Source organism: Streptomyces sp. NPDC005963, from assembly GCF_040638655.1.
Classification (GTDB): domain Bacteria; phylum Actinomycetota; class Actinomycetes; order Streptomycetales; family Streptomycetaceae; genus Streptomyces.
The window spans coordinates 6,597-64,267 of record NZ_JBEXVD010000018.1; the positions used below are offsets into that span (position 1 = coordinate 6,597).

Sequence of the window (57,671 nt, forward strand, 5' to 3'; positions counted from 1 at the left end):
TCGGCCCGTGACGTGTCCTGCGGCAGTTCTCAGGAGTCGGCCGGTGACGTGTCCTGCGGCAGTTCTCAGGAGTCGGCCGGTGACGTGTCCTGCGGCAGTTCTCAGGAGTCGGCCGGTGACGTGTCCTGCGGCGCCGGGGTCTCGTCGATCACCGGGAACCGTCGCGGGGCGATGAACAGCAGCGCCATCAGGGCGAGTACGGCGGCGATGGCGGCGCCCACGTAGACGTGTTCGACTGCGGCGTCCACCGCGCGCCGCAGTCGTTCCGTCGCCTCGGTGGTGAGGGACGCGGGGTCCTCCAGAGCGGTGGAGACGGCGTCGAGGTCCCCGGCCCCGCCCAGCCGTGCGGCCAGTACGCCATTGGCCACCGCACCGAACACCGCTGCTCCCACGCTCTGACCTATCTGGCGGTAGAAGAGGACGGACGCGGTGGCCGTGCCGCGCTCCGACCAGCCGACGGTCGCCTGTACGCCGACGATCAGCGGGAGTTGGAAGAAGCCGAGCGCCGCGCCGAGGAGCAGCATCAGCAGGGCGGGCTGCCAGGGGGAGCCCGGATAGGGGAGCAGGGGGAAGACCGCGAGGATCAGTGAGGCGATCCCGATGCCGATCATGGCGGTCGTCCGGATGCCGATGCGGTTGTAGAGGCGGCTGGAGTTGGCGGCGGCGATCGGCCAACTGATCGTCATCACGGAGAGGACGAATCCCGCGGCGACCGGCCCGAGGCCCAGGACGGACTGGGCGTAGGTCGGCAGGAACACGATCGGGGCGATCATGACGAGCCCCAGTGCGCCCAGTGCGAGGTTGACGGCGGCGATCGTCCGTCTGCGCCACACCCACCCCGGGAGGATCGGGTCGGCCGCCCTCCGCTCCACCACGACCGTGAGGGCGATGCACAGCGCGCCCGCGGAGAACAGTGCCACGGAGGTGGTGGAGAGCCAGGGCCAGGCGATGCCTCCCTGGACGATGGCGATCAGCAGACAGGACCCGGCGGCGAAGACGAGCAGTGCGCCCTGCCAGTCGACGGCCGGGCGGGTGGTCGGCTTCGGGCGGGCGGGTTCATGGAGATGGCGGTAGATCAGCCAGAGCGCGGTCAGGCCGATGGGCAGATTGACCAGGAAGATCCAACGCCAGTCCGTGTAGGTGGCGAGCAGCCCGCCGATCGCGGGTCCGGCTATCGCCGAAGTCGCCCAGACCGTGGAGAGCCTGGCCTGGATCTTCGGCCGTTCCTTCAGTGGATAGAGGTCCGCGGCGATGGTCTGCACGGTGCTCTGGATCGCTCCGCCGCCCAGGCCCTGGACGATGCGGAACGCGATCAGCGAGGCCATGCTCCAGGCGGAGGCGCACAGCACCGTACCGATCAGGTAGATGACGATGCCCGAGACGAGGATGGGCTTGCGGCCGAGGGTGTCGGAGAGCTTGCCGTAGATGGGGATGGTGACGGTGAGGGTGAGCAGATAGCCCGAGAAGATCCAGGAGAAGAGGGAGAAGCCGCCGAGGTCGCCGACGATCTGGGGGACGGCGGTGGAGACGATGGTGCCTTCGAGTGCGGCGACGGCCGTGCTCATCATGAGCGCTGCGACCAACGGTCGGCGTCCGCGCGGCTGGTCGGGTGCGGGGGGTGGCGTGCCCGCCTTGGACGGCTTGGGTCTCGCTCGCACCCGAAATCCTTTCGGTGTACACCTATTTGACTCGAACACCTTCTCACTTGAGGTTGACACAACGGGAGGGTGCAGGCTTCGGGTGAGGCGCATCTCTCGTTCGTCCGGCCACGGGCGGCTTCGGCCGTTCTGAACGGTCCGGGGCGGGGTGTCTTCTCCATCCGGGGGTGGAGACCCCCTAGGGGCTCCTCCCTACGTTGCGCGACGGAACGTTGGTACCCGGGGACGACGAGCCGGACAGGGCCCGTTGCCTACCTTGATTCCTACGGCGACGGGGAGTTGGGAGCGCGGCGGGGGTGGGGAAAACCCCCGGTCCAAGACTGCGCCCCGCCCCAGCGCGCCGAACGACTTTCGCCGACAGACTCATGTCCGTAGCGCGGCGACACCTGAAACGATCGACCTAGGAGACTCAAAGTGACAACGGCTGTGACCACTCCCCGCCACGGGGGCACCGGAGGGCGTACGGCCGTCGCCGCACGCGGTCGGCAGGTCGTCAAGGCGTACGGCTCCGGAGAGACCCGCGTGGTCGCCCTCGACCACGTCGACGTCGACATCGCCAGCGGACAGTTCACCGCGATCATGGGCCCTTCCGGCTCGGGCAAGTCGACCCTGATGCACTGCCTCGCCGGACTCGACACCGTCACCTCGGGCAACATCTACCTCAACGACACCGAGATCACCGGGATGAAGGACAAGAAGCTCACCCAGCTTCGCCGGGACCGGATCGGCTTCATCTTCCAGGCGTTCAACCTGCTGCCCACGCTCAACGCGCTGGAGAACATCACACTCCCCATGGACATCGCGGGCCGCAAGCCGGACACCGCCTGGCTCAACCGGGTCGTGGACACCGTCGGCCTCTCCGAGCGGCTCAAGCACCGGCCCACCCAACTCTCCGGCGGACAGCAGCAGCGCGTCGCCGTCGCCCGTGCGCTCGCCGCCCAGCCGGAGATCATCTTCGGTGACGAACCCACCGGAAACCTCGACTCCCGCGCGGGTGCCGAAGTCCTCAGCTTCCTGCGCCGCTCCGTCGACGAACTCGGCCAGACCATCGTGATCGTCACCCATGACCCCGTCGCCGCGTCCTACTCGGACCGGGTCATCTTCCTGGCCGACGGTCGGATCGTGGACGAGATGTTCCGTCCCACCGCCGATGCCGTACTGGACCGCATGAAGGACTTCGACGCCCGGGGGCGTACGTCGTGAGCGTCTTCAAGACTTCCCGGCGCAACTTCTTCGCGCACAAGGGGCGCATGGCCCTCTCCGCGATAGCGGTCATGCTGTCCGTCGCCTTCGTGTCGGGGACGCTCGTCTTCACCGACACCATGAACACCACCTTCGACAAGCTCTTCGCCGTCACCGCATCCGACGTCAACGTCAGCCCGCGCGAAAAGGACGAGGACGAGGTCCGCCAGAGCGGCAGACCCGAGACCCTGCCCGCCTCCGTACTGTCCAAGGTCGCCGCGGCGCCCGGTGTGAAGTACGCGGAAGGCGCGATCTCCACCGACAGCGTTACCGTCGTGAACTCCAAGAACAAGGACGTCGGTGCCAGCGGGGGCGCCCCGACCATCGCCGGCAACTGGACGAAGAACGACCTCCGCGCCCTGGAGATCTCCTCCGGACGGGCCCCGCGCGGACCCACCGAGGTGATGGTGGACGTCCAGACGGCCGACAAGCACGATCTGGCCCTCGGCGACGAGGTCCGCACCATCAGCGCCGTCGGCGACTTCACCACGAAGATCGTGGGGATCGCCTCCTTCAAGGTCACCAACCCGGGTGCGTCGCTGTTCTTCTTCGACACCCCCACAGCCCAGCGCGAGCTGATCGGCGGGGAAGGCCTGTTCACCTACGTCACGGCCGAGGCGGCCGACGGCGTCAGCAATGCACAGCTCAAGAAGGACGTCGCCGGTCTGCTCGGCGGCGACTACGACATCAAGACCGCCAAGGAAGCGTCCGACGAGGGCCGCGAGCAAATCGGCGAGTTCCTGAACGTCATGAAGTACGCGATGCTCGGCTTCGCCGGAATCGCCTTCCTCGTCGGCATCTTCCTCATCGTCAACACCTTCTCCATGCTGGTCGCCCAGCGGACCCGTGAGATCGGTCTGATGCGGGCCATCGGCTCCAGCCGCAAGCAGGTCAACCGGTCCGTGCTGATCGAGGCGCTCTTCCTCGGCATCGTCGGCTCCGTCCTCGGTGTCGCCGCGGGAGTCGGCATCGCGGTCGGTCTGATGGAGCTCATGGGCAACATGGGCATGAACCTGTCCACCGACGATCTGACCGTCAAGGTCACCACGCCCGTCGTCGGGCTCGCCCTCGGCGTGATCGTCACGGTCCTCGCCGCCTACATCCCGGCCCGCCGGGCCGGCAAGGTCTCCCCGATGGCCGCCCTGCGGGACGCCGGCACCCCCGTCGACGCCCGTTCCAGTTGGATCAGGGCCACGATCGGTCTCCTGCTGACCGGCGCGGGCGCCGCAGCGCTCGCCGTCACCACCCAGGTCGACGAGGCCGCCGACGGCTCGCTCTTCCTCGGCCTCGGCGTGGTGCTCACGCTCATCGGCTTCATCGTCATCGGCCCGCTGCTCGCGGCGGTCCTGGTACGGGCGATCAGCACCGTCGTCCTGCGCTTCTTCGGACCGGTCGGTCGGATGGCCGAGCGCAACGCCCTGCGCAACCCACGCCGTACGGGTGCCACCGGCGCCGCCCTGATGATCGGCCTCGCCCTGGTGGCCTGCCTGTCGGTCGTCGGATCGTCCATGGTCGCATCGGCCACCGAAGAGCTCGACAAGTCGGTCGGCGCGGACTTCATCGTCCGCACCAACACCGGTCAGCCGATCGTGCCCCAGGCGTACGAGGCCATGAAGAAGGCACCGCACGTCGACCACATCACCCAGTACAAGGACGTGACGGCCAAGATCACCGGCCCGGACGGGAAGACCGCCAAGGAGATCGTCGTCGCGGCGGACCCGTCCTACCCCACCGATCTGCGCCGCAAGACCGTGGAGGGCGACCTCGCCGCCGCGTACCGCAAGGGCGGGATCTCCGTCGGCGACGAGTACGCCGCCAAGCACAAGGTGAAGCTGGGCGACACGCTCAGCGTCGAGTTCCCCGGCGGCGGCACCGCACGACTTGAGGTCCGTGCCGTCACCGCGGACGACACCAGCCTCGACCAGGGCGTGAAGTACGTCAGCACGGCGACCCTGGAGCAGTACGTCCCGGCCGACAAGAGGCCGCAGAACCTGATGCTGCTCGCATCGGCCGACGACGGCAAGGAGAAGGAGGCGCTCGCCGCGCTCAAGTCGTCGCTGGAGCCCTACCCCCAGTACAAGGTGCAGGACCAGAGCGACTACAAGAAGACCCTCCAGGACCAGATCGGGCAGCTGCTCGACATCATCTACGGACTGCTCGCCCTCGCGATCATCGTCGCGGTGCTGGGTGTGGTGAACACGCTCGCCCTGTCCGTGGTGGAGCGCACCCGTGAGATCGGTCTGATGCGGGCCATCGGCCTCTCCCGCCGCCAGTTGCGCCGCATGATCCGCCTGGAGTCGGTGGTGATCGCCCTCTTCGGCGCCCTGCTCGGCCTCGGCCTTGGCATGGGCTGGGGAGCAGCCGCACAGCAACTGCTGGCGCTGGAGGGCCTGAAGGTCCTGGAGATCCCCTGGTCGACGATCCTGACGGTCTTCGTGGCCTCGGCCTTCGTCGGACTGATCGCGGCCCTGGTCCCGGCGTTCCGGGCGGGCCGGATGAACGTACTGAACGCCATCGCCACCGAATAGGGGGCGACGGGGAAGCCCTCCGGGGCTGCGGTAATGGGGGACGGCCCCCGGGGTGCGCGGAGGAACCGCACCCCGGGGGCCGTGCGTTGTGCCCGTGACCGACGGCCCGGGGGCTACTGGTTGCCCTGCACGTTCTGGCGCCAGGCCGAGACGAGGGCGTCGATCTCCTCGCTCAGCCGGCGGTATCCGGGGGCCCGACTGAGCGCTTCGACCTCCGGATCGTCCAGGTCGTAGCTGTGTGGCCCCGGATGTCGGGCGAAGAGGGTGCACGCTTCCTCGTCCTTGCCCGACTTCCCGTTGTGTCCCGGGCAGTCGGGCAGAAGGAGTACGGTCTCGGGCGCTCGGCCGTCCGTCCAGGCGGCCCACATCTCGCCCTGCCGGGCGTCGTCCAACTGCCAGACCAGGTCGTAGTGACGCCCCTTCGCGTGCTCCGCCACCTTGCAGCGGAGGAACGTCTCGACGTAGAGCGGATCACCGGCATCGGGCGCAAGTCGCATCATCTGTGCGACGAGAGGCATGGGCATCACGGCGAGAGCACCGCAGACTCGGGGGCCATCACCGCCGGGCGGAGGAACCACGTCCCGCCTCCGATCGCCCGGTGAGCTGCCGATCGGTCGTCGGAGGGCCGGGTACGGATATGGCGTCCGGGCGAGTCGCCGCGTCGGGTCGCCTCAGCTCACTCTTGCCGGTCATCTCTTTCGTCGTCCCTTCCGTCCAACGCCTTGCACCCGAAGCCTTTCGCTCGGATGCATGGGTCGACAGGGACGGAACGTCCTACTCTCCGGGCGGCTGTTGGGTGGTGACACCAAGGAACTCCGCAAGCGGGCGCAGGCCCGATGGACGAACGGGCCCGGCCCACAGATCACTCACTATCGACACCGCGAGCGTGTGGTGGCGCATCCAACCCGGAGCCACACGGCGCAGTGACTGCAAGGCTCGGACTGCCCCTTCGGCGTTTCCCAGATCGGTGTGCGCCCGAGCCACGTCCAGGAGCAACCAGGTCCGCCAGGACACCGGTGTGTCAGAACTCAACCGCATCCCCCGGGCAAGGGTCAGCGCCTCGTCCGGTCGAGCGTGCTGCACTGCCAGGCGAACCCGCTCGATACGGACCGACGACCGACTGAAAACGGACACCATCCGGCCGTCGGCCGTGCTGGGGAGCCCACCGAGCCGACCCGCCGCCACCTCGGCCGTGTGCATCATGCCGCCGGCCGTTTCGTAGTCACCGCTGCGGGCCACGCTCGTTGCCGCCGACATGACCAGTCCGCCCCAGACCCGCATTCCCTCCAGGGTGGTCACGCCCTCCCGGCTCAGGGAGTCGGCCGCGTGCACCGCAAGCCGTTCGGCATCGGGGAGGCGGTTCTGGCGCTGGTAGTTCCAGGCCACGGAGTTGCTGATCATGGGGGCCAGAAGTGGATCCGATGACTGTTCGGCGGCGACCATCGCTCTTTCCAGGGCCGACAGGGCCAGATCCGTCTTGCCCATGCGGATGGCGAGGTGCCCACCGAGTTGGAGCGCCTTCCCCAAGGCAGCCTGGCCGGCCGCACGCTGGTCCGCGGTGCCCACGGCAGCGAGGAACCGGGCGTCGGCGAGGACGTCGGGCAACACATCCATCAGCCGGCCGAACTCAGCGCGGTGATAGAGCGTCCACCCTTCGGCGATCGTCTTCTTGAGCAACGTCAGGGTCAGAGCCTTGGCATCGGCCGGCTCCGGGAGCGGTGCGAACAGCGGAGGCATGATCGCGCGGCGTACGGCGACCAACTGGGGCGGGTCGGCGTCCCCGTTGGAAGGCACACCGGGCGGATCGCCCAGGAGCGCCGTCAACTCCACGCCCAGACCCTTGGCCAGGGCATGGAGGGTGGGTAGCCGGGCACTGTGCTTGCGTCTCTGCTCCAGCTTCCGGATCACGTCCACGGAGACGCCCGCCCGCTCCGCCAGACCTTCCTGCGTCTGATCGCCGAGCCGCCGCAGTCGGCCCAGCCGGTCTCCCAGGTGCTCAGCCATGCACAGAGCGTACGGGCAGCCAGCGGCGCGGTGTCCTGGAGCTCGGCGACGACTCCCTGCCCGTGCGTGCTGGGGAACCGGTCAGGGCAGGCCCCCGCCTGCTCTCAACCTCAGCGGAGGCGGGGCCGTCCCCCGCGGGCGTACGCTGGAGAGCCCCGGCCCGTTGGACGTGTCGGGTCATTTGTGTTGCGCACCCCCGGGACGGAAACCCTTTCATGAGCCTGCACGGTCTCCTCGATGCCGTCGTCCGCGACCCTGCGCTTGCTGAGGCGGTGCAGGCAGCCCGGGGCCCCGGCCCCGGGCACATGGATCTGGTGGGGCCGCCCGCGGCCCGCCCCTTCGCCGTGGCCGCGCTGGCGCGCGGCACCGGGCGGACCGTTCTCGCCGTCACCGCTACCGGGCGGGAGGCGGAGGACCTCGCCGCCGCCCTGCGGTCGCTGCTCCCCGAGGACGGCATCGTCGAGTACCCGTCGTGGGAGACGCTGCCCCACGAGCGGCTCTCCCCCCGCTCCGACACCGTCGGCCGCAGGCTGGCCGTGCTGCGCAGGCTCACCCATCCGTCCGTCGACGACCCCTCGGCCGGCCCGGTGTCCGTCGTGGTCGCGCCGATCCGTTCCGTGCTCCAGCCGCAGGTCAAGGGCCTGGGGGAGCTGGAGCCCGTGGCGTTGCGCTCCGGGCAGCAGGCCGATCTGGGGGATGTGGTGGACGCGCTGGCGGCAGCCGCGTACTCCCGGGTGGAGCTGGTCGAGAAGCGCGGCGAGTTCGCCGTGCGCGGCGGCATCCTGGACGTCTTCCCGCCGACCGAGGAACATCCGCTGCGGGTGGAGTTCTGGGGCGATGACGTCGAGGAGATCCGCTACTTCAAGATCGCCGACCAGCGCTCCCTTGAGGTCGCCGAGCACGGGCTGTGGGCGCCGCCCTGTCGTGAGCTGCTGCTGACCGACGAGGTGCGGCGGCGGGCGGCTGCACTCGCCGAGTCACACCCGGAGCTGGGCGAACTGCTCGGCAAGCTCGCCGAGGGCATCGCCGTCGAGGGCATGGAGTCCCTGGCTCCTGTGCTCGTCGACGAGATGGAACTGCTGCTGGACGTGCTGCCCAAGGGTTCGATGGCGGTGGTCTGCGACCCCGAGCGGGTGCGGACCAGGGCCGCCGACCTGGTGGCGACCAGCCAGGAGTTCCTCCAGGCGTCCTGGGCGGCCACGGCCGGCGGCGGCGAGGCGCCCATCGATGTGGGCGCGGCCTCCCTGTGGGGCATCGCCGACGTCCGGGACCGGGCCCGGGAGCTGGATGTCATGTGGTGGTCGGTGTCGCCGTTCGCCGCCGACGAGGAACTGTCCGAGAGCACCATCAAACTGGGGATGCACGCCCCCGAGTCGTACCGCGGTGACACCGCCCGGGCGCTCGCCGACACCAAGGGGTGGCTGGCGGACGGCTGGCGCACGGTCTACGTCACCGAGGCGCACGGCCCCGCCGCCCGTACCGCCGAGGTGCTGAGCGGTGAGGGCATCCCGGCCCGGCTTGAGGCGAGCCTCACCGAGATCTCGCCGTCCCTGGTCCAGGTCGCGTGCGGCTCCATCGACTACGGCTTCATCGACCCGGGTCTGAAGCTCGCCGTCCTCACCGAGACGGATCTGTCGGGCCAGAAGGCCGCTGGCAAGGACGGCCAGCGGATGCCGACCCGCCGCCGTAAGACGATCGACCCGCTGACCCTGGAGACCGGCGACTACATCGTCCACGAGCAGCACGGTGTCGGCCGCTATGTGGAGATGGTGCAGCGCACGGTCCAGGGCGCGACCCGTGAGTACCTGGTGGTCGAGTACGCGCCCGCCAAGCGCGGCCAGCCCGGCGACCGGCTGTACATCCCCACCGACCAGTTGGAGCAGATCACCAAGTACGTGGGCGGCGAGGCACCCACGCTGCACCGGCTCGGCGGTGCCGACTGGACCAAGACCAAGGCGCGCGCCAAGAAGGCCGTCAAGGAGATCGCGGCGGACCTGATCCGGCTGTACTCGGCCCGGATGGCGGCCCCCGGGCACGCGTTCGGCCCGGACACCCCCTGGCAGCGGGAGTTGGAGGACGCCTTCCCGTACGCGGAGACCCCCGATCAGCTGTCCACGATCGCCGAGGTCAAGGAGGACATGGAGAAGACGGTCCCGATGGACCGGCTGGTCTGCGGTGACGTGGGTTACGGCAAGACGGAGATCGCGGTGCGGGCCGCGTTCAAGGCCGTGCAGGACGGCAAGCAGGTCGCCGTGCTCGTACCGACCACACTGCTGGTGCAGCAGCACTTCGGCACCTTCTCCGAGCGGTACTCGCAGTTCCCCGTGGTCGTCCGGGCGCTCTCGCGGTTCCAGTCGGACGCGGACGCGAAGGCGACGTTGCAGGGGTTGCGGGAGGGTGCCGTCGACATCGTCATCGGCACCCACCGGCTCTTCTCGTCCGAGACCAAGTTCAAGGACCTCGGGCTGGTCATCGTCGACGAGGAACAGCGGTTCGGCGTCGAGCACAAGGAGCAGTTGAAGAAGCTGCGGGCCAATGTGGACGTGCTGACGATGTCCGCGACCCCGATCCCGCGGACGTTGGAGATGGCGGTGACCGGCATCCGGGAGATGTCGACGATCACCACTCCGCCGGAGGAGCGCCATCCGGTGCTGACCTTCGTCGGCCCGTACGAGGAGAAGCAGATCGGCGCCGCCATCCGCCGCGAACTGCTGCGCGAGGGCCAGGTCTTCTACATCCACAACCGGGTGGAGTCCATCGACCGGGCCGCGGCCAGGCTGCGGGACATCGTGCCCGAGGCGCGGATCGCGACCGCGCACGGGCAGATGACGGAGTCCTCGCTGGAGCAGGTGGTGGTGGACTTCTGGGAGAAGAAGTTCGACGTGCTGGTGTCGACGACGATCGTGGAGTCCGGCATCGACATCTCCAACGCCAACACGCTCATCGTGGAACGCGGCGACAACTTCGGGCTCTCGCAGCTGCACCAGTTGCGCGGCCGGGTCGGGCGGGGGAGGGAGCGGGGCTATGCCTACTTCCTCTATCCCCCGGAGAAGCCGCTGACCGAGACCGCGCACGAGCGCCTCGCCACCATCGCCCAGCACACCGAGATGGGCGCGGGCATGTACGTGGCGATGAAGGACCTGGAGATCCGCGGCGCGGGCAACCTCCTCGGCGGTGAGCAGTCGGGGCACATCGCAGGCGTGGGGTTCGACCTCTACGTCCGGATGGTCGGCGAAGCCGTCGCCGACTACCGGGCCTCGCTGGACGGCAAGGTGGAGGAGGAGCCGCCGCTTGAGGTCAAGATCGAGCTGCCCGTGGACGCGCACGTCCCGCACGACTACGCGCCCGGGGAGCGGTTGAGGCTCCAGGTGTACCGCTCGATCGCCTCCGTCAACTCGGAGGAGGACATCAAGGCGGTCCGCGAGGAGATCATCGACCGGTACGGAAAGCTCCCGGAGCCCGTGGAGAACCTGTTGCTGGTGGCCGGGCTCCGGATGCTGGCACGGTCGTGCGGTGTTTCGGAGATCGTCCTCCAGGGGTCGAACATCCGCTTCGCCCCGGTGGAGCTGCGCGAGTCCCAGGAGCTGCGGCTCAAGCGGTTGCATCCGCGCTCGGTGATCAAGCCGGCCGTGCACCAGGTGCTGGTGCCGCGGCCCACGTCCGGGAAGATCGGCGGCAAGCCGGTGGTCGGTCGGGAACTGCTCGCTTGGACGGGCGAGTTCCTGACGACGATCCTCGGGTCGTGAGCGGACGGCCTCCTGTGTGTGTGGCGGGCGGGCGTCAGGCGTTGGCTGCGGTCAGCGTCTGACGCAGGCGCTCGACGCCCTCCCGCCAGGGGGCCAGATCGGAGGTCTCGCCCCAGAGCTCCACCAACTCGGAGTCCTCACTAAGCACCTGATCGAGGGCTTCGACGGCGAGCGGACGCAGGGCGACGGGAAGCTCGGGAAGGGCCTTCTTGGGCCCGTACGCCGTGGTGATCGGCTCACCGCCGGGGCACTGGGCCGCTATCAGCGCGGCTGCGGCGATGGCCTGTGCTCCGTAGTGGCTGTCGAGGAAGCCGTCCGTCGCGGCGGCGCGCCGCAGGGTCTCGGCGAGCACATCGGCCCGCTGGTCGGCGGGGGTGTCGTCGATCGTGCCGCCGAAGTCGGCGGCGGTGTCATTGTCGAAGTGCCCGATGTCCCAGGTGCCCATGGTGGATCTCCCGTGCCTTTCTGCTGAGGTGTCCTCATGGTGGCACCGGCCACTGACAATGGACGGTCAGCGTCGGGCTGCCCGTACAACGGACGGTCAGCGTCGGGCCGTCGTGCAGATGACGAAGGCCCGAAGTGGGTGGGGGGCGGCGCGGTCGGTGTTCTTCGCGCGGGCGACCCAGAGGGGGCCGGTCGCGAATCCGTCGGTGAGGTGGACGAACGTGTTGCCGTTGGACACTCCTCCGCCGCTCGGCACTTGACCCGTCGGACAGCTGACGTGGGCGCTGCCGCTCTGCCCCGGCTCCAGCACCACGGCGTCGCCGAAGAGTCGCAGGGGTGGGGTCGAGACCCTCAGAGGTGCCGCCGTGCCGTCGGTGGTCCGGGTCTTCGCGGGGTCCGTGCTCCCGTCCGTCTGGACGGCCGCCAGGGCCATTCCACCGGTGAGGGCGGTCATGGCGGCCATGGTGACGACCAGTGAGCGGTCCATCGGTACCTCCTCCAGATGCGGAAGTTCCTCTTCCATTCAGGATGGCCGTCAGGGTCGCGCCGTCGAAGGTCGTGTCGGGTGCGCTGGAGGGGCGTACGGAAGCGATCCGGCTCGCAGGAAGCACGGCGAACCGAACCGCCCAGAACGGGAACTGGTGCCCACTCAGTAACCTCTGCGGATGAAGAGACGCGAAAGACCTATTGTCGGCTGCGCGGTGCTGATGCTCACAGCCCTGCTGGCGGGCTGTACGGACGGCGACCCCGATGGAAGCGGTGCATCTGGCGGCGGTTCCTCTGCCTCCAACGGGCGCGGCGCCAACCCCCTGGTGGATTCCGACGGCACAGAGCCGGGTTTGGCCGCTATCTCCGCCACGAAGGACGAGACGGCGGCGCGCGAGCTGATCTCACAACTGTCCACCCGGGGGCGGGGGCCGAGGACGGGCTACGCCCGCAAGGAGTTCGGCTATGCGTGGATGGACACGGCGGAGGGGGTGCCGTTGGCGCGGAACGGCTGCGACACCCGCAACGACATGCTGAAGCTCCATGGCCGGAACGTCCTGCTCCGACCTGGTTCCGACTGTGTGGTCATCGGCATGAACCTGCACGACCCCTACACCGGCGAGGACATCCCCTGGAAGCAGTCGGACGCGGCCAAGATCCAGATAGACCACATGGTGCCGCTCTCGTACGCCTGGCAGATGGGCGCCGCCGGCTGGGACGAGGAGAAGCGGCAGCGGTTGGCCAACGACGCGCTGAACCTGCTGCCGGTCTCGGGTGCCGCGAACTCCGCCAAGCGCGATTCAGGACCGGCGTCCTGGCTGCCGCCGAGCAAGCCGATCCGCTGTTCGTACGCGGTGCGGTTCGCGCAGGTGGCGTTGAAGTACGAACTGCCCGTCACGTCGGCGGACAAGCGCACGATGCTGGAGCAGTGCGGCGCCTGAGCGGACATGGAGAAGGCCGCCCGATGCGGGCGGCCTTCTCCATGTCCGTGGGCTTTTGGGTGGGTCAGAGGGCGAGCTCCCAGAGGACCGGGTCGTGCAGGAAGCCGGGGCTGACCTCAAGGGTGAGGGTCTTCGCTGCGGCGGGGGCGTCGAAGGCGTACTGCACGGTGGCCTTCTTGCCGGGCAGGATCGTGCCGGTGAAGCCGGCGCCGACCTTGTCGTCGAAGATCTGCTCGGCGGTGACGCCCTCGTCGCCGGCGCGGGCGTCCGCGGTGAGCAGGGTCGACTCGAACTTCTTGTCGCCGCCGTTCTCGACGGTCACGGTGACCTGATACGCCTTGTTCCCGACGGTGTGCCCGATGGCGTACTCGCTCGGCGAGAACTTCTTGGCCGCGGAGACGGTGATCTTCAGATCGTCCTTGTAGGTGGTGGTCTCACCTGCCGCGAGGACATCGGAACCGGCGCCACCGCCCGATCCGGCCTTCGCCTTGCTCTTCTTCTTGCTCTTGTTCTTGGACGTGTCGTCGGTGCCGGTGCCGGTGTCCGTGGTGGGCGCCTTGGTGCCGGTGTTGCTGGTGGCCTTGTCGAACTCCTTCAGGCCGTCGTCGACCGCCTTGAAGCTGGCGATCATGCCGACCGTCGCGGCGACCATGGCCACCAGTCCGAGCACCGCACCCGCGGTGGCCACCCCCTTGTTGCTGGCCTCGCCGCGCTTGCCGCGACCACGGCCGACCAGGCCCAGGATCAGCGCGAGCAGCCCCAGTCCGCCGCCGAGGAAGAAGATGAACGGGATCCAGCCGGTGATGGCGCCGATGATGCCGAGCACCAGGGCGGCAGTGCCGAGTCCATTGCGCATGTGCTGCGGCGGCGGGGTGTAGGCCCCGTGCTGGGGGGCGGCGCCGTGCGGGGGCTGCATGGAGTGCGACATGAATGTCCTCCCGGACAAGACGTGTGATCGGGACCATCTGCCAGCCCCTCGGTTCGACGGGTTAATAAGAACAGAGACTGTGAACCGAGTCAACACGATGATTCGAGTTCACGTTGAATCACGCTGTGAAGGGGTTTCTTTCGCGCGGATCGGTATGATCGGTGACACAACAGGGGGTCGTGACCAGCGGATACGAGTGACGGAGGCAGAAACGTGCCGGAGAACGCAAGCGAGGTGACCGCCGCAGGGATCGCCCGGCTGGCCGGAGTGGGGCGGGCCGCGGTCAGCAACTGGCGCCGCAGGCACCCCGACTTCCCCAAACCCGTCGGCGGCACGGAAACCAGCCCCTCCTTCGCCCTCGCCGACGTCGAAGGCTGGCTGCGCAGCCAGGGCAAACTCGCCGAAGTCCCCCTGCGGGAACGGGTCTGGCAACAACTCGCCGACCACCCCGCCACCACCGCGACCGCCCTGGTGCGCGTCGGCTGCGTCCTCCTCCTCGTCCGCGACCGGCCAACCACCTGGCAGGAGTTGACCGCACTCCCGGACGGCCGCATGGTCGAACTGCTGCCGACCGCCCTGGAACAGACCCTCGCCGCCCGCTTCGGCGAGGACCGCACACCACTGCTGCACCGACTCACCGAGCACCACACCGACGGGCAGGGACTCCCCGCCTTCGTGCCGCTCCTGCGCCCCCTTGCCGAACTCGCCGCCGAACTGGGCCCCCGCAACACCTACGAGTTCCTGCTCGGCCGCTACCTCGACGTCAATCTGCGCCAGTACACGCTGACCCCACCCGGCCCCGCCGCGCTGATGGCCCGGATCGCCGACCTGCCCGCGGGAGGTGTGGCCCTCGACCCCGCAGCCGGCGCCGGACACCTCCTCTGCGCCGTCGCCACCTCCGACGAACGGGGCAAGACCCCCGGCGCCCTGTACGCACAGGACCTCGACCCCGACCTGACCGCACTCACCGCGCTGCGCCTCGCCCTCCTCTCGGACGCCCCCGTACGCGCCCGGGCCGCCGACACCCTGCGCGCCGACGCCTTCCCCGACACCGCCGCCGATGCCGTCCTGTGCCACCCCCCGTTCAACGAACGCAACTGGGGCCACGACGAACTCGCCTACGACCCCCGCTGGGAGTACGGCTTCCCGGCCCGCACCGAATCCGAACTGGCCTGGGTCCAGCACGCACTCGCCCGACTGCGCCCCGGCGGCACCGCCGTCCTGCTGATGCCCCCCGCCGCGGCCTCCCGCCGCTCAGGCCGTCGCATCCGCGCCGGGTTGCTGCGCCGCGGAGCACTGCGCGCCGTGATCGCCCTGCCCGCCGGCGCGGCACCCCCCTACGGCATCCCCCTCCACCTCTGGGTGTTGCGCAAGCCGGAACCGCACCAGCCGCCCGCCCCCGAGTTGTTGTTCGTGGACACCGCCGAACTCGCCGGCAGCGGCGGCGGGCGCGACAAGCTCGACTGGCCGGCCGTCCAGCACGCCGTGCTCGACGCCTGGCTCCCCTTCGACGACCCCACAGGCACCGCGCCCACGACCGAACGCGCCGGAGCGGGCCGAGCCGTACCCGTCATCGAACTGCTCGACGACGACATCGACCTCGCCCCCGCCCGCCACGTCCCGCCCGCGACCACCGGTGCCGACGCCGATGACCTCCTGCGCGTGCGCGACCGGCTCACCGACACCCTGCAACTCACCGCGGAACTCACCCCCGCACCCGCCGTCACCGGACAGCCGACCCCCTGGCCCGCCACCACCCTCGGTGAACTCGCCCGTGCCGGCGCCCTCACCATCCGCGCGGGCAACGTGACCGTGCCCGCGCCCACCCCGCCCGCCCCGGCCACCCCCACCCATGCCCGGGTCCTCACCGAGCAGGACGTCCTGACCGGCGCCCCGCCCTCAGCGCCCCTGCCCGACCCGTCCGCGGACCCGAGCGGCACCGGTGACGCCGAGCGCGAACCGGTCCGTGTGGAAGCGGGGGACGTCGTCGTCCCCGTACTGGGCCAAGGCTCCGTCGTCCGGGTCGTCGACGAATCCACCGCGGGCGCCGCCCTCGGCCGCAACCTCCAACTGCTGCGCCCCGACCCGGCGGCACTCGACCCCTGGTTCCTCGCCGGCTTCCTCCGCGCCACCGCCAACACCCGTCAAGCCAGTAGCTACGCCTCCACGGCGACCCGACTCGACGTCCGCAGGCTGCAACTCCCCCGGATCTCCCTCGTGGACCAACGCCAGTACGGCGAGAGGTTCCGGGCCCTGTCCGCCTTCGAGGACGCGCTGAGGCTGGCGGGCCGACTCGGTGAACAACTCGTCCAGGGGTTGTACGACGGACTCACCGACGGAACCGTACGACCGCGGTGACTCCCCGCGGTGGGCCGGGCCCGGGGCATCCCGCGGCCGGTCCACCGCACGGCCGTTGACGAGGGCCGCGAACGAGTCTTCGGCCGCCGGGCAAGGCGTGACAGAAGTGAACGAAAGGGCGACCGGGACGCATCGACCAACACGCTCCCTACAACCCTGGAGCCGTTGACGTCGTCGATGTATACGCTCAATGCCTCAGCCAGCCTCGTCCCCAGGCCATCAGGAGCAGTAATGCACGGCCCCGGCTATGCCCCGCCGCCCCCCGGTCGACCGCCGTCGCCCGCCCTGTTGAACACGCTCCGCGTGGTCTTCGTGGCGCTGTCGCTGCTCAGCTGTGGAATGCTCGCCTGGAGCGCCATGCTCCGTATCGCGATCATCCGCCGACGCCCCCTCGACTGGGTGCTGTTCGGCATATCCCTGCTGCTGCCGATCATCGTCATGGGCTTCATCGTCGAGGTCAGCGAGGCAGGCAAGGAGCCGGACACCACGGACACCAAGGAAGAGGAGATGACCGGCGGCGATGTCATCGCCCTCCTGGTCCTTCTGGCGCTGGCCATCGGGGTGCCCGTGCACTACCTCGTCATCGACATCCGTCACCACCAGCAGCCGGCCAAGGGTTGGGCCGTCGCCGCCCCGCCCTACACCTCCGCGCAGCCGACGTACGGGCAACCGCCGGCCCCCGGCTACGGCTATCCACCCGTGAACACCCCGCCACCCGGACGCACCCCGGGCTACGGCTATCCGCCCGCCCCGCCCGTAAACACGCCGTCCATGAACACCCCGCCGCCTTCGCCCCCGCCGTCGGTGCCGCCCGCCCCTCCTGTGAACACCCCGCCCCCTGCCGCCCCCGCTGCCGACGGACGCCGCATCGACCAGGTCCGCGCCGAACTGGACGAACTGAGCGACTATCTCCGCAGGGAGCAGGGCCGGTGATCGGACGCGTCGTCGCCGACCGCTACGAACTGTCCACCGTTATCGGGCAGGGCGGCATGGGCCAGGTGTGGACGGCATACGACGGACGGCTCGACCGCCGTGTCGCCGTGAAACTGCTGCGCCCCGACCACATGGCCGCGGCCACCGCCGCCGGGGAGATGCGCCGACGCTTCGTCCGTGAGTGCCGCGTCACCGCCCAGGTCTCCCACCCCGGGTTGGTCACCGTCCATGACGCGGGCAACGACGGCGACGACCTCTTCCTCGTCATGCAGTACGTCGAGGGCGCCGACCTCGCCGACCACCTCGCCGAACACGAGCCCTACCCCTGGCAGTGGGCGGTCTGCGTCGCCGCCCAACTGTGCGGCGTGCTGGCCGCGGTGCACGCGGTGCCGATCGTCCACCGCGACCTCAAGCCCCGCAACGTGATGGTCAAACCCGACGGCACCCTCACCGTCCTCGACCTCGGCGTCGCCTCCGTCATCGACACCGACACCACCCGCCTCACCCACACCGGCTCGCCCATCGGCAGCCCCGCCTACATGGCCCCCGAACAGGCCATGGGCGGCGCCGTGGGCCCGTACACCGATCTGTACGCACTCGGCGTCCTCACCCATGAACTCCTCAGCGGCAATGTGCCCTTCGCCGGTTCCACCGCACTCGGCGTGCTCCACCGGCACCTCTACGAACCGCCGCTGCCCATCCGCCGGCTGCGCCCCGAGGTGCCCGAGCCGCTGGAAGCGCTCGTCCTGCGGCTGCTCGCCAAGGACCCGCAGCACCGCCCGTCCGGTGCCCACGAGGTGTACGAGGCCCTGGCGCCCCTGCTGCCCACGCGCGGCCCCTCCAACGGACCGCTCGATCCGACCCGCCCCTTCCTGCGGCCCTTCGCACCCTGGCCCGACCGGAACCCCGCCCCACCGCCCGCCGTCACGGCTCCGCCGCCACCGCGACTCGATGTCGCCGCAGCCGTCGACGAGGTCAAACGGCTCCTCGGCGAGGGCAGCATCACCCAGGCCGTGGACACCCTCGGCAGCATCCTGCCCGCCGCCGCGGCCGAGCACGGCGAACACTCCCCGGTCGTCAAGATCCTGCGCAAGCAGTACGCGACCACGCTGCTGGACGACGGTCAGTACCGCCGGGCGCTGCCCGAACTGCGTCGGCTCGCCGACGACCGGACCGCGGAGGCCGGCCCCGGCGACGCCCAGACGCTCCAGTTCCGTTTCGACGCCGCCCACTGTCTGGAGCAACTCGGCGAGACGGCCGCCGCCCTCGCCGAGTACCGCGCGATCCTTGCGTACTACCAGAACGAACAGCCCGGCAGCCCCGGTCTCGCCCGGGCCTTCGACCTGCGGCACCGCATCGGCAATCTGATGCTGGCGACGGGCGACCACACCGCCGCCCACCACCATCTGCAAGGGCTGCTGCACGACTCCGAGCGGGCGTACGGGCCCTACCACCAGCTACCCGGCGAACTGCGCCGCGCCCTCAGCCGCCAGCAGCAGTTGCACGGCCCGCACCGAGGTCCCACCCACGGCCCGGCGCGGTAGGCGCACCCGCTCGGGCGTATGCTGCGGCATCGGAGTCGGGATGCACGGGGAGTTGGCACGACCATGGAAGTCCGGGGCCAACTGGTGAGATTCGCCCTGGTGGGAGCGGTGAACACCGGGACGTACTACGGCCTGTACCTCATCCTGCTGACCTGGCTGCCCTATGTGGCGGCCCATGTGCTCGCCTTTGTGCTGAGCATGATCGGATCGTTCTTCCTGACGTCGTACTTCACCTACCGCACCAGGCCGACCTGGCGGAAGTTCCTGCTGTTCCCCCTCACCAACGCGGCGAACTTCACCGTGACGACGGCCGGTGTGTACCTGCTGGTCGATGTGTGGGGCATGGGCAGCCGGTACGCCCCACTCATCGCAGCCGCTGCGGCGATCCCCATCACGTTCGTCGTGTCCCGCACGATCATGCTGCGTCCCGATGGCAGGGCCGAAGGGCGGCCGGCGGAGCCGGAACCGCGGAACGGGACACACGGGGCGAGGCAGGAGCCCGAGCCCTCAGCGGTGGACGCCGTCTGAAGCGGGCCGGATGCGGCGTGCTCGACCAGGGCCTGCACAGGGGGCTGAGAGGTCTTCGCTGAGAAGCGGGCTCATCACCGAGGTGATCGCGCTCGGTGGCCATCCGCGGCCCACGGCCGTGTCCGGAGATCCTGGTGGGTCCCGTCAGCCCGGAGATTCAGGCCGGAGATCCAGCGCCGAGATTCGGGCCGGTCAGGGAGGGCTGTCGAAGGCGTGGTCCGAGCCCCGCCTCCCGCCACTGACAACGTATAGCGCACAGGGGGGCTTGCGGCAAGGCCCCGGTCGTACCGCAGAATCGCATGCCGAGGCCGGATCCTGCGGAAATGGGAGATTCACGAAGTGTGTGTGTTGTTGTCAGTTATCAGTCCAGGGTGTGGGCGGGCTCGCGCTGCGGTCGCTCGGCACCGGATCCCGGGGAGTGCCGTGCGGCCTCGCGGGCGTGACCTCGGATCGGAGCTGCTGCCATGACCCCCCGGACCACCAGCGCGTTCGCCCTTCCCGACCGTCTTGCGCCCAAGGCCGACACCAAGCTGATCGCAGGCGACGAGGAGCACTTCGCCGCGATCGCGGAGAGCCTTGAGCAGACCATCGCCGAACTGTCCGGCCAGCTCGAAGCGGTGCTCGGGGCGCCCGGCGGCGTCGGTCGGGAGGCGATGGAGCGCGACCTGGAGGTGCACCGGCTGACCGGGCGCCTGCGCGCCCTGCGCCGCTTCGGTCTCGACCTGTGCCTCGGACACATCGTCCCGGCGGACGACCCCTCCGACGAGCCCCTGTACATCGGACGGCTCGGCCTCACCGACAGTGCGGGGCGTCGGCTGCTGCTCGACTGGCGCGCCCCTGCGGCCGAGCCCTTCTTCGCCGCGACCCACGCCCATCCGATGGGGCTCGCCAGCCGCCGCAGATACCGCTGGACCCGCGGCCGGATCAGCGACTACTGGGACGAGGTGTTCACCGCCGACGGCCGGGAACGGCACGCGGCGCTCGACGACCAGTCCGCTTTCATCGCCAGTCTGGGCACCAACCGGTCCGCGCGGATGCGGGACGTGCTCGCCACCATCCAGTCCGACCAGGACGCCATCATCCGGGCCGGATCCCGCGGCGCGCTCGTCGTCGACGGCGGTCCCGGTACGGGCAAGACGGTCGTGGCCCTGCACCGCTCCGCCTACCTCCTCTACTCCGACCCCCGCCTCGGCCACCGTCGCGGCGGCGTCCTGTTCGTCGGCCCGCACCAGCCCTATCTGGCGTACGTCGCCGATGTGCTCCCGAGCCTCGGCGAGGAGGGCGTGCAGACCTGCACCGTGCGCGACCTCGTGGCCGAGGGCGCCCATGCGGGCGTCGAAGCCGATCCGGACGTGGTCCGGCTGAAGTCGAGCGCGCACATGGTCAAGGCGATCGAGCCGGCCGTGCGGTTCTACGAGGAGCCGCCCACCGAAGCAATGGCGGTCACGACCTCCTCCTCCAGCATCTGGTTGAGCGCGGACGACTGGGCCGAGGCGTTCGACGCACCGGAGCCTGGCACTCCGCACAATGAAGGGCGTGAACAGGTCTGGGAGGCGCTGGTCGCGATCCTGGCGGACAAGTACCAGGGCGACCTCTCACCCGCGCTGTTCCGGAAGTCGCTGCTGCACGACCGGGAACTCGTCGGGGCCCTCAACCGCGCCTGGCCGCTGCTCGAAGCGGCCGACCTTGTGTCCGACCTGTGGTCGGTCCCCGCCTACCTGCGGATGTGCGCCCCCTGGCTCACCCGCGACGAGGTCGCCAAGCTCCAGCGGTCCGACCCCCAGGCGTGGACGGTGTCCGACCTGCCCCTGCTCGACGCGGCCCGGCAGCGGCTCGGCGACCCGAAGACATCGCTGCGCAAACGGCGGCACAAGGCGTCCATGGCCGCCGAGCGCGAGCGCATGGCCGCCGTCATCGACAGCGTCATCGCGGCCGACCCCGACGGCGAGGGTGCGGTGACGATGCTGCACGGACAGGACCTCCAAGAAAGCCTGGTCGACCAGTCCGCGCTGCCCGGCACCGATCCGGAACCCCTCACCGGCCCGTTTGCCCACGTCGTCGTCGACGAGGCCCAGGAACTGACCGATGCGGAGTGGCAGATGCTGCTGCTGCGCTGCCCGTCCCGGAGCTTCACCATCGTCGGAGACCGCGCCCAGGCCAGGCACGGCTTCACGGAGTCATGGCAGGAACGGCTCAAGCGGGTCGGGCTCGACCGGATCAATCTGGCCTCCCTGAGCATCAACTACCGGACACCGGAAGAGATCATGGCGGAGGCCGAGCCGGTCATCCGGGCCGTGCTCCCGGACGCCAACGTGCCGACCTCGATCCGCAGCGGTGGCGTCCCCGTCGTCCATGGATCCGTCACCGAGTTGGACGCGATCCTCGAATCCTGGCTCGCCGAACAGGACGACGGAATCGCCTGCGTCATCGGCGATCCCGCGTTCCGGGCGACCGCGCGCGTACGGTCGCTGACTCCGGAGCTGGCGAAGGGCCTTGAGTTCGACCTGGTGGTGCTCGTCGATCCCGACGCGTTCGGCGAGGGGGTCGAAGGAGCGGTCGACCGCTATGTCGCGATGACCAGGGCGACCCGGCAACTCGTGATCCTCACCCGTCCCTGAAGCGAGGCACGTGCGCTTCCCGCCGTCCACGAGAAGGGCCCGGCGGGGCCGTAAGCTCCGCTCGCGTCCGCCCGCAGCCGGGTTGAGCAGCCATGTGAACGCCCGCGCGAAGCCCGGCACCGAGCCGGTGACCAGCGGGCGGCATCCCGCCGGGCGACGCCCCTGGAGCCCCTCGCCGCCCCCGCTTCGCGTGCGGCACGGCACCACGGGTGGGAACGTACGGCTCCAGAACGGTTCGAAACGGGAACCCGCCCTCGATCGTTGACCGAATCAGTGCCCGCGAAGAGGTGGCCCCGACCGCCCGGAACTGCCTAACATCATCACCGCTAGGACTTTGTGCATTGCCGCACAATCACGCCGGGAGGCTCCTTTGCACCGCCGCCGTCGCACCGCGATCATCGTCTCCGCACTGCTCGTCGCTGCGCCACTGCTCGCGGCCTGTAGCAATGAGGCCCGCCCGGGCGCTGCCGCCGTCGTCGGAGGGGACCGGATCGAGGTCTCCACCGTCCAGGCGAACGTGAAGGACGTACGGTCCGCACAGGAGCGCGCCCCCGAGGCTGCGCAGTTGATCAAGGCCACCGGTCAGCTCGGCCGGGCCAAGCTCTACGAACTCATCGTCGCCGAGGTCGTCGAGCGCGCGGCCAGTGACGCCGGGGTGAGCGTCAACCGCAAGGAGATCCAGGACGGCCGCGCCGCCTTCGTCCAGCAGGCCGGGGGCGAGGAGCAACTCGCCTCGATGTACCTCCAGCAGCGGGGAGTCGCCCCCGACCAGCTGAACGACGTGGTGCGCAGGGACATCCTCGTCGGCAAACTGGCCACCGCGATCGGTGCGGGCAACACCCCCGAGGGCCAGCAGAAGCTCAATGCGGCGTTCACCGTCGCGGCCAAGAAGCTGGACATCGACGTCAACCCCCGGTTCGGCGTCTGGGACGACAAGAAGCTGGAACTCGGCGACTACAAGGCGCCCTGGATCACCCAGGTCACCAAGGAGCAGCAGCCGGCCGAGATCGACGGCGCGTAACTCAAGCACCAAGCCTCGACCGCGCATCCGGAACCTGTGGACCGCGCCGGCTCCCGGCACCCCTCGACCGCGGTGCGTACCGCGGTCAGACCTGGTCAGCGGGAGTGACACCGGCCCGAGGTAGGTTCGAGGTGTGACCACTGAATCCTCCGCCACCGGCCGCGTCGTCCTGCTGACCGCCAGCCACCGCGTGGCGCCCGGACTGCTGTCCTGGCCCGCCTGGCACACGCTGCGCACCGCCGACCGGGTCCTGTGCGCGGACGGTGCGCATCCGCAGTTGCCCTACCTCCGCGAGGCGGGCGTCACGGTCGAGATCGGCGCGCCCACCGCGCGGGAGTTGGTCGACGCCTGCGGGGCCGGTGCTTCCGTCGTGGTCCTGGTCTCCGGTGACGGAGAGTCGGCACTGACCGACGGGCTCGCCCGGATCGCCGGATCGGGCCGGGAGCAGATGCCCGATCTGGAACTGCTGCCCGGTTCCTATGACCTTCCCGGTGCCCGGCTGCTCGACCTGATCCAGGTGATGGACCGCATCCGCGCCGAATGCCCCTGGTCCTCGACGCAGACGCACCGGGGGCTCGCCAAGTACGGCATCGAGGAGGCGTACGAACTCGTCGAGGCCATCGAGGACGGCGACCGCGACGAGTTGCGCGAGGAACTCGGCGATGTGCTTCTCCAGGTCGTCTTCCACGCGCGCATCGCCCAGGAGGACGGCGAGGAGCCGTTCTCGATCGACGACGTCGCCGCGACCATCGTGGACAAGCTGATCCACCGCCACCCCCATGTCTTCGGCGACGCCGCCGCGGAGACCCCGGAGGACGTCAAGGAGCACTGGCTGCGGACGAAGGCCGCGGAGAAGCAGCGCACGTCGATCACCGAGGGCGTACCCCTGGGACAGCCGGGGCTGGCGCTCACCGCGAAGCTCGCGTCCCGGGTACGGACGGCCGGGCTCCAGGTGCCCCTGCCCGGCGGTGACGGCATCGGGTACGAACTGCTCGCCCTCGCCGTCGAGGCGGAGGCTGCGGGTGTCGACCCCGAATCGGCGCTGCGGGCGGCGGCCCGCACCTATCGGGACGCGATCCTCAGTGCGGAGCGTTCCACCAGGCCGACCACGGAACCGGCCGGCGAGCAGTAGCGCGGACGGGATCAGCGGTAGGGGGAGCAGCGGTACGGGGATCAGCAGTGCGGACCGGAGGGGCTGGCCCTACCGGTACGGACCGTCCTCGGCCCGGTCGGGCGGGCCGGATAACGTCAGGGGGTGAGTGACACCCCCGCGCCCGGCCCGCCCGCCCAGCCCTCCGAACACCCCTCCGAGCCCGCCGAGGCACCCGACCGCGAAGGCTCAGATCCGGTCACTTTTCCCGCCCCGGAGGCGAGCCCCACGGCACCGAGCCCGAGTTGTCCCGTTTCGGGCTCCTCGGATCGACCCCCGTCGGACGCCGACCGCACCCCGGACGAGACCGGTGGCGCCCCGGGTGCCCCTGCCGCGCCCGAGCTGTTCACCTGGGAGTTCGCCACCGATCCCTACCCGGCGTACGCCTGGTTGCGGGAACACGCACCCGTCCATCGGACCCGACTGCCCAGCGGTGTCGAGGCGTGGCTGGTGACCCGTTACGGCGATGCCCGCCAAGCGCTGGCCGACGCCCGGCTCTCGAAGAACCCCGCCCACCACGACGAGCCCGCACATGCAAAGGGGAAGACGGGCATCCCCGGCGAGCGCAAGGCCGAGCTGATGACGCATCTGCTCAACATCGACCCGCCGGACCACACCCGGTTGCGTCGGCTGGTGGCCAAGGCGTTCACTCCGCGTCGGGTCGCGGCCTTCGCCCCCCGCGTCCAGGAGCTGACGGACCAACTGATCGACTCCTTCGCGGCGAAAGGGGAGGCAGACCTCATCCACGACTTCGCCTTCCCGCTGCCGATCTATGCGATCTGCGATCTGCTCGGTGTCCCGGCCGAGGACCAGGACGACTTCCGCGACTGGGCCGGCATGATGATCCGGCACGGCGGCGGGCCGCGCGGCGGGGTCGCCCGGTCGGTCAAGAAGATGCGGACCTATCTGGCCGAGCTGATCCATCGCAAGCGCGAAGATCCGGGGGACGATCTGATCTCGGGCCTGATCCGGGCCAGCGATCACGGCGAGCACCTGACGGAGAACGAAGCCGCCGCGATGGCCTTCATCCTGTTGTTCGCCGGGTTCGAGACGACGGTCAACCTCATCGGCAACGGCGTCTACGCCCTGCTGCGCCACCCCGAACAGCGCGCGCGCCTCCAGGCGTCCCTGGCTGCCGGGGAAACCGGGCTACTGGAAACCGGAGTTGAGGAGCTGCTGCGGTACGACGGTCCTGTGGAGCTCGCCACCTGGCGGTTCGCCACCGAGTCACTGGAGATCGGTGGGAAGCGGATTGCCGCGGGCGACCCGGTGTTGGTGGTGCTCGCGGCTGCCGATCGCGACCCTGACCGCTTTGAGGAGCCGAACGTCCTCGATCTTTCCCGGCGTGACAATCAGCACCTCGGATACGGGCACGGCATCCACTACTGCCTCGGTGCGCCGCTGGCACGACTGGAGGGCCAGACCGCGATCGCCACGCTGCTGCGCAGGCTCCCCGATCTGCAACTGGCTGCGGATTCATCAGATTTGCGCTGGCGTGGGGGGCTCATCATGCGTGGGCTGCGAACCCTTCCCGTCGAGTTCACATCCCGAAACATCTGACGAGCCATCAAAACCGTGACAATGACGTAATCTCAGCTGCATCGACTTGTGACAGACGTTCGAGTGCGGCTACGTTCTGCGCGTCCTCAGCAGTCTCGCGAAAGGCAACCGCATGCTCTCCGGGAATGGTCGACATCGCCGACCCCGTCAAGCTCCTGCCCTCGTCGTCGCGGCAGGGGTGACGGGATCCGCCATCGCGATTCCGCTCCTCGGCGCGACGTCGGCGTCGGCAGTCGAAGCGACCGCGTGGGACAAGGTCGCGGAGTGTGAGACCGGGGGCCTGTGGACCGCGGACACCGGCAACGGCTTCTACGGCGGTCTCCAGATGTCGCAGGAGACCTGGAAGGCGTTCGGTGGTACGCAGTACGCCTCCCGCGCGGACCTCGCCACCCCCGCACAGCAGAAGGCCATCGCGGAGAAGGTCGTCGACTCCGAGGGCATCCGGCCCTGGAGGGCGTGCGCGACCCTCGCCGGGGTCGAGGTGGTCCTCGATCCCAACGAGGCCCCCACCGCTCCGACGAAGCCCGCCGCGCAGCCGACGCCATCGGCCGAGCCCACGGAGATCCCCAAGCCGTCCGCTCCGACGGGCACCGCTCCCGCCAAGACGCCCGCGAAGACTCCGGCACCGGCCGGGAGCGCGCCGAGCGGTTCCGGTGCCGCGTCCCCGGAGTCGAGCCCGGGGCAGCCCTCCGGGTCCACCGGAAAGCACCGGGGCGAGGCGGCGACGGAGTCGAGCCCGGAGCAGTCCGCGCCTACCGGTGCCAGCGAGTCGACGGGCTCGGCCGCGCCGACCGAGCCGGTCGGCGACCCCGGGGCGCCGCGCGAGACCGACGAGGCCCATCCCTCCCGGGGTGAGGGGAGCCGCTCCGACCTCGGCACCACGGACGCGGGTGCCACGACCGCCGAGCAGTCCGGCACGGCCAGCGTCTCTCCCGGCTCGTACACCGTGCAGGCCGGCGACAACCTCTGGGCGATCGCCGAGAAGAACGAACTGCCCGGTGGTTGGCCCGCCCTCTATGAGGCCAACAAGGAGACGGTCGGCGACGAGCCCGATCTCATTCACCCTGGTCAGAGCCTCGATCTCACCGCTAAGTAGAGGCTGTTAGCCACTCTTTGTCCGGATTTGGCGAAGTGAGACAAGCGTCTCTTTGCGGCAATTCGCTTATCGGGGCTAGCGGAATCCTGCGTTCCGCGCCTGACCTGCGGAAACGCAAAGCGCACTGTTGATGAGATGGGCGATTTCTCCCCGATGTTCGACTTTGAACATCGGGGAGAGTCATGCCTACGGTCTGAACCGCTCGCCACCGCGGGCACCGTCGACCGTCACGCCGAATCCTGCCGTCGGTCGGGGGGAGTACACGTCGCGTAGAGCGCCGAAGGCAGGAGCGGGGGACCCAAGGTAAGTGCCGGCAACGACCGTTGGAGACGACGGTGGGAACCGGCTAGGGGTGAAGCCGTGCGCAAGGACGCACGGCCGGGCAACTCACTAGGCCCGAACCCGACAGCTCACCTCGTAGGCGTCGGTGAGGAGAAGACTCCATGCTGTTTTCCAGCAAGGCGAAGCACCGCCGCCCCAGCAAGGCCAGCCGACTGATGGCACTCGCCGGTGTCACCGGTGTCGCCGTCGCCGCCCCGCTGATCGGCGCCACCTCCGCCAGCGCCGCCACCGCCTCCGAGTGGGACAAGGTCGCCCAGTGCGAGTCCGGCGGCAACTGGTCCATCAACACCGGCAACGGCTACTACGGCGGCCTCCAGTTCTCGGCCTCCACCTGGGCCGCGTTCGGTGGCACGAAGTACGCATCCACCGCCAACCAGGCGTCCAAGGCGCAGCAGATCGAGATCGCCGAGAAGGTCCTCGCCGGTCAGGGCAAGGGCGCCTGGCCGTCCTGTGGCGTGGGCCTGTCCAACACCCCGTACGGCGGCGGCGCGGCCGAGGCCCCGCAGCCCAAGGCGGAGCCCAAGAAGCAGCAGCCGAAGGCCGAGCCCAAGAAGGAGCAGGCCAAGCCGCAGCAGCGCGCCGAGGTCCCCACCACCCGCTCCGAGCGCTCCGAGGCCCCCGCCAAGGCCGAGGGCTTCCAGAAGGGTGACGGCGAGTACCAGGTCAAGGCCGGCGACACCCTGAGCAAGATCGCGGAAGCCGAGAAGGTCGACGGCGGCTGGGAGAAGCTCTTCGAGCTCAACAAGGACGTCATCAGCGACGCCGACGTCATCTACGTGGGCCAGCAGCTCCACCTGGGCTGAGCCCCGACCGGAACGGGTGCGTCCGGAGCCGACTTCCCGGTCGGACGGCCGCCGGCCTGATGGGGCAGAGTCCCTCTGAGGCCGCGCCAACCGACCGAAGCCCCTCGGGCCCACCCGTACAACCCCGTGCTCGGACCGCTTCGGTGGAGCCGCCGAGCACGAGGGCCCCGGATTCCGTGCCGATCCCCCTCCCCCCGGGATCGGCGCCGCGGACCCCGGCAGTTCGCCGAGTGCCGTCGAGCCGGGTCGGCTTCCTTCTCCTGGCCACCCGCCCCCACGCCCGAAGCAACCCCGGTGAACTGCCTTCGGCCCCTTCCCCCCGGGGCCCGAACCACCCCGGGTCGGTGCACATCCCCCCATGTGCGCCGGCCCGGGGTTTCTCCGTCCGTGCCGCACGCGCGGGCCTGGCACGCAGTCCGCACCGTGCCGACAACAGCAGTGCCCCGCCCGCTACCCGATGGTAGTCCGGCGTATCAGGGCCCTTTTTCGTCCCAGGGGGCGGGCATCCGACGAACGGCACCCGCACGGCGGTTAGGCTCATGCCGCAAGGCCAAAGAGACCCTGCACCCCACGCGTCACATCCCAGAAGGAGATGCTCGTGCCGTCCATCGACGTCGTCGTAGCCCGGGAAATCCTGGACTCCCGAGGCAACCCCACCGTCGAGGTCGAGGTTGGCCTCGACGACGGCAGCACGGGTCGTGCTGCCGTTCCGTCCGGCGCCTCCACCGGCGCGTTCGAGGCTCTTGAGCTTCGCGACGGCGACCAGAACCGCTACCTGGGCAAGGGCGTCGAAAAGGCCGTCCTCGCCGTCATCGAGCAGATCGGCCCCGAGCTGGTCGGGTACGACGCCACCGAGCAGCGCCTGATCGACCAGGCGATGTTCGACCTCGACGCCACCCCGGACAAGTCCTCGCTCGGCGCCAACGCCATCCTCGGCGTGTCCCTGGCCGTGGCCCACGCCGCGTCCGAGGCGTCCGACCTGCCGCTCTTCCGTTACCTGGGCGGCCCGAACGCGCACCTGCTGCCCGTTCCGATGATGAACATCCTGAACGGCGGCTCGCACGCCGACTCCAACGTGGACATCCAGGAGTTCATGATCGCCCCGATCGGTGCCGAGTCCTTCTCGGAGGCGCTGCGCTGGGGCACCGAGGTCTACCACACGCTCAAGAAGGTCCTGAAGCAGAAGGGCCTGTCCACCGGCCTGGGCGACGAGGGCGGTTTCGCGCCGAACCTCGACTCCAACCGGGCCGCGCTCGACCTCATCCTTGAGGCCGTCAAGGAAGCCGGCTACGCGCCCGGCAAGGACATCGCGCTCGCGCTCGACGTCGCCGCGTCCGAGTTCTACAAGGACGGCAAGTACGAGTTCGAGGGCAAGTCCCGCTCGGCCGCCGAGATGACCGAGTACTACGAGGAGCTCGTCGCCTCCTACCCGCTGGTCTCCATCGAGGACCCGCTGTTCGAGGACGACTGGGAGGGCTGGAAGGTCCTCACCGAGAAGCTCGGCACCAAGGTGCAGATCGTCGGCGACGACCTGTTCGTCACCAACCCGGAGCGACTGTCCCGCGGCATCGACGAGGCCGCCGCGAACGCCCTCCTGGTCAAGGTGAACCAGATCGGTTCGCTGACCGAGACGCTGGACGCCGTGGAGCTGGCCCAGCGCAACGGCTTCAAGTGCATGATGTCCCACCGCTCCGGTGAGACCGAGGACGTGACCATCGCCGACCTGGCCGTAGCCACCAACTGCGGTCAGATCAAGACCGGCGCCCCGGCCCGTTCCGAGCGCGTCGCCAAGTACAACCAGCTGCTGCGCATCGAGGAGATCCTCGACGACGCCGCGGTGTACGCCGGGCGCAGCGCGTTCCCCCGCTTCAAGGACTGATCGCCTGCGGCGACCTCAGCCCCGCCGCACGGGTTGAGGCACGCTGAGGTGTCGTCGGTCGTGGGCAGCGGCCGGATCGGTCGCTGCCCCGCCAGTCTCCCTACGTCCCCGGCCACGGTCCCGTACCGTGTCCGGGGACGTAGGCACATGGCGGGCCCACAGACCCCGGCGGCACCCGACGGCGCCGCCCACCACCTCCGTACGCACCCGTCGTACGGAACGGGCGATTCCGTACGGCGGACGCGTCCGGGCGGCAGCCGTACGACACGGGTCACGGAGCAGGGGAGGCGGGACGACATGGCCGGGAAGAATCGAGACCGGTTCTCCACCGCGACCAGACTGCGGCTGCTCGGCGAGCAGACCGCCGCCCGCGTCTACCGCTCCCAGACCAAGCGGCAGGCCCGCAGGTCCCGGCTCACCGGGCGGGCGGCCTTCCTCGCCCTCGTGGTCTGCTCGTTGATCGTCGCCCTGGCCTATCCCATGCGCCAGTACGTGTCCCAGCGCGGCGACATGTCCGACCAGCGCGACCGCATGGCCGAGGCCGAGCAGCACGTCGAACGCCTGCGGGACGAGAAGGCGCGCCTCCAGGACGACGCGTACATCCGGCGTCTCGCCCGGGAGCACCTGCACTATGTGCTGCCGGGGGAGCGGGGATACACGATGATCGACCCCGAGAACGCCGAGCAGGAACGCGGCCGGGACGACGCCGCCGACCGGCCCTGGTACTCCAACGTCTGGGACGGCGTCGACTCCGCGGACCGCGGCTGACGCGGGCATCTGCGAACCTGGTACGTCGCGGCGCCCCCGGACGCGTCCGTTGCTGCAACGCTCACCCCGAGATCGTCCAACCCGTGAGACCGAAGAACCGTTAGATCCAAGGCAGGCATGGAAACCCCTCCTCCCCACACCGACCCGACCGAGCCCACCGACGCGGACATCGCCGCGTTCAAGGAGCAGCTCGGCCGGCCGCCGCGCGGACTGCGCACCATCGCGCACCGCTGCCCCTGCGGCCAACCCGATGTCGTCGAGACCGCACCCCGGCTGCCCGACGGCACCCCCTTCCCGACGCTGTACTACCTGACCTGCCCGCGGGCCGCATCCGCCATCGGCACGCTGGAGGCGAACGGCGTGATGAAGGAGATGACCGAGCGGCTGGAGAGCGACCCCGAACTCGCGGCCTCCTACCGCGCGGCCCACGACGACTACATCCGGCGCCGCGACGCCATCGAGGTGCTCCAGGGCTTCCCCAGCGCCGGCGGCATGCCGGACCGGGTGAAGTGCCTTCACGTCCTGGTGGGGCATTCGCTCGCGGCGGGCCCCGGGGTGAACCCGCTCGGGGACGAGACGATCGCCCTGCTGCCCGAGTGGTGGCGCAAGGGACCGTGCGTCACGCCCTGCGCACCCCCGGAAGCCGGCTGAACCCTCCCCTCCGGCTCGACCCCATTCCATAGATCTTTCTGGATTCCTTCAGATCCTCCGAGGAGCCCGTATGACCCGCGTCGCCGCGATCGACTGCGGTACCAACTCCATCCGTCTGCTCGTCGCCGATGCGGACCCCGCCACCGGGCAGTTGGTGGAGCTCGACCGTCGGATGACCATCGTCCGGCTCGGTCAGGGCGTCGACCGCACCGGCAGGCTGGCGCCCGAGGCCTTGGAGCGCACCTTCGCCGCCTGCCGCGAGTACGCGGCGGTGATCGAGGAGCATGGCGCGGAGCGGCTGCGCTTCGTGGCCACCTCGGCATCCAGGGACGCCGAGAACAGGGACGAGTTCGTGCGCGGGGTGCTGGATGTCCTCGGCGTGGAGCCGGAGGTCATCAGCGGTGACCAGGAGGCCGAGTTCTCCTTCACCGGCGCGACGAAGGAGCTCCCCGGGCACGAGGAGCGGCTGGTGGTGGACATCGGCGGTGGATCGACGGAGTTCGTCATCGGCCGGGAGCGGGTCGAGGCCGCCCGGTCGGTGGACATCGGCTGTGTGCGGCTGACCGAGCGGCACGTACGCAGCGACCCGCCGGCCCCGGTGGAGATCGCGGCGGTCCGGGCCGATATCGAAGCGGCGCTCGACCTCGCGGAGCGGACCGTACCGCTCCGGGGTGCGCGCACCCTCGTGGGCCTGGCCGGCTCGGTGACGACGGTCGCCGGCATCGCGCTGGGCCTGGACGCCTACGACTCCACCGCGATCCACCACGCGCGGATCCCCGTGGAGCAGGTGCGGACCATCGTCCAGAAGCTGATCGACGCCACCCACGACGAGCGGGCGGCGATCCCCGTGATGCACCCGGGGCGCGTGGACGTCATCGTCGCCGGCGCCTGTGTGCTGCTGGCCATCATGGAGCGCATCGGGGCCGAAGAAGTGGTGGTCAGCGAGCACGACATCCTCGATGGGATCGCCTGGTCGGTCGCCTAGAAATGAAGTTCGTGAAGTTCTTCACAAGGAAAAGGGTCCTGATGGGCGCGGTTGACGGCCGAAAAGCCGCCTCTGAGGGGCTGTTGGGCCTCGAATGGAAGGTGGCGGCCCTCGGAGGGGGTGTTTCCGTCAGATGAACCAGCTCAGTGGTTTCTTGGCCGCCCGGCTTTAAGGGCCAGCTCACAGGCGGTTCCCAACGATCACCAAGGTGCTGTGGTTCCCTGGAAGGTGCATGACCTCGATCACGGGGGCGCGCAGTGTAGCAGAGGTGGACCTACTCCTTGTGAAGGGGCTCACGAGCACCCCATGTCGGTGGGGTGGATACTCGATGGCATGAGCACCACGGAGCGTCCCAGGATCCTCGTAGTTGGCGGGGGGTACGTAGGTCTGTATGCGGCGCGCCGCATTCTCAAGAAGATGCGGTACGGCGAGGCGACCGTCACGGTCGTCGACCCGCGCTCTTACATGACGTACCAGCCCTTCCTGCCCGAAGCAGCTGCCGGCAGCATTTCGCCGCGGCACGTCGTCGTACCGCTGCGACGCGTGCTGCCCAAGGCCGAAGTGCTCACCGGACGTGTCACCACCATCGACCAGGACCGCAAGGTAGCCACGATCTCGCCGCTGGTCGGCGAGGCGTACGAGCTGCCCTTCGACTACCTGGTGGTAGCGCTCGGTGCGATCTCCCGCACCTTCCCGATCCCCGGCCTCGCCGAGCAGGGCATCGGCATGAAGGGCATCGAAGAGGCCATCGGCCTGCGCAACCACGTGCTTGAGCAGCTCGACAAGGCCGACTCCACCACCGATGAAGAGGTCCGCCGCAAGGCGCTCACCTTCGTCTTCGTCGGCGGCGGATTCGCCGGCGCGGAGACCATCGGCGAGGTCGAGGACCTGGCGCGGGACGCCGCCAAGTACTACTCCAACGTGAAGCGCGAAGACATGCGCTTCGTGCTGGTCGACGCCGCGGACAAGATCCTTCCCGAGGTCGGGCCCAAGCTCGGCAAGTACGGCAAGGAGCACCTCGAAGGCCGCGGCATCGAGATCTACCTCCAGACCTCGATGGACTCCTGCGTGGACGGCCACGTGGTGCTCAAGAACGGCCTTGAGGTCGACTCCAACACCATCGTGTGGACCGCCGGTGTGAAGCCCAACCCGGCACTCGCCCGCTACGGCCTGCCCCTCGGCCCCCGTGGACACGTCGACACCTCCACCTGCCTCCAGGTGCAGGGCCTCGACTACGCCTGGGCCGCCGGTGACAACGCCCAGGTGCCCGACGTCGCCGCCCGCAAGGCCGGCGTCGAGAACGCCTGGTGCCCGCCGAACGCCCAGCACGCGCTGCGCCAGGCCAAGGTCCTCGGCGACAACGTGATCTCCGGGATGCGGGGCTTCCCGCAGAAGGAGTACAGCCACGCCAACAAGGGCGCGGTGGCGGGCCTCGGCCTCCACAAGGGCGTTGCGATGATCGTCGTGGGCAAGGTGAAGATCAAGCTCCGCGGCCGGCTGGCGTGGTACATGCACCGTGGCTACCACGGTCTGGCCATGCCGACCTGGAACCGCAAGATCCGGGTCTTCGCCGACTGGACGCTGGCGATGTTCCTCAAGCGCGAAGTGGTCTCGCTCGGTGCGATCGAGACGCCGCGCGAGGAGTTCTACGAGGCCGCCAAGCCCACCCCGGTCGCCGCACAGGCGGCGCCCGCCCCCGAGAAGGCGAAGGCTTCCTGACCTCGCCGTTCACCCGCAGTACCTGACCGAAGGGCCGTCCGCCATCCGTGGTGCGGGCGGCCCTTCGCCATGCCCGCGCTCCACCGCCCCGTACCCCGCACCACGCCTGCGTGAAGTGGTGCCCAAGGCTCCCCGGGAGCGGCGCCCCGGGCCCTTGGGCACCCGTTCGAGGCGGTGGATCCACACCGCCGACCGAGGGGCGCGCGGCCCGATCCGTGCGGGAGCGCCCCCGCGGTGGGAAGCACCCACAGTGCGTGCGTTGTTCACCGATCAGTACGTGTCATCGATGTGCATCACCGATGGGTGTCGTCGGTGATGCGCATCGGCACACGTCGTCGGTACGCGCATCGGCACACGTCGTCGATGCGACGGAACGAGCAGTGGTACGCACGCAGGCAGCACCCCACCACGGAGGTCACACCATGGCCGACGCCGCACAGCGGTTGACCGCCCTTGCCGAGGAGTTGCTCGGCACGCGCTTTCCCGTCCGCATCCGGGCCTGGGACGGGTCGGAGTCGGGACCGCCCGGCGGGCCGGTGCTCGTCGTACGGCACCGCAGGGCCCTGCGCCGGCTGCTGTGGCGGCCCGGTGAGCTGGGATTGGCACGGGCCTGGGTGGCCGGGGACATCGAGGTGGAAGGCGATCTCTACACCGTTCTCGATCAGCTGTCCGGGTTCCTCTGGGACCGGAAACCGGATGCCCCGACGGGTCGGGGGACGGACGCGAGACCCCGACCGGGGGCTCAGCCGACCGGCCCGGTGGGCCGGCTGGCGCGGGCCACACGGCGCACCACCACCGCCGTCGACAGCCGCCTTCGCTTCCTGCTCGACCCCTCGATCCGCTCGGCCGCCCGCACCCTCATCCGCTGGGGCGGACCGCTGCCCCCGCCTGCACCGCCCGTCGAAGAGGTCCGCCGCCGCCACGGCCCGCTCCACACCAAGTACCGCGACCGCCAGGCCATCAGTCACCACTACGACGTCGGCAACCCGTTCTACGAACTCGTCCTCGGCCCGTCCATGGTCTACTCCTGCGCCTACTGGAAGTCCGGCCCGTCCGGCCCCGGCGGTGCCGTCCCGGAGACATTGGAGGACGCCCAGCGCGACAAGCTCGACCTGGTCTGCCGCAAGCTCGGTCTGACGGAGGGCCAACGGCTGCTCGACGTCGGCTGCGGTTGGGGCTCGCTGGCGCTGCACGCGGCCCGTGAGTACGGCGTCCGGGTCATCGGCATCACGCTCTCCCGGGAACAGGCCGCGTACGCCCGCAAGCGCATCGCGGAAGCCGGTCTCACCGACCGCATCGAGATCCGCGTCCAGGACTACCGGGACGTCAGGGACGGGCCGTTCGACGCGATCTCCTCGATCGGGATGGCCGAGCACGTCGGTGCCGCCCGCTACCGCGAGTACGCCGACCGGCTCCACGCCCTGCTCGCCCCGGGCGGGCGGTTGCTGAACCACCAGATCGCCCGTCGTCCCGAGGGCGATGAGTCGGCCTATCGACTCGACGACTTCATCGACCGGTACGTCTTCCCGGACGGTGAGCTGGCACCCCTCGGCCGTACGGTCGGCACGCTGGAGGAAGCGGGCTTCGAGGTGCGGGACGTGGAGTCCATCCGTGAGCACTACGGCCTCACGCTCCGCCGTTGGGTGGCCAATCTGGAGGAGCACTGGCCGACGGCGGTCCGTCTCACCTCGCCGGCTCGGGCGAGGGTTTGGCGGCTCTACATGGCCGCGAGCGCACTGTCGTTCGAGCGCAACAGGATCGGCGTCAACCAGATCCTGGCGGTGCGGACCCGCCCGGACGGTACGTCGGACGTGCCGCTGCGCAGCCGTACCTGGAACTGAACGGGCCCGCGCGGGACGTCACCGAAAGGCCCCGCGCCGCCGAGCACGGTTGCTCGGCAGCGCGGGGCCCGGGATGCGGCGGTGACTACTCCGTCTTGATCGCCGTCAGCATGTTCAGGCGGGCGGCGCTGCGGGCCGGCCAGAGGGCGGCCAGCACGCCGACCACACCGGCCAGCAGCAGGAACAGACCGATGCGGTCCATCGGGATGACCAGCTCGTAGTTCGGGATGCTGCTCTTGAACGTCTCGCCGATCGCCCAGGCCAGGAACGAGCCCAGGACGACTCCGATCACCGCGCCGAAGACCGAGATCACGATGGCCTCCAGACGGATCATGCGCTTGACCTTCGCCCGGTCCAGACCGATCGCCCGCAACATGCCGATCTCCTGCTGACGCTCGAAGACCGACATCGCCAGGGTGTTGACCACTCCGAGGACCGCGATGATCAGGGCCATGCCCAACAGTCCGTACATCATGTACAGCATGGTGTTGATCATTCCGCCGAACATATTGCGGATGTCCTGACGGTCCATGACGTTCATGCCGGGGTTGTCGCCGAGCGCGTCCACCAGGGCCTGCTCATTGGCCTTGGTCTCGCCGCCGTCCATCTTCAACCAGATCTCGGAGATGTAGGGCTTCTCGTAGTGGGGGTCGGCCAACGCGGTCGAGACGACGAACGGCGAGAGGAACTCGTTGTTCTTGTAGACCGCGCCGATCGTCAGGTTCAGCGACTTGCGGGGCTCGCCGTCACCGATCTTGACGGGGAGGGAGTCACCGGCCTTCCAGCCGTTGTCCTTCGCGACCGTCTCGGCGACGGCGACCTGTCCTTCGGCGAGGGTGGACAGCGAGCCCGAGATGGTCTTCATGGTGAAGACCTTCTCGACGTCACCCGGGGTGACCGCGGAGACGGCCCGGTCCTCGCCCTTGACCTCCATGTCCATCGCCTGCTGCGGAGTGACGGCCTCCACGCCCTTGGCCCGCTGGAGCGCTTCGAGCGCCGAACGGTCCATGGAGCCGCCGTTGGCCATGCTCACCATGTAGTCACCGCGGACGTTGTCCGTGGTCATCCGGTCGATGGCCTGGCCCAGCGTGACACCGATGACGGTCAGACCGGTGACCAGGGTGAGACCGATCGCCAGTGCGGAAGCCGTGGCACCGGTACGGCGGGGGTTGCGGACCGCGTTCTGTCCCGCGAGCTTGCCGGAGACCCCGAACAGCCGCTGGAGCAGCGGCTTGACCACCGCGATCATCGGACGGGACAGCAGCGGGATCAGGATGATGACCCCGATGAGGGTGAGGAACGCACCGGCGCCGATCATCAGCCGACCGTCGTTGCCACCGGTCGAAGCACCGGCGAGGATCGCTGCCGCACCGGCCGCGGTGATGATGCTGCCGATGGTGTTCCGTACGACCAGGGACTTGGTCGAGGCCACCGCGTGCACACTGCTCATGGCGGCGACCGGGGCGATCTTCGCAGCGCGGCGGGCGGGCAGCCAGGCGGCGAGGACGGTGATCAGCACACCGACGGCGAGCGCGGCGAGCACGGCCGTGGGGGAGACGACCAAGGGGCCGTTGGGGAGCTTCGCGCCGAAGGTGCTGATGGCGGAGCGCAGCCCGACGGCGAGCCCGAGCCCGAGGACGAAACCGACGACGGAGGAGAGGAGACCCACCACCAGTGCTTCGAGGATCACCGAGCGCTTGACCTGGCGGCGGGACGCGCCGACGGCGCGCAGGAGGGCGAGCTCCTTGGTGCGCTGGGCGACCAGCATGGTGAAGGTGTTGGCGATCAGGAAGGTGCCGACGAACAGCGCGATGGCCGCGAAGGCGAGCAGCATGTTGTTGACCGCGCTCAGCTCGGACTTGATGTCCTTGGCCTCCTGGTCGGCCAGCTTCTGCGCCGTCTGGGCCCTCGCGCCCTCCGGGAGCAGGGGCTTGACCTCGGCCAGGAGCTTCGTGTCCGAGGTGCTGGTCGGGGCGCTGACGGTGATGTCCTGGTAGAAGCCGGGCTTCAGATACAGCTTCTGGGCCACGGCGGTGTCGAACAGGACCAGACTGCCGCCCGCGTTGACCGCTCCGTCCTCGGTGGTGAAGATTCCGGAGAGCTTGTACTCCTGCACCGGCCCGTTGGTGGCGACACGGACGGAGTCGCCGACCTTGTACTTGCCCTTGCTGGCGGTGTCCTTGTCCAGGGCGATCTGTCCGGCCTGTGCCGGGCCCGAGCCCTGGGTGAAGTCGTACGCGGCGTCCTTGCCGTCCTTGCCGGGGGCGTAGTTGCCGCCCTTGTTGGCCCAGCCGCTGCCGATCAGCTTGCCCGACGGGTCGGCGACGCCGGCGAACCCGGAGACCCGGCCCGTGACGTCGGTGACGCCTTCCAGCCCCTTGATCTTCTGGAGGGCGGCGGCCGGGATGCCCTCCTCCTTCTCGGCGCCGGGACCGATCTCGGAGGTGGAGCCGTTGGCCACCACGGCGATGCCGTCGTAGCTCTTGGCCGACTGCTTGCTGAAGGCGTTGCCGAGGGTGTCGGTGAACACCAGGGTGCCCGAGACGAAGGCGACGCCGAGCATCACGGCGAGCGCTGTCATCAGCAATCTGGCTTTGTGCGCGAGCACATTGCGCAAGGCGGTACGGAACATGTCAGTCAGTCCTGTGGTGAGAGCCGGAGGTCGACGGGGCGGCCGATGGTCAGCTGGTCCGGCCCTTGGCGTCGAATGCCTTCATCTGGTCGAGGACGCCGTCCGCGGTGGGGTGCAGCATCTCGTTCACGATCCGGCCGTCGGCCAGGAAGATCACGCGGTCGGAGTAGGAGGCGGCCACCGGGTCGTGGGTGACCATGACAACGGTCTGGCCGAGTTCGCGCACCGAGTTGCGGAGGAAGCCGAGGACCTCGGCACCGGAACGGGAGTCCAGGTTTCCGGTGGGCTCGTCACCGAAGATGATGTCCGGCTGGGAGGCGAGGGCACGAGCGACGGCGACGCGCTGCTGCTGGCCGCCGGAGAGCTGGGTGGGGCGGTGGCTGAGACGGTCCCGCAGACCCACCATGTCGATGACGGTTTCCAGCCACTGCTTGTCGGGCTTGCGGCCGGCGATGTCCATCGGGAGTGTGATGTTCTCCAGGGCCGTCAGCGTCGGCAGCAGGTTGAACGCCTGGAAGATGAAGCCGATCTTGTCCCGGCGCAGCTGCGTGAGCTGCTTGTCCTTGAGGGTGCCGAGTTCGGTGTCGCCGATGCGCACGGAGCCCGAGCTAAAGGTGTCGAGACCTGCGACGCAGTGCATCAGCGTGGACTTGCCGGAGCCGGACGGGCCCATGATGGCGGTGAACTCGGCCTGGCGGAAGTCCACGGTGACTCGGTCGAGCGCGACCACCTGGGTCTCGCCCTGTCCGTACACCTTGGACAGATCCGTGGCGCGGGCGGCCACGGCGGTGGCGCGGTGTGCGATGGGCGTGGTGGTCACGAGGAGGGGCTCCTGTCACGTCGGCTGTGAGGCTTGCTGGGGACGTGTTCCATCCTGGTTGCCCTCTTCGAGCCGATCGTCAGCCCCCGTGCCCGTTCCCGGGGCCCTCTTTGGGCGGACTGAGGAGGACGGTCGTCCTCCTCTGGTATGACGGCGCCCCTGAGGGGGAATGAGCCCGCGGACCGGAGGGCGGGCGTCCGTTCTCGCTCCCTGTCATGGCTCCTCAGAGGCGGTCGGACGGCTCGGCATTCCGCTGAGTGATATAGGGGAAGTGCACGCGACGGGGCCGGTGTGACGAGGGTGACTCGGAGGCGGATGCCGCCCGGCTGGGTCGACTCGGTGGGTAAGAGGTCGAACCAGTGGCAGTTGCGGCGAATTTCCGTCAATCACGTGTCAACGCATGTGTGCCCACCTGTTGGGATGGCGCCGTCAGGATCTCCCTTCACCTGGGCTGACGCACCCTCAAGCGGCAATAAAATAAGACAACATCGGGCCAGGGGGGCACCGGGCGTATCGATCTACCCGGATAGGCTCCTGTGCTTACGCGGAGCCGCGCACCTGGCCCGGATGGTGGAATGCAGACACGGCGAGCTTAAACCTCGCTGGCCTTCGGGCCGTGCCGGTTCGAGTCCGGCTCCGGGCACTCTCCGGAGTCGAATCTCGACCCGGAGTGGTTGAATCCTTGACCTCCATTGACTCGCTGAGGTCACACGTTCGAGTGATTTCGATGCCCGGCCGGTCGTTGGGGTGGTACTCGCTCTTTCACTCGCTTGCGACTGCACCGTGCACAGTTGTCCCGATGGCTGATCGTCGGCTCGGGCCACTACCTGGTGGCTGTGCTCGACGGGGCCGGGACGGTATGCCGCCATGTCATGTCGAACAGGGAGTACGCCGCGGTGGCTATCGGGCCGAACAGTCGACTACAGCCCAAACCTGGCGCCCTTCGGTGCTGGCCTCCGTTCCGCAGCTCACTACGCCGAGTTCCTGGAGACGTGAGAGAACGGGATCGAGGGCTGACTCCCGCCCGGCCTGGTGGCTCAGGACGAGGGCGAGGATCTGACGGTTCTGCTCACCCAAGTGCAGGCCCACGCGGCGGCCACCGTCGCGAAGAACCGTTCGCATCAACTCACGGACTACGTCATTCAAGTGACGGGGTGCATTGAGGGTCCACCGCTTGGGTTGATCTACTACGCGCTCCACCGCTTTCGTCTCCGCCCATGGTCGGGACTCCATTGACCAGCCCGCGCCTCGACGGTTTGCCACGATGGTCCGGCCCCGCTCCCAGGTGAGGGCAGCGGGGGGACCCGGCGTGACCGGAGTCTCTGGAGGCGGTGGGGACGGTGGCCGCTTGTGCGGTGGCGGAGTCTTCGGCGGAAAGCCCGGCCGCAGCCGGGCGTTCCGCGTGCCCGGCCGTAGCGCGCAAACAATTCGACGCCGGCGTCGCCCTTGCCCGCGATCCGTACGGCTGCGGCTCCAGCCCGGTCGGGACCTCCCGGGACCGACGGGACGCGGCGATCGGCAGTATCGCCGTCATCCGGTACGAGGTCAGCTCGAGTGTCGGGGAGTCCGGGAACGGCTGTAGGTCGCCTACGCGCGCATATCCCCACTGCTCGTAGAGTCGTCGTACGCCGGGCTTGCGTGGCTCGACCATCAGCGTGACGCGCTCCTCCGAACGGCTGTGCAGGAGTTCTTCGTGGATGCTCTGCGCGGCGCCGGTCTTTCTCCAGGGTGCGCGGACCATCAACTCGAAGAGGGCCAACATCGCGCGTACCGGTCTCTGTCGTCTCGTGCTTGGCTAGCCCCGACCACCAGCGGGTGGATTCAGGAAGCGCCGCCGCGTAGGCGTAGCCCACCGGCTGGTCGCCGTCGTAGCCGACTACCGCAGTCCACCCGGGTCGGGAAATGTGACCTTGGAGTCGGTCCTGGAACCGGTCCAGGGACGTGAAGGGGTCGTCGAGTCGGTCTGCATACACCTCGGCGTAGACATCGATGAGCGTGCCTCGCACGGTGGCAACGTCGGGGAGCCCGAAGCGACGCAATGTCACAGTCATCCAGGCCGGCTTCGATCGGGGCCCTAGGGAGTTCGATAGCCGCCGGCGGATCATACGCGCCGGCTTGCTCGCACCCGCGATGCCACCGGAGCGCGCCCTACGGCAGGCTGTACGCGCATGGACGCCGTTGAACTGGTGTCAGTTGGCCGCCTACGTCTACTGGCTGGGGTGGACCAGCCCTACTGCTGCCGCCACCGCGGTCGCCCATGGATATGGTGCAGCGTGACCGGGCGGGTTTGGCTCGAAGCCGCCCGCCCCCTCGATACCGGCGGGCGGGGCCGCTGCTCAGCCACTGCGCAGGTGGTGAAACATGAGGAGCGCGGCTGCCATGTTCGCGGCGGGGACTTCACCGCGGGCGATGAGTGCGGGGACGTCCTTCAGGGGCACCCACTCGCGGCGGGATGATTCGAAGTCGTCTTCCGGGTGGCCGATGTAGGTGGCTTGATCCGACCAGTAGATGTGATGGCGTGCGTAGGCGAGACCGTCGAATGCCTCACCTGCGACGGAGGGCGGCATATTCCCAGCGGGATGTGACGGTCCGGTCAGCCTTCAGGCGTCAGTCCCCACGCGCAGTAGCAGTAGGTCGAACTCCGGGCCATCTGCGGTGTTCCGGTAGGGGCCGGCGTACTGGTAGCCGAGGCGGGCGTAGAGATGGTGGCCGTGCCGGTTGGATGGCAGCGCGAGGAGTGATGACCAGCGTGGGGCGATGGACCTAAGTAGCTCGCCGTGTATCCGGGTGCCGATGCCTCGGGACTGCCATGGTGGGCGGACGGCGAGTTCACACAGGCCCATCAGCCGCTCGGTCCGTGCCGCTTCGGGGACCCGGTCGACAAGATCGGGGCCGAACCAGTACGCCGCGGTGCACGGGAACGCGTACCCGAAGCCGACCGCGGTCCCGCCCGCGTAGGCGACAACGAGGGCGAACCCCTGGTGCTTGAGGTGCCCGGTGATCTGACGGTGGAGCGCGGGTACGGACAGGCCCTGGGCCTCGGCGCCGGGGTTGTCGACCAGCTCGGGGTGCGCGTCCGCCCAGATGTCGGCGACGACGTCGAGCATCGGCGGGACCTTGCCGGGCCCGTAGGTGCGGATCACCATGTCGGTGCTGGTGGTCACCGATTCCTCCTCAGCTGATGCCGGTGGTGGCGCGGTACTCTTCCAGCCAGTCGGCGACCGCAGGGACGGCGGCATGCCGCTGGAGCGCGCTCTCGACATTGTGCAACTGCTTCAGTAGCCGGTCGGAGCGCACCCCAGGAAGGTACGCGAGGACGCGTCCGGCCGCCTCGGCTGCCGCCTCGGGGTCGGGACGTGCCCTCACCGCATGTTGGATGGCGATGTCCGCGGTGTACAAGGCCCTGTTCCGGGCGAACGCATCGCCGTGGAGAAGGACGGCCTGTTCGGCCCCGGCGGCGGCACGCTCGTGCTGGTCCAGGTCCGCGCGAGCCAGGGCTTCCAGCCCGGCGAGTTCGGCGGGCGTGAAGAACTCCAGCCATCCCGGGTCGGGTTCGGCCGGCCCCTGGGCGTAGAGGTGGTGCGCGCGCACGATCGCCTTGTCTGCGGCGCTGTGGTCCCCGAGTAGGGCCCACCCGCCGGCTTCCCGCATGGCGAACAGGCTGAGCATCCGCGGCGATCCGAACCGGCGCACGGCGCTCTGCGCGCCCTGGGCGGAGCTGATCGCCTCGCGGGGCCGCCCGGACGCCTTGGCCAGCAGGGACAGACAGCCGAACGCGTGCCCCTCCAAGCCGAAATCGTCGGCAATCCGTGCTGCGGCCAGGGCCTCCCCGTAGAGGGAGCGGGCATCAGCGGCGCGGCCAGAGTCGTAGGCGAGCCATCCGGCCGCGATGCTCAGATGCCCGGTCGCGGAGCGCAGCTTGCGCTCCGTGTCGTGGCTGTAGCTGCTCTCCTGTAGCCAGCCGTAGGCAGTGTGAAGGGCCTCGGCCGCTCCCCGGCGCAGCGCGGCTGAGCCGTGGTCGTGGTCGTGGCCATAGATGGTGGTCACCGCATCGTCGACGGCCTGGACGGCGGCGGCCCCGATCCGGCTGGGCCGCTCCGAGGGCAGCGCGCCGAGGGGGACCAGAGACAGGGCGCCGTCGAGGAGGAAGTCGCGGCGGTTCACGGGCAACTCCTCATACTCCGACGGTGCGACGGTTGATCGGGCGATCGCTGTGGGGGCGGCGAGGTGGAATCCGAGCTGCGCCATGGTTCGTCCGGTGAGCTGGGTGAGGATCCGCCGATAGACCGCTCGCGGGCAGACGACCTCCCCGTCCTCCCATGCAGCCACCAGTCGCGACGTGCAGCCGACGCGCTCGCCCAGTTCCTCGCCCGTGGCCACGACGAGCTTCGCGAACTCCTGCCGGCTCATCTGGAATTCGCCCACGCGGACAGCGCGCAACTGCGCGTTGGGGGGATTGCGGCGGTCAGCCATGCGGGCTCCGGGACAGTCCACGGGATGACGGGTGCGGTGACCGTACCGCCCCTGCCCTGCTTCATGCCCCGGGAACAGGGCTCGATCACCCGTCGTGGCCGGACTTGCATCGTTCTTACATCGCGCTGGCGTCGATTCCGCCTGGGAGACGCTGGTTCTGTGGAGGGACAAGCCGACACCAGGGGGCACCTGTGATGACGATGCGTGTGTATGGAGTGAGGCCGGACAGGTCTCGCTATTCCGTGTCACCCGAGGTCGTGGTGGACACCCCCAGCGGTCCGCAGACCTCGCCGACCCTGGTGACGACCTCGGCGTATCCGCCGTGCCGCTGTCCTCGCTGCGCCGCGAAGGGCCGGTGATTGTGGTGGATATGCAGACGTGGCGGCCTGCGTGGGCCCGTGCCGCCTCGGCAGCGAACGCTCTGCGCGGCGCACTCGCCGAGCTGCGCCTACCCGAGCAGGCACTCCGCTCCATCACACCGGCCGAGGGCCGCCCGTGGTGGATGTTCCCTCCCTGCGGTCCTGGCGAGCTCTGCCCGCCCCACAGGATGATCGTTCTGGTCACCCTGGGCCAGGAGGTGCTGCGCGAGTCCCACCATGCGGCAGGTCGAACGAGCGCCCTCACGGCGGTCGCGGTCAGTTATGCCGAGACCCTGCCGAGAGTGCCTGAGTCTGCGCGCAGCGCGCGACGGCTCGCGTCCTCGGCACTGAGTGCCTGGGGCTTGGAGGGCGCTAGGGACGCGGCTCAACTTGTCGTTTCCGAGCTGGTTGCGAACGCTTTCATGCACGCGTCGGGCCCTCGGGTGCGGGTAACTGTTACGAGGCAGGACAGGGCTTCTGTGCGGTTGGTCGTGACGGATGATGACCCGAGGGCTATGTCCACAGACCGAAGCGCTGATGACCAAGCCGAATCCGGTCGTGGTCTAAAGCTTGTGGCTGCTCTTTGCGACGGCCGGTGGGGCTTCGATGTCCTGACCCACGGCAAGTCCGTGTGGGCTGTCTTTACCGAGGCGCAATGAGCGGGCTCGCACGTCGCCCGGCATCGAGCAGCACGGGTTCCGAGGAGTGCTTCCTGTACTGGGCCCAGGTGATTGCCCACTATCCCCCCGAGAGGGACATCCTCGGAGTGTTCGTGACTCCGTATGCGGCGCGGGCGATGCGGTGGCTATGTGTGCAGGCGGTGCGCATTGCCAACGGCCTGGACCTCGAGCCCGATGTTCCGTGGTCGGCCGCCCTCATCTCCATTGACGCTCGGCTCACCCTCGACCTTGACCTCGGCGACGCGCCGACCACGCTTCGGGCATGGGTCGCGGACGAGGACGCTCGGCGCCCGATCGTGCAGAATCTTAAGGCTGGTCAGCCCTTCTCCTTGGAAGTCGCTGACTGGGCAGGTCGATACGAGTTCACGGCCCGGCCCTGGCAATCTCACGAGCCGGGCGGGCTCATTTGGGATTCCGTGGCCGCCCTTCCTCAGCGAGCACCATAAGCGCTTTCCTTCTCCGCGCTGAATGACCTTCTGCGGCGCCTCTCTACCCGCCTTGCCGGGCTGAATTGATGCCTTCCTGCTATATCTGGCAGAGCGACCACACCCCTACTCGATAGAGCCCGTCCCCAGGCCCTTGACGCCTCCATCTTGCCTTGATCACCTTTCTTTCCCTGTATCTCACTATGGGACGTTTTGATGAAGTGCCCAAATCTCCTTCCGTTTCGTCGGGCCGTTCCGAGAGCTCCTGTTCCCGGGGGAGGGGGCAGGCAGCAGACGATATCGAGCACTTTGCGGGCGCTTAGCTGCAACGGCTTCCGGAGTACGGGAGCAGGCGGCATTCATGACCGTCCTTGCTTATGTTGCCTATCAGTAGCCATTCATTCTCCCTTCTTGTGTTCTCGACTGGAAACTTATGACCGGAACCGATATGGAACCTCGTGGAAGTTGCGATCGCCACGCGCTGGATGTGGAACGGCAGCTCCGGGGCCTCGGGCTCACCCCGACCACGACCCGCCGTGACGGGATCTCCTACCGCACGCTGCCCGAAGGGACCGGCTGGTGCCAGACGCTCTCCGTGCCGGAGGAGGCATGGCCGCCCGATGCGACCCAATGTGCTGTCGTGCGCTGGTACCCGGACAAGATGTACAGGCGCGATGGCGGTACCGGACATGTCCCCGCGGGTGCCGAGGAGCACTGGACGCACCGTACGTCGGACATCATGGAGCGCCTGCGCGCCCTGGGTTTCCAAGCCGCCCGCAGGCCCGCATCGCGTACCGACCCTCCAAGCACACGAAGAACTCCTCGTCTGGCGCCAGCTCGAGGCACGGCCCTGGCCGCCGCGGTGTGCCTGGTTTGGCTCGGAACCGGCCAGGCCGCACTTCGGCCAACAGTCACCCGCTTCTGCGGAGCGCGAGGCGCTACGCCGCGTGCTGAAGCAGGCGGAGCGTCAATGGCCCACGCTTCGGGGAACGTTGGCGGCGCAGTCGGCTTCGCCCGTGTGGTGGCCGCCGTAGGCGGAGACGTGCGTACGGGTGCTGTGGCGGCCGGCCGTGCAGTACCGGCGCTGTCCGAACGGCGCAGTCCCCGCCCGGGCCGCTCGCCACTGGCGCGTGGCTATCGCTCACTGACTGCCCGTCATCTCGGGTTCCTCCGGCGCTGGTCCAGGGCTCTGCCAGCACTGATGACGGGCTGCCGCTCCGCTGTGACGGCGGAAGCGGCCACACCCCGCCCCTGTCCGGGGCCGGACTCAACCATGGAGACTGTTGTGACTGCCCGCTTAATCAACACTGCCGGACAGGCGGCGTCCTGCTACTTCCGAACCACCGTCGACAGCCCCTACCGCAAAGCGCTCATCCAGATCTGCGAGCCGTGCAACGAGAAGTGCGCGCATTGCTTTGTCAGTGCGACGAAACGCGGCAACTACATGCCCCTGGACCAGGTCCATGTCCGGTTGATTCCGCAGCTCGCCCAAGCCCGTGTCACGCGGGTGACCCTCACCGGCGGCGAGCCGTTCATGCACCCCGACCTCATCGAGATCGCCGACGCTTTTCGCCAGGCCGGCATGGGCGTCGGTGTGTGCACCAACGCCACCATGGTGACTGACGAACAGATCGCCGCCCTGGCCGACATGGACGCACACATGAACGTGAGCATGGATGGCTTCTCTGAGGACTCGCACAGCCGCTTCCGCGGCCGACTGGGGTCATTCACGGAGACCGCTGAGACGATTCGGCGGTTTGCCCAGGCTGGCATCCTCCAGGGGTTGCTGTGCACGCCGAACAATCTGGCTCAAGACCATGAGTACGAGGAACTGGTGCGCTTCGCCCAAGAGCAAGGCGCCACCTACGTCCTGATGAATCCGCTGGGCCCCATGGGGCGCGGGGAGAACTCGCAGCGCACACTGGCCCGTCCGGACGACCACATGCGGCACATCCGGGCCGCGACCGTGGCCGCTGCGGCGGAAGACCTGGATGTCGTGCACATCCGCTTCCCGAATGACGATCAGCCCCTCGCCGGCTGTGAGGCTGGCAGCATCATCTACGTGTTCACCGACGGCGCCGTAGCGGTCTGCCCGTACCTGGTGTTCGCGGCCAGGGCGAAGGTCAGCCAGCACCCGGACACGGACTTCCTCGTCGGCAACGTCTGGGAGCACGACGACATCGCCGCGCGGCTGGATGCGTACGGGAAGTTCAGCGATCACTGGACCGTCGGCGCGAACCCCACCTGCGGTGCCTGCTCACTGTCGGGCTCCTGCGGGAAGGGCTGTCCGGCCGCCGTGGTCGCGTCCGGGCAGCGGATCGGCGCCGTCGACACCGAGCAGTGCCCCATCGTGCCGAAGCGGACGCGGATGCTGCCCGTGGTAGGTGTCTCATGACCGAACGCACGGGCCGACCGGGATTGTTGGTCGCCGTCGAAGGGCCGGGCGGCGTGGGGAAGTCCACCGTCACAGCCGCCGTGGCCGGGTTGCTGGCCGAGCAGGGGGTGCCGGTCCTCGCCACGAGAGAGCCGACGGACACCCCTTTGGGGGACCTCGCACGCCATGGCACGGACGAGTACAGGGGAATGGCACTCGCGTGCCTCGTAGCGGCCGGCCGGTACCAGCACGCGGAGGAGATCCAGCCGGCCCTGGACCGGGGGAAGGTGGTCGTCTGCGACCGGTACATTGCCAGCTCCCTGGCCCTCCAGTGCATGGACGGCGTTGACCGCGATTTCATCTGGCTCCTCAACGAAGGAGTCATCCAACCGGATCTGACGGTGATGCTGACCGCGCCTCCCGAGGTACTGGCGGAACGACTTGCGACCCGCGGGGCGTTGCACAGCCGATTCGAGGTAGAGGATGACACTCGGCTGATCGAACTCGGCTACTTCATCGAGGCCGGTAGGTACCTCCGGGACCGAGGGGCGCCAGTCCTTGCTGTAGAGGCGACGATCCCGCCGAGCGAGGCCGCCCGCCCGGTCGTGGCTGCCATCACCCGTCTCATGAAAGATCACAGATAGATGCCACTGAACGTACTGACGTTCAACCTCAACAACCCCTCCCGGGAGCGCGCGGAGAGGCAGCTTGCCTACCTGGCGGCCCGCCCCGAGCACGTCCTGGTGCTGACGGAGACGGCGAACAGCGCGGGATGCGGATACCTGGCCAACGAGTTCGAGGGGGCCGGCTATCACGTCACGTTTCCGCTGCCGTCGCGGGAGGCGCGTGAGCGGGGCGTGATGATCGTGTCCCGTCTGGCCATGCATCCCTTCCCTCTGACGTTGGAGTACCTGCCGCACCGGGCAGTCGCGGTCACGGTCGACACCGAGGAGGGGCCGCTCAACGTGATCGGTGCCTATGTGCCCTCCCGGGACGCCACCGAGACCAAGAGGGAACGCAAGCGGCGGTTCCTTGAAGAACTCGCAAGCGCACTACCGACCGGCCACGCGGGTGCACGGCTGGTGATGGGCGACCTCAACGTCCTGGAGCCGGACCACACCCCCCGGTACCGGTTCTTCCAGCCGTTCGAGTACGACTTCTACACCGGGCTTAGCGGCCTCGGATACACAGACGCCTTCCGTCACCTCCACCCCGATGCGCCGGAATACTCCTGGGTCGGGAAGACCGGCGACGGATACCGCTACGACCACGCCCACATCTCGACCGGGCTACACGATGCCCTCCGCACCTGCACCTACGTCCACGAACCACGTACCGCTGCGCCGCCCCGGCTGACCGACCACTCAGCCCTCTCAGTGGGCCTAGCCGTCACCGCGACAGAACCGCTCGCGGTTACCGTCCCGGGAGCGTCCGTGTCGGCCCTTTTCTGATGTCCACCTCCGGAGGAGAACACCTGATGACGAACACCGAACCTTCCGGGACGTGGGAACGCGTCGAGTTGCTGCGCGCGTGGCTGGACTCGGAACTCACCCCGGCCACTGAGGGGTCCGTCGAGCTGTGGCGTGTGCTCAAGATCGGCGAGGAGTTCGGCGAGACCGTCGAAGCGCTCCACGGAGCACTCGGCGCCAACCCCAGGAAGGGCAAGTCGCACACCTGGGATGACGTCAGCAAAGAGCTGTGCGACGTCATTGTGACGAGCATGGTGGCCCTGGCGACATGCGCGCCGGACGCACCCGAACTGCTTGACGCCCGTCTGCAACATCTCGTCGACCGGGTTCTGTCGCCCGTCCGGTCAGGAGCGCCCGGCGCTGATGCCTGATCACCCGGGATTGGTCGCTCTCGACGACCAGCTTCGTGCGGCGGGTGCCGACGCTGCGGCATGGCTGGAACAGAGAGGCGGCGGGAAGGGCGCTTCCACACGGGTCGAGCAGGCCCCCCGATGGCAGCGGGATACGTCGGCCTACGTTTGCGCGGTGGTTGAGGCAGGGGAGGCCAAGATCTGCCCGCACCTCGCCGACGGAGGCGCTCAACCTGTTGTGGTCCACGCCGAGCACCCGGATGAGTTCAACTGCCTGTCATGCTCCAAGGACCGCGCCGCTGAACGAATCTGTCTGGAGTGCGGTAACGACGCCGGGTTGGCCCTCTTCGGATGCGCCGAGAGCACCTTCAGGAGTCTCGCATTCCTCTACTCGCGAGTCGTTTGCGAGCCCTGCATCGAATCGGCGGCGGCCTGATCTACGGCTCGATCCTGATGCCGGCGTCCCGTACGCGGCTCGACCTCCACCAGCTCTAGGCGCTGGCCGGCGAAGAGTCCCCTCATAGGAGACGCCTCGGATCATTGCGTCTTCGATGAGGTCGTCATCGGGCATCCGGGCCGGCCGTAGGGCGGTGCCTCTCGTCCGGGGCGCAGCGGGAGTGCGGGGGTGGTTTGCTGCTGCGGCGGTGGGAGGCATGGCGCCGGAGCCTAGCAGCGGGTGGGTATCGGTGGTCAGGAAACGGGTCAGGGGGCGCGGCCCGACGCCTGGAGCTGGCTGACTCGCTCTCGTCTGGGACGAAACGGGGGTTACGGGATGCGGCCGACGAGGTCGATGGCGATCACGACCGGCTGGTTCTGCCTGATCGTGTACCAGACCCGATAGCGCCCGACGTGCATCCGGTACTTGCCTTCGCCGCAGTCCCGTGCCCCGGAGGGGCGGGGGTTGCTCCCTAGCAGGTTGACGCTGTCGAGTACCTGGTCGACGCCGGCGGGGTCATCCTTGCGGTACCGGGCAAGGTTGTTCTTGGCCGCGACCTCCCAAACGATTCGGCTCATGAGGCCATCCGTCCGTTCAGCTCATCCCGTAGTTCCTCGGTGGTCGTTGTGGATGTGATGCCGCGCAGCTGGTTCATTTGGCCTTGGAGGAGCCCGAGGGCGTCTTCCAGCACTTCGAGGACGGCCGGGGAGATGATCACCGCGACGGTCTCGCCGGAATCGTCGGTCAGCGATAGCGACTCGGCCTCGTGGGCGAAGGCCAGCGCCTTTTCGGCGTCGAGGGCGGGGAAGTTGCCTTCCTCTTCACGTCGGGTGAGGGCTTCCCGGGCTTGAGCTACGTAGCGGGTGACCGCGTCGAGTTGTCGGGATGCGTCGGCGATGGAAAGGGTGTCCACCGGTCCTCTGCGGACGTGGCCGTGGAGCTGTGCAGGGTCCATGCGCATCACCGTGGCACAGCGCGGAACGGGCCGACAAGGACGCCCCGCACGGATGCATCCACCGGGTGAACCGGGTGCGGTGACGCGTTCCGGCCACCTGGATCCGGCCGGCTCTCCGGGGGGTGCGGGCGGGCCACGGAGCGGCGCGTTCAGCGGCGTGAGGGGCGATCTACCAGGCACTTTTCGCCTGTGCGCCAGCCGTGCGCCAACTGGCGCACGGGGTACCGGCTCGTTGCCCCTAATCGGGCCTAATCGGGCGTGGATGGGGCTGTTTCTGGAGAGGCGTCGCAGGTCAACGCCCTGACCTGTGACGATGCGGCGGGCCGTGCCGGTTCGAGTCCGGCTCCGGGCACTCTCCGGAGTCGAATCTCGACCCGGAGTGGTTGAATCCTTGACCTCCATTGACTCGCTGAGGTCACACGTTCGAGTGATTTCGACATCGACTGGTCGTCGGCTGGTCGCCTTCCAGTGCGCTCGGTCATCCCTCGCGGGTCGTGGGGGCGGGTTGCCCGGAGGGTGCGACCCTCACCGTCGTACCCGTGAGGGCGCCCGGGGCGAAGTTGGCTTGATTTCCACTGCCCAGACGCCCCGCCCGAATGTCCTCTGCTTCCCCTCTTCCTTCCCTTCCTCCTCGCTCCATTCCTTCGCCCCCGCTGCTCCGCTTCCCCGCTGCCCCGCTTCCGTCGTCCCGATCTTCGGATGGGCCGGGACGCCGACTGTCGGCTCGTCGGCCATCGGCTGCTGGACGCTCCCGCCATCCCCGTGCTCGCTTCCCTCTCCCGTGGCGATCGTCTGGGCGTCCGAAGTGATCGGGGCGTCCGAAGTGATCAGAGTGATCCGCGGCACCCCCGATGGGTGCACGGCCCGCCACACCTCCGAGTGCGGGCGAAATGCCGGGAATCGCCTGTTGTGTGGGTCACGATCGGGAAAGATCCTCCTGGAGCATTAGGGTGCTTTCTTTGCACCCGCATTACTCTTGACGCAAGGCCGCGCAGGGTGGCCATGGAGGAGTGAGATGAGGAGCAGTAACCCGGTCTTCTCGCGACGGGGGTTCAGCCGCGACAACGGCTATGCGGGCTTCAACGCGCAGCCGCAGGCCGGGGGCCCCGCCGTAGCGACCAACCCCTACGCCGAGGGCACCGGCAACCCGTACGCGACCAACCCGTACGCACCGGCTGACACCCAGCTCGGCGGGGACCAGCAGACCCCCGCCCGTTCCAACGTGATGACCATCGACGACGTCGTCTCGCGCACCGCGATGACGCTCGGCACGGTCGTGGTCACCGCAGCCCTCTCCTGGTTCCTGCTTCCGGTCGACCAGGACAGCATCGGCAAGTCGTACGGCATCGCCATCGGCGCCGCGCTCATCGCGATGGTCCTGGCACTCGTCCAGGCCTTCAAGAGCAAGCCGGTTCCGGCGCTGATCCTGAGCTACGCCGCGTTCGAGGGCGTCTTCCTCGGAGTCATCTCCAGCGCGGTCAGCACCTACATCAGTGCGGGTGTCGTCCCGCAGGCGGTCCTGGGCACGATGGCGGTCTTCGCCGGCGTGCTCATCGCCTACAAGATGCGCTGGATCCGGGTCAACCGTCGCTTCTACGGCTTCGTCATGGCCGCGGCGATGGGCTTCATGATCCTGATGGCGGTGAACCTGCTGTTCGCCCTGATCGGCGGTGGAGACGGCCTCGGCTTCCGCAGTGGCGGCCTCGGCATCCTCTTCGGCGTCATCGGCATCATCCTCGGCGCGTGCTTCCTCGCCCTCGACTTCAAGCAGGTCGAGGACGGGCTCACCTACGGTGCGCCGCGCGAGGAGTCATGGCTGGCGGCCTTCGGCCTCACCCTGACCCTCGTCTGGATCTACCTGGAGATGCTGCGTCTCCTGTCGATCCTTCAGGGCAACGACTAACACGTCGTACGAGAGGGCCCGCAGGCGCTGCCTGCGGGCCCTTCCGCATGTCGGGGGGACAAGGGGTCGTCGGGACGAACCGCCGGGGGACGGTTACAGCAGTCTGCGGGCGGCACGCCTCAGGTCGTACTCGTGGATGATCGCCTTGGCGTGGCCGTACGCGAGATCGTGTTCGCCCCGGAGCCAGCTGACCTTCTCCTCGAAACGGAAGAGGGAGGGGCCTTCCTCGACGGTGCGGAGCCAGTCGGAGATCTCGCGACCAGTGCATTGAGGGATTCGGGAGAGCAGATTGCGGTGGGTCTCTTCGGAGAAGACTTGGGACATCGGCGCCTCCGGACGCGTTGCGCGTGTGCTCCTTCCGGACACCGTGCCTGAGGGTTCGCGTATTGGCAACAGTCCGGGACGGGCGCATAGGGTCGCGATGTGCTGGATACGACAGAGTTGACCGCGGTCGCCGACCGCTTCGCCGACCGTCTGAGGGTCGCCCCCCAGAGCCGCCTCCAACGCGGGGCTGCGGCCGAGGCGCTTGCGCTGGCCAGGGAGTTGTCCCTGCGGGCCCAACGGATCGAGGCCCCCGAGCAGGAGCCCAGGACCATGCCGGACGTCGGGCTCTTTGCAGTTGCGGACCAACTGCTCGTGGCCGTGTCGGATTTCGCCGAGGCACTGCGAACGGCCCCGTCCCGCCCTTCGGCGGATGTGGACGAGGCCGTGACCTTGGTCAGGGAGGCTACGGAACGCGCGTTCCGCTGAGGAGTGTCTTCGCGGTGGTGCCGTCCGCCCGGAGGGCGGGTCTGATGGACTCAGAGTGAGGCTATGACGCGGTCGGCGAGTATGTAGACGCTCTCCTCGCCGCAGATGAACGTCAAGGCGTACGCCCCGGAGACGCTGGAGCCGCCCAGCAGGATCGGTGTGTCACCCGAGCGCAGGGCATGGGCGAGGCGCTCCGCGGTCTCCCGGTGGCCCGGGGTCATGCAGAGGGTCGTGCCATCGGTGAAGACGTACACGTCGAGCGTGCCGAGCGGCCCCGGCCGTACGTCCGCCAGTTCGGTTCGGGCCGAGGCGAGCTGCTCCAGGCGCTCCACGGTCCGCTCGTGGTCGGTGACGACCGGCGTCTGTACGGGGACGAAGTCCGGGTGGGAGGGGTGGCGGCGGCGGGCGGCGGCCAGCTCGGGCGAGTCCTCGGCGAACTCGGTCACCTCGGGGAGGTCGGCGAACTCGACCAGATCGTCCTGAACGGCTTCGATCGCCTCCAGGTCCAGGGCCTCCAGGCCGATGAAGTCGCTCTGCCGGGGAACGTAGAACGGCAGTTCGTCACCGGGTGCGCCCAGACCGCTCGCCAGGGGCGCGGGAGCGTCGCCCGCGAGGGCGGGCGCGTCCGCGGCGTCACGGGACTCCTGGGCGGCCCAGAAGGCGCGGGCCTCGGCGAGCTCCCGTTCGCGCTCCTCGGCGAGGGCTTCCGCGACCGCTGCCCGGATCTCGGCGACGGGCGTCGCGCGTGCCTGGGGCACGACGGCGACGGGGTGCTCGGTGCCGACGCGATGGAGGTCGGACAGTTCGGTGCGAAGGGCCGTGACCTGCCGGCGAAGCCCGTGGGCGGCGTGCAGGGCAGCGGCACCCACGACCGTTGCGGCGGCCGTGGTCAGCAGCAGGGCAAGAGACAAGGCGCTCACTGACGTACTCCCGTTTTCGTCGACACCCCCGACTTCCTACCTCAGCTTGCGACGGGTCTGGCCAAGCTGTCAGTGCATTACGTCACAAATTGGACAGGTCTTTTGGCCCGGTGTTTACTGCCAAACAGGTTTGACCTGCGGTTATATGGGCCGTGCGGGGCGTAGGTCACATCCTGGGGCAGTTTCGGTCACGAGTTGGCCCTGGGTGCCAAGGTGGTGGCACGCGGTGGCAATCGACCCGACTACTGGCTGTCGCACAGTGGTCAGAAGTGGTCAGAAGCGGTCCTCCGGGGCAGGTCCGCGTCAGCTCGGTGAGCGGCTCGGTCCGGCGCTGCGCCGTGCAGCGCCGCGCCGGACCGAGCCGGGTGTCGCTCAGCTGAGTCGCTCGATGACCATCGCCATGCCCTGGCCGCCGCCGACGCACATCGTCTCCAGCGCGAACTGCTTGTCGTGGAACTGGAGGCTGTTGATCAGGGTGGCGGTGATCCGGGCGCCGGTCATGCCGTAGGGGTGGCCCACCGCGATCGCGCCGCCGTTGACGTTCAGCTTGTCGATGTCGATGCCCAGATCCCGGTAGGAGGGGATGACCTGCGCGGCGAACGCCTCGTTGATCTCGACCAGGTCGATGTCGTCCACGGTCATCCCGGCCCGGGCGAGCGCCTGGCGCGACGCCTCGACCGGTCCGTACCCCATGATCTCCGGGGAGAGTCCGGAGACCCCCGTCGAGACGATCCGGGCCAGCGGGGTCAGTCCGAGTTCGCTCGCCCTGGTGTCACTCATGATCACCAGGGCGGCTGCGCCGTCGTTGAGCGGGCAGCAGTTGCCGGCGGTGATCAGCCCGTCCGGGCGGAAGACCGGCTTCAGTCCTGCGACGCCGTCCAGCGTCACTCCGGCGCGGGGGCCGTCGTCCTTGCTCACGACCGTGCCGTCCGGGGTGGTGACGGGGGTGATCTCGCGCTCCCAGAAACCCCGGGCGATGGCGGCCTCGGCCAGGTTCTGCGAGCGGACGCCGAACTCGTCCATCTCGCGCCGGGTGACGCCCTTGAGTTGGGCGAGGTTCTCGGCGGTCTGGCCCATGGCGATGTAGGCATCCGGGAGCAGACCGTCCGCCCGCGGGTCGTGCCACGGTTCGCCTCCGCCTTCGGCGGCCCTGGCGGTACGCGCCTGGGCCTGCTCGAAGAGGGGGTTCTGGGTGTCCGGCAGACCGTCGGACGAGCCCTTGGCGAAGCGGGAGACCATCTCGACCCCGGCCGAGATGAAGACGTCCCCCTCACCGGCCTTGATGGCGTGGAAGGCCATGCGGGAGGTCTGGAGCGACGACGAGCAGTAACGGGTGATCGTGCAGCCGGGCAGATGGTCCATCCCCATCTGTACGGCCACGATCCGACCGAGGTTGTGCCCCTGTTCTCCTCCGGGGAGGCCACAGCCGAGCATCAGGTCGTCGATGTCCCTGGGGTCGAGCTCTGGCACCTTGTCGAGGGCGGCCCGGACGATCGTCGCGGTCAGGTCGTCGGCCCGTAGGTCCTTGAGGGAGCCCTTGAAGGCCCTGCCGATGGGGGAGCGGGCGGCGGAAACGATGACGGCTTCGGGCATCGAGGGCTCCAGGAGCTGGGGGAGGGGTTCCGTCGGAAATTACCTGTAGGTAGCAGTGGGGTCACGCGTCCTGGTGTGTGATCGTCACCTCAATTCTAAGCGAGCGCTCGCTTCGTGGCCTTTCGGGCACGGAAGTGAGGGGCGGAACGGTCGGTGGAGCCGGTACGGATTGCTCCGCTGCGCACGCCCGTCGCCCGACGGGTCCTCCTGCCGAGGGCGCGCCCGTGAGCACGGGCGCGCGACGGCCTCGGCGAGGTCCGGATCCGGAAGGGAGGGGGCTAGGACATGCGAGCCCAGCAAGATCCGGAAGAAGGGCGCTAGTGGTGCGTGGCCTCCGTGGGTGACGGTTCGGTCGCGTCCGGGGTCGACGGGGGCTCGGGCAGCCGCCGCCTCCTGCGGTGCTTGAGCAGTGCCCAGGGCGCACGCGCCCCGGTGACCTCCGTACCGGCCTCCTTCGCCGCTTCCGCCGCGGCCTGTGCCACCGGGAGCATGCCCTCGTCGCGACGGGCGTCCGGCCGGTCCGACTCGGGCCAGACCCCGAGCGCCGCGCAGACGGTCGGCAACATCGCCATCGCCGCCGTCGCATAGCCCTCGGCGGAGGGGTGGTAGTTGTCCGCGCCGAACATCTCCCGCGGGTTGGCCGCGAACTCAGGCCCCAGCAGATCCCCCAGCGAGACCGTCCGTCCGCCCTGTTCCACCGTCACGATCGTCTGGGCGGCCGCGAGTTGCCTGGACGCCCTGCGGGCCAGCCAGCGCAAGGGTTGGTACACCGGTTCGATCGTGCCCAGATCGGGGCAGGTGCCCACCACCACCTCGGCACCGGACGTACGCAGTCTCCGTACTGCGGAGGCCAGATGGCGCACCGATTCGGTGGCCGGGATCCGGTGCGTGACGTCATTCGCGCCGATCATGATCACACAGACGTCCGGTTGTCTGGAGATGTCCGCCAGGAGGGCGGTGACCTGCCTCTCCAGATCGTCCGACCGCGCCCCGGGCAGTGCGACGTTGCAGACTTCTACCGGCCGTTCCGCGACCGCCGCGAGCCCCGATGCGAGCAGCGCCCCCGGGGTCTGGCCGGCTCTGCGCACCCCCTGGCCCGCCGCGGTGGAGTCGCCCAGCAGTCCCAGGAGCATCGGGTCCGTGCGCCCGAAGGCCAGCCCGTAGAGCCCGTCACCGCGGGGTGGCACGGGCGCGGTGCCTCCGCCGACCGTGCGTTTTGCCAACTGCACCTCTGCGACCACCACGCCCATGGTCGCCACTCCGAGCAGGCCGATGCTCCCGCCGCCGTAGGCGGCGCCTGCTGCGATGCGCCGTGCCACTCTTGCCCTCGACACCGTCCGGACCTCCTCTCCTCGCCCTCCGACGCTGCGAGCTACTCGTCGGTTATGAGCTAACTGCCCCGTAGCCGCCGTCGCCCAATCCCGCACCGGTCCGCTTACTCTGGCCGCATTCACTACGGAGATCCCGGAGAACATTGTGCGCATTCACCACTCGATGATCAGTCTTGTCGGCAATACCCCATTGGTGAAGCTCAACAGCGTGACCGAGGGCATTCAGGCGACGGTCCTGGCCAAGGTCGAGTACTTCAACCCCGGCGGCTCGGTGAAGGACCGCATCGCCGTGCGCATGATCGAGGCGGCGGAGGAGAGCGGGGCGCTGCTGCCCGGGGGCACCATCGTGGAGCCGACCAGCGGAAATACTGGTGTGGGACTGGCGATCGTGGCCCAGCAGAAGGGCTACAAGTGCATCTTCGTCTGCC

General features: G+C 69.1%; 45 protein-coding genes, 1 tRNA gene, 1 pseudogene and 1 riboswitch (1 of these 48 only partly in view). Of the genes and pseudogenes, 30 read left to right on the forward strand and 17 right to left on the reverse strand.

Going from position 1 to position 57,671, the window contains the following annotated elements; all coding sequences use genetic code 11:
* Positions 1-101 precede the first annotated feature (101 nt).
* Positions 102-1,658 carry an MFS transporter gene (locus ABZ348_RS22630; protein WP_358935760.1) on the reverse strand — a complete coding sequence of 519 codons (1,557 nt, stop codon included), beginning with the start codon at positions 1,656-1,658 and terminating at the stop codon, positions 102-104.
* A 414-nt stretch (positions 1,659-2,072) separates the two neighbouring features.
* Between ABZ348_RS22630 and ABZ348_RS22635 the strand changes: the two genes are divergently transcribed.
* Positions 2,073-2,861 carry an ABC transporter ATP-binding protein gene (locus ABZ348_RS22635; protein WP_358935762.1) on the forward strand — a complete coding sequence of 263 codons (789 nt, stop codon included), beginning with the start codon at positions 2,073-2,075 and terminating at the stop codon, positions 2,859-2,861.
* Positions 2,858-5,428 carry an FtsX-like permease family protein gene (locus ABZ348_RS22640; RefSeq protein WP_358935764.1) on the forward strand — a complete coding sequence of 857 codons (2,571 nt, stop codon included), beginning with the start codon at positions 2,858-2,860 and terminating at the stop codon, positions 5,426-5,428. Before ABZ348_RS22635 ends, ABZ348_RS22640 begins: the two co-directional genes overlap by 4 nt.
* 113 nt (positions 5,429-5,541) lie before the next feature.
* Here the strand turns inward: ABZ348_RS22640 and ABZ348_RS22645 are convergent, their stop codons facing one another.
* Both ABZ348_RS22645 and ABZ348_RS22650 read right to left on the reverse strand, forming a co-directional pair.
* Complete coding sequence (locus tag ABZ348_RS22645; protein WP_358935766.1) at positions 5,542-5,946, reverse strand: hypothetical protein; 405 nt, start codon at positions 5,944-5,946, stop codon at positions 5,542-5,544.
* 256 nt (positions 5,947-6,202) lie between these two features.
* Complete coding sequence (locus ABZ348_RS22650; RefSeq protein WP_358935768.1) at positions 6,203-7,432, reverse strand: helix-turn-helix domain-containing protein; 1,230 nt, start codon at positions 7,430-7,432, stop codon at positions 6,203-6,205.
* Positions 7,433-7,647: 215 nt separating this feature from the next.
* On the opposite strand from ABZ348_RS22650, the gene mfd reads away from it, so the two are divergent.
* On the forward strand, positions 7,648-11,178 hold the full coding sequence (mfd, locus tag ABZ348_RS22655) for a transcription-repair coupling factor (RefSeq protein ID WP_358935770.1): 3,531 nt from the start codon (positions 7,648-7,650) through the stop codon (positions 11,176-11,178).
* Positions 11,179-11,212: 34 nt separating this feature from the next.
* On the opposite strand, the gene ABZ348_RS22660 is transcribed toward mfd, so the two are convergent.
* Positions 11,213-11,623, reverse strand: a complete 411-nt coding sequence (locus tag ABZ348_RS22660) for a DUF4259 domain-containing protein (protein WP_358935772.1) — start codon at positions 11,621-11,623, stop codon at positions 11,213-11,215.
* Between the two features lie 96 nt (positions 11,624-11,719).
* On the reverse strand, positions 11,720-12,109 hold the full coding sequence (locus ABZ348_RS22665; protein ID WP_358935774.1) for a hypothetical protein: 390 nt from the start codon (positions 12,107-12,109) through the stop codon (positions 11,720-11,722).
* Between the two features lie 220 nt (positions 12,110-12,329).
* On the opposite strand from ABZ348_RS22665, the gene ABZ348_RS22670 reads away from it, so the two are divergent.
* Positions 12,330-13,049, forward strand: coding sequence for an HNH endonuclease family protein (locus ABZ348_RS22670; RefSeq protein WP_358935961.1), 720 nt, complete (start codon positions 12,330-12,332; stop codon positions 13,047-13,049).
* Between the two features lie 64 nt (positions 13,050-13,113).
* Here the strand turns inward: ABZ348_RS22670 and ABZ348_RS22675 are convergent, their stop codons facing one another.
* Positions 13,114-13,977, reverse strand: coding sequence for a DUF4352 domain-containing protein (locus ABZ348_RS22675; protein WP_358935776.1), 864 nt, complete (start codon positions 13,975-13,977; stop codon positions 13,114-13,116).
* A gap of 213 nt (positions 13,978-14,190) precedes the next feature.
* Here ABZ348_RS22675 and ABZ348_RS22680 point away from each other — a divergent pair, with 213 nt between their 5' ends.
* From ABZ348_RS22680 to ABZ348_RS22755, 16 genes are all read left to right on the forward strand, one after another.
* Positions 14,191-16,335, forward strand: a complete 2,145-nt coding sequence (locus tag ABZ348_RS22680) for an N-6 DNA methylase (RefSeq protein WP_358935778.1) — start codon at positions 14,191-14,193, stop codon at positions 16,333-16,335.
* A 231-nt stretch (positions 16,336-16,566) separates the two neighbouring features.
* Positions 16,567-17,268 (forward strand): hypothetical protein, encoded by a 702-nt coding sequence (locus tag ABZ348_RS22685; RefSeq protein WP_358935780.1) that lies wholly within the window; start codon positions 16,567-16,569, stop codon positions 17,266-17,268.
* Positions 17,265-18,812: a serine/threonine-protein kinase gene (locus tag ABZ348_RS22690; RefSeq protein ID WP_358935782.1), complete on the forward strand. Its 1,548-nt coding sequence runs from the start codon at positions 17,265-17,267 to the stop codon at positions 18,810-18,812. The genes ABZ348_RS22685 and ABZ348_RS22690 overlap by 4 nt, the downstream gene beginning before the upstream one ends.
* 63 nt (positions 18,813-18,875) lie before the next feature.
* Positions 18,876-19,340 carry a GtrA family protein gene (locus ABZ348_RS22695; RefSeq protein WP_358935784.1) on the forward strand — a complete coding sequence of 155 codons (465 nt, stop codon included), beginning with the start codon at positions 18,876-18,878 and terminating at the stop codon, positions 19,338-19,340.
* 464 nt (positions 19,341-19,804) lie between these two features.
* The gene (gene helR, locus ABZ348_RS22700) at positions 19,805-21,958 is read left to right on the forward strand and encodes an RNA polymerase recycling motor ATPase HelR (RefSeq protein ID WP_358935786.1); all 2,154 of its coding nucleotides are present in this window, start codon (positions 19,805-19,807) and stop codon (positions 21,956-21,958) included.
* A 370-nt stretch (positions 21,959-22,328) separates the two neighbouring features.
* A complete protein-coding gene (locus tag ABZ348_RS22705; protein ID WP_358935788.1) occupies positions 22,329-22,979 on the forward strand; it encodes a SurA N-terminal domain-containing protein in 651 nt (216 codons plus the stop codon).
* A 133-nt stretch (positions 22,980-23,112) separates the two neighbouring features.
* Positions 23,113-24,111, forward strand: coding sequence for a nucleoside triphosphate pyrophosphohydrolase (locus ABZ348_RS22710; RefSeq protein WP_358935790.1), 999 nt, complete (start codon positions 23,113-23,115; stop codon positions 24,109-24,111).
* A gap of 360 nt (positions 24,112-24,471) precedes the next feature.
* Complete coding sequence (locus ABZ348_RS22715) at positions 24,472-25,689, forward strand: cytochrome P450 (protein ID WP_358935963.1); 1,218 nt, start codon at positions 24,472-24,474, stop codon at positions 25,687-25,689.
* 112 nt (positions 25,690-25,801) lie between these two features.
* Positions 25,802-26,785: a transglycosylase family protein gene (locus ABZ348_RS22720; RefSeq protein WP_358935792.1), complete on the forward strand. Its 984-nt coding sequence runs from the start codon at positions 25,802-25,804 to the stop codon at positions 26,783-26,785.
* Positions 26,786-27,050: 265 nt separating this feature from the next.
* A riboswitch (cyclic di-AMP (ydaO/yuaA leader) is annotated at positions 27,051-27,224 on the forward strand.
* Between the two features lie 4 nt (positions 27,225-27,228).
* Positions 27,229-27,930 (forward strand): transglycosylase family protein, encoded by a 702-nt coding sequence (locus ABZ348_RS22725; RefSeq protein ID WP_358935794.1) that lies wholly within the window; start codon positions 27,229-27,231, stop codon positions 27,928-27,930.
* 592 nt (positions 27,931-28,522) lie between these two features.
* Positions 28,523-29,809: a phosphopyruvate hydratase gene (gene eno, locus ABZ348_RS22730; RefSeq protein WP_358935796.1), complete on the forward strand. Its 1,287-nt coding sequence runs from the start codon at positions 28,523-28,525 to the stop codon at positions 29,807-29,809.
* Between the two features lie 297 nt (positions 29,810-30,106).
* The gene (locus ABZ348_RS22735; RefSeq protein WP_329020025.1) at positions 30,107-30,577 is read left to right on the forward strand and encodes a septum formation initiator family protein; all 471 of its coding nucleotides are present in this window, start codon (positions 30,107-30,109) and stop codon (positions 30,575-30,577) included.
* Positions 30,578-30,694: 117 nt separating this feature from the next.
* Entirely contained in the window at positions 30,695-31,228 is a 534-nt protein-coding gene (locus tag ABZ348_RS22740) for a DUF501 domain-containing protein (RefSeq protein WP_358935798.1), read from the forward strand.
* A 70-nt stretch (positions 31,229-31,298) separates the two neighbouring features.
* Complete coding sequence (locus ABZ348_RS22745) at positions 31,299-32,213, forward strand: Ppx/GppA phosphatase family protein (protein ID WP_358935800.1); 915 nt, start codon at positions 31,299-31,301, stop codon at positions 32,211-32,213.
* Positions 32,214-32,546: 333 nt separating this feature from the next.
* Positions 32,547-33,932 carry an NAD(P)/FAD-dependent oxidoreductase gene (locus ABZ348_RS22750; RefSeq protein ID WP_329020016.1) on the forward strand — a complete coding sequence of 462 codons (1,386 nt, stop codon included), beginning with the start codon at positions 32,547-32,549 and terminating at the stop codon, positions 33,930-33,932.
* A 422-nt stretch (positions 33,933-34,354) separates the two neighbouring features.
* Positions 34,355-35,773 (forward strand): cyclopropane-fatty-acyl-phospholipid synthase family protein, encoded by a 1,419-nt coding sequence (locus tag ABZ348_RS22755; RefSeq protein ID WP_358935802.1) that lies wholly within the window; start codon positions 34,355-34,357, stop codon positions 35,771-35,773.
* 85 nt (positions 35,774-35,858) lie between these two features.
* On the opposite strand, the gene ABZ348_RS22760 is transcribed toward ABZ348_RS22755, so the two are convergent.
* Positions 35,859-38,405 carry an FtsX-like permease family protein gene (locus tag ABZ348_RS22760; protein WP_358935804.1) on the reverse strand — a complete coding sequence of 849 codons (2,547 nt, stop codon included), beginning with the start codon at positions 38,403-38,405 and terminating at the stop codon, positions 35,859-35,861.
* A 49-nt stretch (positions 38,406-38,454) separates the two neighbouring features.
* Entirely contained in the window at positions 38,455-39,225 is a 771-nt protein-coding gene (locus ABZ348_RS22765; RefSeq protein WP_358935806.1) for an ABC transporter ATP-binding protein, read from the reverse strand.
* Positions 39,226-39,786: 561 nt separating this feature from the next.
* Here ABZ348_RS22765 and ABZ348_RS22770 point away from each other — a divergent pair.
* Positions 39,787-39,868, forward strand: a tRNA-Leu gene (locus ABZ348_RS22770).
* A 1,693-nt stretch (positions 39,869-41,561) separates the two neighbouring features.
* On the opposite strand, the pseudogene ABZ348_RS22775 reads toward ABZ348_RS22770, so the two are convergent.
* From ABZ348_RS22775 to ABZ348_RS22785, 3 genes and pseudogenes are all read right to left on the reverse strand, one after another.
* Positions 41,562-41,762, reverse strand: a pseudogene (locus tag ABZ348_RS22775) (NUDIX hydrolase); the annotation flags it as partial.
* A gap of 63 nt (positions 41,763-41,825) precedes the next feature.
* Positions 41,826-42,389: a GNAT family N-acetyltransferase gene (locus tag ABZ348_RS22780; RefSeq protein WP_358935808.1), complete on the reverse strand. Its 564-nt coding sequence runs from the start codon at positions 42,387-42,389 to the stop codon at positions 41,826-41,828.
* Between the two features lie 10 nt (positions 42,390-42,399).
* Positions 42,400-43,698: a hypothetical protein gene (locus ABZ348_RS22785; protein WP_358935810.1), complete on the reverse strand. Its 1,299-nt coding sequence runs from the start codon at positions 43,696-43,698 to the stop codon at positions 42,400-42,402.
* Between the two features lie 547 nt (positions 43,699-44,245).
* Between ABZ348_RS22785 and ABZ348_RS22790 the strand changes: the two genes are divergently transcribed.
* The 6 genes from ABZ348_RS22790 (at position 44,246) to ABZ348_RS22815 (ending at position 49,376) form a co-directional block, all read left to right on the forward strand.
* Positions 44,246-44,716 (forward strand): ATP-binding protein, encoded by a 471-nt coding sequence (locus ABZ348_RS22790; protein WP_358935965.1) that lies wholly within the window; start codon positions 44,246-44,248, stop codon positions 44,714-44,716.
* A complete protein-coding gene (locus tag ABZ348_RS22795) occupies positions 44,713-45,183 on the forward strand; it encodes a hypothetical protein (protein ID WP_358935812.1) in 471 nt (156 codons plus the stop codon). The genes ABZ348_RS22790 and ABZ348_RS22795 overlap by 4 nt, the downstream gene beginning before the upstream one ends.
* 949 nt (positions 45,184-46,132) lie before the next feature.
* The gene (locus tag ABZ348_RS22800) at positions 46,133-47,557 is read left to right on the forward strand and encodes a radical SAM protein (RefSeq protein WP_358935814.1); all 1,425 of its coding nucleotides are present in this window, start codon (positions 46,133-46,135) and stop codon (positions 47,555-47,557) included.
* Positions 47,554-48,180 (forward strand): dTMP kinase, encoded by a 627-nt coding sequence (gene tmk / locus ABZ348_RS22805; RefSeq protein WP_358935816.1) that lies wholly within the window; start codon positions 47,554-47,556, stop codon positions 48,178-48,180. Before ABZ348_RS22800 ends, tmk begins: the two co-directional genes overlap by 4 nt.
* A complete protein-coding gene (locus ABZ348_RS22810; RefSeq protein WP_358935818.1) occupies positions 48,181-48,987 on the forward strand; it encodes an endonuclease/exonuclease/phosphatase family protein in 807 nt (268 codons plus the stop codon).
* Positions 48,988-49,013: 26 nt separating this feature from the next.
* The gene (locus tag ABZ348_RS22815) at positions 49,014-49,376 is read left to right on the forward strand and encodes a MazG-like family protein (RefSeq protein ID WP_358935820.1); all 363 of its coding nucleotides are present in this window, start codon (positions 49,014-49,016) and stop codon (positions 49,374-49,376) included.
* Between the two features lie 744 nt (positions 49,377-50,120).
* On the opposite strand, the gene ABZ348_RS22820 is transcribed toward ABZ348_RS22815, so the two are convergent.
* Both ABZ348_RS22820 and ABZ348_RS22825 read right to left on the reverse strand, forming a co-directional pair.
* On the reverse strand, positions 50,121-50,369 hold the full coding sequence (locus ABZ348_RS22820; RefSeq protein ID WP_358935822.1) for a type II toxin-antitoxin system RelE/ParE family toxin: 249 nt from the start codon (positions 50,367-50,369) through the stop codon (positions 50,121-50,123).
* A complete protein-coding gene (locus ABZ348_RS22825) occupies positions 50,366-50,746 on the reverse strand; it encodes a hypothetical protein (RefSeq protein WP_358935824.1) in 381 nt (126 codons plus the stop codon). Before ABZ348_RS22825 ends, ABZ348_RS22820 begins: the two co-directional genes overlap by 4 nt.
* Before the next feature lie 1,015 nt (positions 50,747-51,761).
* On the opposite strand from ABZ348_RS22825, the gene ABZ348_RS22830 reads away from it, so the two are divergent.
* Entirely contained in the window at positions 51,762-52,649 is an 888-nt protein-coding gene (locus tag ABZ348_RS22830; RefSeq protein ID WP_358935826.1) for a Bax inhibitor-1/YccA family protein, read from the forward strand.
* 93 nt (positions 52,650-52,742) lie between these two features.
* Here ABZ348_RS22830 and ABZ348_RS22835 read toward each other — a convergent pair whose 3' ends face one another.
* On the reverse strand, positions 52,743-52,973 hold the full coding sequence (locus ABZ348_RS22835; RefSeq protein WP_329020001.1) for a DUF4287 domain-containing protein: 231 nt from the start codon (positions 52,971-52,973) through the stop codon (positions 52,743-52,745).
* A 99-nt stretch (positions 52,974-53,072) separates the two neighbouring features.
* Between ABZ348_RS22835 and ABZ348_RS22840 the strand changes: the two genes are divergently transcribed.
* Positions 53,073-53,399, forward strand: coding sequence for a hypothetical protein (locus ABZ348_RS22840; protein ID WP_358935828.1), 327 nt, complete (start codon positions 53,073-53,075; stop codon positions 53,397-53,399).
* Positions 53,400-53,449: 50 nt separating this feature from the next.
* Here ABZ348_RS22840 and ABZ348_RS22845 read toward each other — a convergent pair whose 3' ends face one another.
* The 3 genes from ABZ348_RS22845 to ABZ348_RS22855 all read right to left on the reverse strand — a co-directional run bounded on the left by ABZ348_RS22845 (position 53,450) and on the right by ABZ348_RS22855 (position 57,231).
* Complete coding sequence (locus tag ABZ348_RS22845) at positions 53,450-54,319, reverse strand: hypothetical protein (RefSeq protein WP_358935830.1); 870 nt, start codon at positions 54,317-54,319, stop codon at positions 53,450-53,452.
* 372 nt (positions 54,320-54,691) lie between these two features.
* Positions 54,692-55,912 carry an acetyl-CoA C-acetyltransferase gene (locus ABZ348_RS22850; RefSeq protein ID WP_358935832.1) on the reverse strand — a complete coding sequence of 407 codons (1,221 nt, stop codon included), beginning with the start codon at positions 55,910-55,912 and terminating at the stop codon, positions 54,692-54,694.
* A gap of 317 nt (positions 55,913-56,229) precedes the next feature.
* Entirely contained in the window at positions 56,230-57,231 is a 1,002-nt protein-coding gene (locus ABZ348_RS22855) for an SGNH/GDSL hydrolase family protein (RefSeq protein WP_358935967.1), read from the reverse strand.
* Between the two features lie 157 nt (positions 57,232-57,388).
* Between ABZ348_RS22855 and ABZ348_RS22860 the strand changes: the two genes are divergently transcribed.
* Positions 57,389-57,671 carry the 5' end (the start) of a cystathionine beta-synthase gene (locus ABZ348_RS22860; protein WP_358935834.1) on the forward strand. It continues 1,118 nt past the right edge of the window, so 283 of the gene's 1,401 nt are visible here — the first part of the coding sequence; its start codon is at positions 57,389-57,391; its stop codon lies beyond the right edge, outside the window.

What these genes read in the sequence shown, in the direction of transcription:
- ABZ348_RS22745 (WP_358935800.1), top strand. Translation starts at nt 31,299, where the DNA reads ATGACCCGCGTCGCCGCGATCGACTGCGGTACCAACTCCATCCGTCTG.
- ABZ348_RS22835 (WP_329020001.1), bottom strand. Translation starts at nt 52,973, where the DNA reads ATGTCCCAAGTCTTCTCCGAAGAGACCCACCGCAATCTGCTCTCCCGA.
- ABZ348_RS22785 (WP_358935810.1), bottom strand. Translation starts at nt 43,698, where the DNA reads ATGGCTGACCGCCGCAATCCCCCCAACGCGCAGTTGCGCGCTGTCCGC.
- ABZ348_RS22695 (WP_358935784.1), top strand. Translation starts at nt 18,876, where the DNA reads ATGGAAGTCCGGGGCCAACTGGTGAGATTCGCCCTGGTGGGAGCGGTG.
- ABZ348_RS22685 (WP_358935780.1), top strand. Translation starts at nt 16,567, where the DNA reads ATGCACGGCCCCGGCTATGCCCCGCCGCCCCCCGGTCGACCGCCGTCG.
- helR (WP_358935786.1), top strand. Translation starts at nt 19,805, where the DNA reads ATGACCCCCCGGACCACCAGCGCGTTCGCCCTTCCCGACCGTCTTGCG.
- ABZ348_RS22740 (WP_358935798.1), top strand. Translation starts at nt 30,695, where the DNA reads ATGGAAACCCCTCCTCCCCACACCGACCCGACCGAGCCCACCGACGCG.
- ABZ348_RS22830 (WP_358935826.1), top strand. Translation starts at nt 51,762, where the DNA reads ATGAGGAGCAGTAACCCGGTCTTCTCGCGACGGGGGTTCAGCCGCGAC.
- ABZ348_RS22790 (WP_358935965.1), top strand. Translation starts at nt 44,246, where the DNA reads ATGATCGTTCTGGTCACCCTGGGCCAGGAGGTGCTGCGCGAGTCCCAC.
- ABZ348_RS22810 (WP_358935818.1), top strand. Translation starts at nt 48,181, where the DNA reads ATGCCACTGAACGTACTGACGTTCAACCTCAACAACCCCTCCCGGGAG.
- ABZ348_RS22735 (WP_329020025.1), top strand. Translation starts at nt 30,107, where the DNA reads ATGGCCGGGAAGAATCGAGACCGGTTCTCCACCGCGACCAGACTGCGG.
- ABZ348_RS22825 (WP_358935824.1), bottom strand. Translation starts at nt 50,746, where the DNA reads ATGGACCCTGCACAGCTCCACGGCCACGTCCGCAGAGGACCGGTGGAC.
- ABZ348_RS22675 (WP_358935776.1), bottom strand. Translation starts at nt 13,977, where the DNA reads ATGTCGCACTCCATGCAGCCCCCGCACGGCGCCGCCCCCCAGCACGGG.
- ABZ348_RS22800 (WP_358935814.1), top strand. Translation starts at nt 46,133, where the DNA reads ATGGCCCACGCTTCGGGGAACGTTGGCGGCGCAGTCGGCTTCGCCCGT.
- tmk (WP_358935816.1), top strand. Translation starts at nt 47,554, where the DNA reads ATGACCGAACGCACGGGCCGACCGGGATTGTTGGTCGCCGTCGAAGGG.
- ABZ348_RS22755 (WP_358935802.1), top strand. Translation starts at nt 34,355, where the DNA reads ATGGCCGACGCCGCACAGCGGTTGACCGCCCTTGCCGAGGAGTTGCTC.
- mfd (WP_358935770.1), top strand. Translation starts at nt 7,648, where the DNA reads ATGAGCCTGCACGGTCTCCTCGATGCCGTCGTCCGCGACCCTGCGCTT.
- ABZ348_RS22665 (WP_358935774.1), bottom strand. Translation starts at nt 12,109, where the DNA reads ATGGACCGCTCACTGGTCGTCACCATGGCCGCCATGACCGCCCTCACC.
- eno (WP_358935796.1), top strand. Translation starts at nt 28,523, where the DNA reads ATGCTCGTGCCGTCCATCGACGTCGTCGTAGCCCGGGAAATCCTGGAC.
- ABZ348_RS22660 (WP_358935772.1), bottom strand. Translation starts at nt 11,623, where the DNA reads ATGGGCACCTGGGACATCGGGCACTTCGACAATGACACCGCCGCCGAC.
- ABZ348_RS22650 (WP_358935768.1), bottom strand. Translation starts at nt 7,432, where the DNA reads ATGGCTGAGCACCTGGGAGACCGGCTGGGCCGACTGCGGCGGCTCGGC.
- ABZ348_RS22795 (WP_358935812.1), top strand. Translation starts at nt 44,713, where the DNA reads ATGAGCGGGCTCGCACGTCGCCCGGCATCGAGCAGCACGGGTTCCGAG.
- ABZ348_RS22750 (WP_329020016.1), top strand. Translation starts at nt 32,547, where the DNA reads ATGAGCACCACGGAGCGTCCCAGGATCCTCGTAGTTGGCGGGGGGTAC.
- ABZ348_RS22645 (WP_358935766.1), bottom strand. Translation starts at nt 5,946, where the DNA reads ATGCCTCTCGTCGCACAGATGATGCGACTTGCGCCCGATGCCGGTGAT.
- ABZ348_RS22760 (WP_358935804.1), bottom strand. Translation starts at nt 38,405, where the DNA reads ATGTTCCGTACCGCCTTGCGCAATGTGCTCGCGCACAAAGCCAGATTG.
- ABZ348_RS22815 (WP_358935820.1), top strand. Translation starts at nt 49,014, where the DNA reads ATGACGAACACCGAACCTTCCGGGACGTGGGAACGCGTCGAGTTGCTG.
- ABZ348_RS22720 (WP_358935792.1), top strand. Translation starts at nt 25,802, where the DNA reads ATGCTCTCCGGGAATGGTCGACATCGCCGACCCCGTCAAGCTCCTGCC.
- ABZ348_RS22670 (WP_358935961.1), top strand. Translation starts at nt 12,330, where the DNA reads ATGCTCACAGCCCTGCTGGCGGGCTGTACGGACGGCGACCCCGATGGA.
- ABZ348_RS22820 (WP_358935822.1), bottom strand. Translation starts at nt 50,369, where the DNA reads ATGAGCCGAATCGTTTGGGAGGTCGCGGCCAAGAACAACCTTGCCCGG.
- ABZ348_RS22850 (WP_358935832.1), bottom strand. Translation starts at nt 55,912, where the DNA reads ATGCCCGAAGCCGTCATCGTTTCCGCCGCCCGCTCCCCCATCGGCAGG.
- ABZ348_RS22725 (WP_358935794.1), top strand. Translation starts at nt 27,229, where the DNA reads ATGCTGTTTTCCAGCAAGGCGAAGCACCGCCGCCCCAGCAAGGCCAGC.